Annotated in this window: 53 protein-coding genes and 1 tRNA gene (1 of these 54 cut by a window edge); 27 read left to right on the forward strand and 27 right to left on the reverse strand. The window is 56.0% G+C overall.

Annotation, left to right across the window (positions count from 1 at the left end; genetic code table 11):
* Window positions 1–155: 155 nt before the first annotated feature.
* Together ACR0B7_RS00005 and ACR0B7_RS00010 are read right to left on the reverse strand one after the other, a co-directional pair.
* Window positions 156–1055 carry a hypothetical protein gene (locus ACR0B7_RS00005; RefSeq protein ID WP_253282851.1) on the reverse strand — a complete coding sequence of 300 codons (900 nt, stop codon included), beginning with the start codon at window positions 1053–1055 and terminating at the stop codon, window positions 156–158.
* Window positions 1056–1193: 138 nt separating this feature from the next.
* The gene (locus ACR0B7_RS00010) at window positions 1194–1715 is read right to left on the reverse strand and encodes a glutathione peroxidase (protein WP_170569475.1); all 522 of its coding nucleotides are present in this window, start codon (window positions 1713–1715) and stop codon (window positions 1194–1196) included.
* Between the two features lie 576 nt (window positions 1716–2291).
* Between ACR0B7_RS00010 and ACR0B7_RS00015 the strand changes: the two genes are divergently transcribed.
* Window positions 2292–2789, forward strand: coding sequence for a lactoylglutathione lyase family protein (locus ACR0B7_RS00015; protein WP_170412909.1), 498 nt, complete (start codon window positions 2292–2294; stop codon window positions 2787–2789).
* Between the two features lie 213 nt (window positions 2790–3002).
* On the opposite strand, the gene ACR0B7_RS00020 is transcribed toward ACR0B7_RS00015, so the two are convergent.
* The 7 genes from ACR0B7_RS00020 to ACR0B7_RS00050 form a co-directional block, all read right to left on the reverse strand.
* Entirely contained in the window at window positions 3003–3845 is an 843-nt protein-coding gene (locus ACR0B7_RS00020; protein WP_170569478.1) for a cytochrome c, read from the reverse strand.
* 342 nt (window positions 3846–4187) lie between these two features.
* Window positions 4188–5495, reverse strand: a complete 1308-nt coding sequence (locus ACR0B7_RS00025; protein WP_170482024.1) for a TRAP transporter large permease subunit — start codon at window positions 5493–5495, stop codon at window positions 4188–4190.
* On the reverse strand, window positions 5495–5995 hold the full coding sequence (locus ACR0B7_RS00030) for a TRAP transporter small permease (protein ID WP_480680689.1): 501 nt from the start codon (window positions 5993–5995) through the stop codon (window positions 5495–5497). Before ACR0B7_RS00030 ends, ACR0B7_RS00025 begins: the two co-directional genes overlap by 1 nt.
* A gap of 62 nt (window positions 5996–6057) precedes the next feature.
* A complete protein-coding gene (gene dctP / locus ACR0B7_RS00035) occupies window positions 6058–7071 on the reverse strand; it encodes a TRAP transporter substrate-binding protein DctP (RefSeq protein WP_170482018.1) in 1014 nt (337 codons plus the stop codon).
* A gap of 93 nt (window positions 7072–7164) precedes the next feature.
* Window positions 7165–7776, reverse strand: a complete 612-nt coding sequence (leuD, locus tag ACR0B7_RS00040; RefSeq protein ID WP_170569481.1) for a 3-isopropylmalate dehydratase small subunit — start codon at window positions 7774–7776, stop codon at window positions 7165–7167.
* Window positions 7776–9182, reverse strand: a complete 1407-nt coding sequence (leuC, locus tag ACR0B7_RS00045) for a 3-isopropylmalate dehydratase large subunit (RefSeq protein WP_170482012.1) — start codon at window positions 9180–9182, stop codon at window positions 7776–7778. Before leuC ends, leuD begins: the two co-directional genes overlap by 1 nt.
* The gene (locus ACR0B7_RS00050; protein ID WP_170482009.1) at window positions 9179–9982 is read right to left on the reverse strand and encodes a GntR family transcriptional regulator; all 804 of its coding nucleotides are present in this window, start codon (window positions 9980–9982) and stop codon (window positions 9179–9181) included. Before ACR0B7_RS00050 ends, leuC begins: the two co-directional genes overlap by 4 nt.
* A 146-nt stretch (window positions 9983–10128) precedes the next feature.
* Between ACR0B7_RS00050 and ACR0B7_RS00055 the strand changes: the two genes are divergently transcribed.
* From ACR0B7_RS00055 to ACR0B7_RS00080, 6 genes are read left to right on the forward strand one after another with little or no spacing between them, the layout of a single operon-like run.
* Window positions 10129–10695, forward strand: a complete 567-nt coding sequence (locus tag ACR0B7_RS00055) for a tautomerase family protein (RefSeq protein ID WP_170482007.1) — start codon at window positions 10129–10131, stop codon at window positions 10693–10695.
* Window positions 10692–12386 (forward strand): hydantoinase B/oxoprolinase family protein, encoded by a 1695-nt coding sequence (locus ACR0B7_RS00060; protein WP_170576592.1) that lies wholly within the window; start codon window positions 10692–10694, stop codon window positions 12384–12386. The genes ACR0B7_RS00055 and ACR0B7_RS00060 overlap by 4 nt, the downstream gene beginning before the upstream one ends.
* Window positions 12383–14443, forward strand: a complete 2061-nt coding sequence (locus ACR0B7_RS00065) for a hydantoinase/oxoprolinase family protein (RefSeq protein ID WP_170482003.1) — start codon at window positions 12383–12385, stop codon at window positions 14441–14443. The genes ACR0B7_RS00060 and ACR0B7_RS00065 overlap by 4 nt, the downstream gene beginning before the upstream one ends.
* A complete protein-coding gene (locus ACR0B7_RS00070; RefSeq protein WP_170482000.1) occupies window positions 14444–15064 on the forward strand; it encodes a cysteine hydrolase family protein in 621 nt (206 codons plus the stop codon).
* Window positions 15061–15927: an isocitrate lyase/phosphoenolpyruvate mutase family protein gene (locus tag ACR0B7_RS00075; protein WP_170481997.1), complete on the forward strand. Its 867-nt coding sequence runs from the start codon at window positions 15061–15063 to the stop codon at window positions 15925–15927. The genes ACR0B7_RS00070 and ACR0B7_RS00075 overlap by 4 nt, the downstream gene beginning before the upstream one ends.
* Window positions 15911–17278, forward strand: coding sequence for an FAD-dependent oxidoreductase (locus ACR0B7_RS00080; RefSeq protein WP_480680979.1), 1368 nt, complete (start codon window positions 15911–15913; stop codon window positions 17276–17278). The genes ACR0B7_RS00075 and ACR0B7_RS00080 overlap by 17 nt, the downstream gene beginning before the upstream one ends.
* Window positions 17279–17976: 698 nt before the next feature.
* On the opposite strand, the gene ACR0B7_RS00085 is transcribed toward ACR0B7_RS00080, so the two are convergent.
* Window positions 17977–18426 carry a terminase small subunit gene (locus ACR0B7_RS00085; RefSeq protein WP_170569484.1) on the reverse strand — a complete coding sequence of 150 codons (450 nt, stop codon included), beginning with the start codon at window positions 18424–18426 and terminating at the stop codon, window positions 17977–17979.
* Between the two features lie 93 nt (window positions 18427–18519).
* Entirely contained in the window at window positions 18520–18831 is a 312-nt protein-coding gene (locus ACR0B7_RS00090) for a terminase small subunit (protein WP_170481988.1), read from the reverse strand.
* A 450-nt stretch (window positions 18832–19281) separates the two neighbouring features.
* Here ACR0B7_RS00090 and ACR0B7_RS00095 point away from each other — a divergent pair, with 450 nt between their 5' ends.
* The gene (locus tag ACR0B7_RS00095; RefSeq protein ID WP_170481986.1) at window positions 19282–19593 is read left to right on the forward strand and encodes a helix-turn-helix domain-containing protein; all 312 of its coding nucleotides are present in this window, start codon (window positions 19282–19284) and stop codon (window positions 19591–19593) included.
* A gap of 367 nt (window positions 19594–19960) precedes the next feature.
* Window positions 19961–20140, forward strand: coding sequence for a hypothetical protein (locus ACR0B7_RS00100; protein ID WP_170481984.1), 180 nt, complete (start codon window positions 19961–19963; stop codon window positions 20138–20140).
* 98 nt (window positions 20141–20238) lie between these two features.
* On the opposite strand, the gene ACR0B7_RS00105 is transcribed toward ACR0B7_RS00100, so the two are convergent.
* From ACR0B7_RS00105 to ACR0B7_RS00125, 5 genes are all read right to left on the reverse strand, one after another.
* Window positions 20239–20312 (reverse strand) — tRNA-Gly (locus ACR0B7_RS00105).
* A 66-nt stretch (window positions 20313–20378) separates the two neighbouring features.
* A complete protein-coding gene (locus ACR0B7_RS00110; RefSeq protein WP_170576593.1) occupies window positions 20379–21206 on the reverse strand; it encodes a polyphosphate kinase in 828 nt (275 codons plus the stop codon).
* Between the two features lie 128 nt (window positions 21207–21334).
* Window positions 21335–22396, reverse strand: coding sequence for a methyltetrahydrofolate cobalamin methyltransferase (locus tag ACR0B7_RS00115; protein ID WP_170389258.1), 1062 nt, complete (start codon window positions 22394–22396; stop codon window positions 21335–21337).
* A gap of 9 nt (window positions 22397–22405) precedes the next feature.
* On the reverse strand, window positions 22406–23332 hold the full coding sequence (locus ACR0B7_RS00120) for a methylenetetrahydrofolate reductase (RefSeq protein ID WP_170389312.1): 927 nt from the start codon (window positions 23330–23332) through the stop codon (window positions 22406–22408).
* A 26-nt stretch (window positions 23333–23358) separates the two neighbouring features.
* Window positions 23359–23655, reverse strand: coding sequence for a virulence factor (locus tag ACR0B7_RS00125; RefSeq protein WP_170413140.1), 297 nt, complete (start codon window positions 23653–23655; stop codon window positions 23359–23361).
* 239 nt (window positions 23656–23894) lie between these two features.
* Here ACR0B7_RS00125 and ACR0B7_RS00130 point away from each other — a divergent pair, with 239 nt between their 5' ends.
* Together ACR0B7_RS00130 and ACR0B7_RS00135 are read left to right on the forward strand one after the other, a co-directional pair.
* Window positions 23895–25007 carry a Ppx/GppA phosphatase family protein gene (locus ACR0B7_RS00130; RefSeq protein WP_170481979.1) on the forward strand — a complete coding sequence of 371 codons (1113 nt, stop codon included), beginning with the start codon at window positions 23895–23897 and terminating at the stop codon, window positions 25005–25007.
* On the forward strand, window positions 25007–25729 hold the full coding sequence (locus ACR0B7_RS00135; protein WP_170481968.1) for an RlmE family RNA methyltransferase: 723 nt from the start codon (window positions 25007–25009) through the stop codon (window positions 25727–25729). The genes ACR0B7_RS00130 and ACR0B7_RS00135 overlap by 1 nt, the downstream gene beginning before the upstream one ends.
* Here the strand turns inward: ACR0B7_RS00135 and ACR0B7_RS00140 are convergent.
* From ACR0B7_RS00140 to ACR0B7_RS00150, 3 genes are all read right to left on the reverse strand, one after another.
* On the reverse strand, window positions 25726–25866 hold the full coding sequence (locus ACR0B7_RS00140) for a hypothetical protein (protein WP_170481963.1): 141 nt from the start codon (window positions 25864–25866) through the stop codon (window positions 25726–25728). The two genes, ACR0B7_RS00135 and ACR0B7_RS00140, sit on opposite strands and share 4 nt — an antisense overlap.
* Window positions 25867–26012: 146 nt before the next feature.
* Window positions 26013–27911, reverse strand: a complete 1899-nt coding sequence (locus ACR0B7_RS00145) for a cytochrome c3 family protein (RefSeq protein WP_170481960.1) — start codon at window positions 27909–27911, stop codon at window positions 26013–26015.
* Window positions 27908–28774 (reverse strand): YihY/virulence factor BrkB family protein, encoded by an 867-nt coding sequence (locus ACR0B7_RS00150; RefSeq protein ID WP_170481958.1) that lies wholly within the window; start codon window positions 28772–28774, stop codon window positions 27908–27910. The genes ACR0B7_RS00145 and ACR0B7_RS00150 overlap by 4 nt, the downstream gene beginning before the upstream one ends.
* A 166-nt stretch (window positions 28775–28940) precedes the next feature.
* Between ACR0B7_RS00150 and ACR0B7_RS00155 the strand changes: the two genes are divergently transcribed.
* The 8 genes from ACR0B7_RS00155 to ACR0B7_RS00190 all read left to right on the forward strand — a co-directional run bounded on the left by ACR0B7_RS00155 (window position 28941) and on the right by ACR0B7_RS00190 (window position 37375).
* On the forward strand, window positions 28941–30026 hold the full coding sequence (locus ACR0B7_RS00155; RefSeq protein WP_170389252.1) for an AI-2E family transporter: 1086 nt from the start codon (window positions 28941–28943) through the stop codon (window positions 30024–30026).
* A gap of 3 nt (window positions 30027–30029) precedes the next feature.
* Window positions 30030–31136 carry an acetoin utilization protein AcuC gene (locus ACR0B7_RS00160; protein WP_170481954.1) on the forward strand — a complete coding sequence of 369 codons (1107 nt, stop codon included), beginning with the start codon at window positions 30030–30032 and terminating at the stop codon, window positions 31134–31136.
* A 120-nt stretch (window positions 31137–31256) separates the two neighbouring features.
* Window positions 31257–32234: an AAA family ATPase gene (locus tag ACR0B7_RS00165; protein ID WP_170481951.1), complete on the forward strand. Its 978-nt coding sequence runs from the start codon at window positions 31257–31259 to the stop codon at window positions 32232–32234.
* Between the two features lie 3 nt (window positions 32235–32237).
* Entirely contained in the window at window positions 32238–33191 is a 954-nt protein-coding gene (locus ACR0B7_RS00170) for a DUF58 domain-containing protein (protein WP_480680698.1), read from the forward strand.
* Window positions 33188–33661: a DUF4381 domain-containing protein gene (locus ACR0B7_RS00175; RefSeq protein ID WP_170576594.1), complete on the forward strand. Its 474-nt coding sequence runs from the start codon at window positions 33188–33190 to the stop codon at window positions 33659–33661. Before ACR0B7_RS00170 ends, ACR0B7_RS00175 begins: the two co-directional genes overlap by 4 nt.
* Window positions 33661–34644, forward strand: coding sequence for a VWA domain-containing protein (locus tag ACR0B7_RS00180; RefSeq protein ID WP_170481942.1), 984 nt, complete (start codon window positions 33661–33663; stop codon window positions 34642–34644). Before ACR0B7_RS00175 ends, ACR0B7_RS00180 begins: the two co-directional genes overlap by 1 nt.
* Entirely contained in the window at window positions 34641–36146 is a 1506-nt protein-coding gene (locus tag ACR0B7_RS00185) for a VWA domain-containing protein (RefSeq protein ID WP_170481939.1), read from the forward strand. Before ACR0B7_RS00180 ends, ACR0B7_RS00185 begins: the two co-directional genes overlap by 4 nt.
* An 8-nt stretch (window positions 36147–36154) precedes the next feature.
* A complete protein-coding gene (locus ACR0B7_RS00190; RefSeq protein WP_480680701.1) occupies window positions 36155–37375 on the forward strand; it encodes a hypothetical protein in 1221 nt (406 codons plus the stop codon).
* A gap of 3 nt (window positions 37376–37378) precedes the next feature.
* Here the strand turns inward: ACR0B7_RS00190 and ACR0B7_RS00195 are convergent, their stop codons facing one another.
* Window positions 37379–38059, reverse strand: a complete 681-nt coding sequence (locus ACR0B7_RS00195) for a Crp/Fnr family transcriptional regulator (protein ID WP_170481932.1) — start codon at window positions 38057–38059, stop codon at window positions 37379–37381.
* 199 nt (window positions 38060–38258) lie between these two features.
* Here ACR0B7_RS00195 and ACR0B7_RS00200 point away from each other — a divergent pair, with 199 nt between their 5' ends.
* From ACR0B7_RS00200 to cls, 3 genes are all read left to right on the forward strand, one after another.
* Window positions 38259–39869, forward strand: coding sequence for an arylsulfatase (locus ACR0B7_RS00200; RefSeq protein ID WP_480680703.1), 1611 nt, complete (start codon window positions 38259–38261; stop codon window positions 39867–39869).
* Window positions 39870–39948: 79 nt separating this feature from the next.
* Window positions 39949–40923 (forward strand): HAD family hydrolase, encoded by a 975-nt coding sequence (locus ACR0B7_RS00205; RefSeq protein WP_170481929.1) that lies wholly within the window; start codon window positions 39949–39951, stop codon window positions 40921–40923.
* A 23-nt stretch (window positions 40924–40946) separates the two neighbouring features.
* Window positions 40947–42359, forward strand: a complete 1413-nt coding sequence (cls, locus tag ACR0B7_RS00210) for a cardiolipin synthase (RefSeq protein ID WP_170569493.1) — start codon at window positions 40947–40949, stop codon at window positions 42357–42359.
* Here the strand turns inward: cls and ACR0B7_RS00215 are convergent.
* The gene (locus ACR0B7_RS00215) at window positions 42356–42790 is read right to left on the reverse strand and encodes a potassium channel family protein (protein WP_170481923.1); all 435 of its coding nucleotides are present in this window, start codon (window positions 42788–42790) and stop codon (window positions 42356–42358) included. The two genes, cls and ACR0B7_RS00215, sit on opposite strands and share 4 nt — an antisense overlap.
* A 170-nt stretch (window positions 42791–42960) precedes the next feature.
* Here ACR0B7_RS00215 and ACR0B7_RS00220 point away from each other — a divergent pair, with 170 nt between their 5' ends.
* The 3 genes from ACR0B7_RS00220 to ACR0B7_RS00230 are packed head-to-tail and all read left to right on the forward strand — an operon-like array spanning window position 42961 to window position 47049.
* On the forward strand, window positions 42961–43608 hold the full coding sequence (locus ACR0B7_RS00220; protein ID WP_170481921.1) for an ABC transporter ATP-binding protein: 648 nt from the start codon (window positions 42961–42963) through the stop codon (window positions 43606–43608).
* Complete coding sequence (locus ACR0B7_RS00225; protein WP_480680706.1) at window positions 43605–46019, forward strand: ABC transporter permease; 2415 nt, start codon at window positions 43605–43607, stop codon at window positions 46017–46019. Before ACR0B7_RS00220 ends, ACR0B7_RS00225 begins: the two co-directional genes overlap by 4 nt.
* A complete protein-coding gene (locus ACR0B7_RS00230) occupies window positions 46009–47049 on the forward strand; it encodes a lipocalin-like domain-containing protein (protein ID WP_170481917.1) in 1041 nt (346 codons plus the stop codon). The genes ACR0B7_RS00225 and ACR0B7_RS00230 overlap by 11 nt, the downstream gene beginning before the upstream one ends.
* 3 nt (window positions 47050–47052) lie before the next feature.
* Here ACR0B7_RS00230 and ACR0B7_RS00235 read toward each other — a convergent pair whose 3' ends face one another.
* The 3 genes from ACR0B7_RS00235 to ACR0B7_RS00245 form a co-directional block, all read right to left on the reverse strand.
* Window positions 47053–47484 carry a universal stress protein gene (locus ACR0B7_RS00235; RefSeq protein WP_170481915.1) on the reverse strand — a complete coding sequence of 144 codons (432 nt, stop codon included), beginning with the start codon at window positions 47482–47484 and terminating at the stop codon, window positions 47053–47055.
* Window positions 47481–50090 (reverse strand): TRAP transporter permease, encoded by a 2610-nt coding sequence (locus ACR0B7_RS00240; RefSeq protein ID WP_170481913.1) that lies wholly within the window; start codon window positions 50088–50090, stop codon window positions 47481–47483. Before ACR0B7_RS00240 ends, ACR0B7_RS00235 begins: the two co-directional genes overlap by 4 nt.
* A gap of 101 nt (window positions 50091–50191) precedes the next feature.
* Window positions 50192–51160: a TAXI family TRAP transporter solute-binding subunit gene (locus ACR0B7_RS00245; protein ID WP_170413201.1), complete on the reverse strand. Its 969-nt coding sequence runs from the start codon at window positions 51158–51160 to the stop codon at window positions 50192–50194.
* A gap of 396 nt (window positions 51161–51556) precedes the next feature.
* On the opposite strand from ACR0B7_RS00245, the gene ACR0B7_RS00250 reads away from it, so the two are divergent.
* Window positions 51557–53050: a BCCT family transporter gene (locus ACR0B7_RS00250; RefSeq protein ID WP_170481910.1), complete on the forward strand. Its 1494-nt coding sequence runs from the start codon at window positions 51557–51559 to the stop codon at window positions 53048–53050.
* Window positions 53051–53255: 205 nt separating this feature from the next.
* Window positions 53256–53609 (forward strand): SMR family transporter, encoded by a 354-nt coding sequence (locus ACR0B7_RS00255; protein WP_170481908.1) that lies wholly within the window; start codon window positions 53256–53258, stop codon window positions 53607–53609.
* Window positions 53610–53632: 23 nt separating this feature from the next.
* On the opposite strand, the gene ACR0B7_RS00260 is transcribed toward ACR0B7_RS00255, so the two are convergent.
* The 3 genes in view from ACR0B7_RS00260 to ACR0B7_RS00270 are tightly spaced (each overlapping or abutting the next) and all read right to left on the reverse strand, a layout consistent with a single transcriptional unit that may run on beyond the window.
* Window positions 53633–55222, reverse strand: a complete 1590-nt coding sequence (locus ACR0B7_RS00260; protein WP_170481906.1) for a DUF2723 domain-containing protein — start codon at window positions 55220–55222, stop codon at window positions 53633–53635.
* Entirely contained in the window at window positions 55219–56232 is a 1014-nt protein-coding gene (locus ACR0B7_RS00265) for a polysaccharide deacetylase family protein (protein WP_170576596.1), read from the reverse strand. The genes ACR0B7_RS00260 and ACR0B7_RS00265 overlap by 4 nt, the downstream gene beginning before the upstream one ends.
* Window positions 56229–56959, reverse strand: partial view of an FAD-dependent oxidoreductase gene (locus ACR0B7_RS00270; RefSeq protein ID WP_170481900.1) — the 3' portion only. It continues 616 nt past the right edge of the window; the window shows 731 of its 1347 coding nt (coding positions 617–1347); its start codon lies beyond the right edge, outside the window; its stop codon occupies window positions 56229–56231. The genes ACR0B7_RS00265 and ACR0B7_RS00270 overlap by 4 nt, the downstream gene beginning before the upstream one ends.

Raw genomic sequence — 56959 nt, forward strand, 5'->3', positions numbered from 1 at the left:
GACCCCAAAGTAAAAGAGATCTCCCGACTGCTTTGGGCTCAGAGCAGCCATTCGCTATGTTCCGTCTAACTGACCTCTTTGCGGACAAAGCAGTGGTTCAACTCAGACGCGAGAAAACCTCCCCACACATATGGCAAACTGGCTCGATGCCGTGATCAGAACCTGACCCTAAACGCCAGCCCAACCAATGGTGCAGTGTCATACCTTTGCCGACTGATTTCTACTCCGTTCGCATCATCTAAAGTCAGGCGGCCATCAAATTCTGCGCCCGCAAACACGCTCATTGAAACCCCAGGATTCGGATTGTACCCAAGAGAAAGAACTACAGGGATACTCTTATCTTCACCCACCCCATCCGGGGCGAGGCCATCCCCATCTAACCTGAAACGAATTCTCTCTGAGCGTGCGGTCAACGAAAGGTCGATAGCCTCATTTAGAGCGTAGCTCAGCGACAACCCGGGGCCTTGCGTTGCTCCGACACCAGAGCCAGTGTTCAAATTCCAGCGGTCATTTATGTCCCAGTCGATAAGCAGAGCCGGAAAAAAATCAGTACCGCTTTCGTCAAATTCAGAAAACGCGCCAAAGGCCGGACCTATCGTTAGGCGCTCGTTCAGTTGCCATGCAATACCTGCAAAAACACCGTAGGTTCTACCGTCAGATGAGGAGGCCCCGCTTTGGTAGTCCCACCTGATCTGTGGCGAAACAAAAACCGTTGTTGTATCCCCCACACGAAACCGGACAGGAACAGCTACGCGAAGGTCCCGGATGTTTTCCCAAGGCTGGTTGTTAGATTGGCTGAAATTATAATCCAGCTTGCCAAAGCTGGTGGAAAGCCCAACGCTGCTTCCGCCTTCTAAATTGTAAAGTGCGGTAGCACGTAGAAACGCTCGACTTGCAGAGAACTTCCCACCGCCACTCAAATCCGCATCCCCTTGAAACGCGGCAAGCCCATCAACCTGATACGCCCATCCTAACCGAGGCTGGGCAGCCGACGGAAACGCGGTGAACCCAAGAAAAACAAATCCAAAGCAGCACGTTAGAAGAAGATTTTTCATCTGACATTTTCCACGTGAGACTGGTTTCCTTTTGGGATGCCATTGCTGGACGAGCGGTTCAAGTCCTATACCCGCACAATCATCTGGGTGCTTGCGTTTTGTGATGAATGGGTAGAGTGATCCGGCTGGAGCGGTTTTTCATGGCAGGAGTTCCTCGATCTTGTTCGTAATGGACGCCGAAAGCGGATCAACGGTCGACCTGTAGGTTTCTACGACTGTGCCATCGGGACCGATCAAGACCTTGTTGAAATTCCACCTTGGCACGAATCCTTCCTCCTCTTTCAAGGACCGGAAGAAAGGGTGAGCGTCAGGGCCGGTCACGTGTGTTATCACGCTCATCGGCAAATCGATTCCGTATTGCAGTTCGCAGAAATCGCGCACTTCGTCGTTGGTGGCCAGTTCTTGCTTGAAGTCATCCGAAGGGACCGCCACAACAACCAATCCGCGGTTGCGATACCGATCAAAAAGGTCTTGAAGCCCCCGGTATTGACGGGTGAACGCGCATTGGGATGCCGTATTGACAACTAGAACCGGTTGACCGTTCCAATCTGACAAAGACAAGGTTCCCCCGTCAATCGAGGCAAACTTCGCGTCAAGTTCAAGGGCGCGCACTTGTTCGCCTAGCAATAGCAAGCCGCAAAGCACAATTATCCGTAACATTCCACACCTCCATTTTCATAGTTGGATACGGAAGAACAATGCGGACGGATTTCATTTTGTGGACATAGCGCGCGGGCCGCGTGCAACTGCCGGCGGTCGCAACTCAGAGATAGAAAATTGGGGAAGTTCGAAAGCTCAATTCAGGCCCATTTTCAAAAATTATCTTGTTCCTCAGTGGCAACGTCAAAATGGCTTTACCCGAATATATTTGAAATCGGTCGTCGCTGGGACGCAGAAAATCATACCAGAACTAGTAATGCACTCGGCACTTTGAGAAGCGCAATACTGTAATTTGAACCTCTGTACTTTGAACTTCCGCGCTACGACGGGCTTTAGACGCAATAAAGAAGAAGACGTTTTCTGCAGGCTAAACGACGCCTGCATTGCTGACGTGGTCGCTTTCAATACCGGGCAGATATCTACCCGTGGATCAACGCTGAAGGGTCAATCAATTTGCTGGCAGCAGCTGTGAATTCGGCAATCACAATTTGACTTTTCCTTTGTTAGGCAGACTTCTACTTGCAGATCATTTTATTGAAACTGAACTTTGGTCCAAAACAGTTGAAAGGAACTACAATGTCGCACACACCTCGATCCTTTTCTCACATAGGGCTTTCTGTGCCAGACGTTGATGAAGCCGTAAAATTTTATTCTGAGGTATTTGGCTTCTACGTCATCATGCCGCCGACAGACGTTCTCGAGGATGATAGCGATATTGGTGTAATGTGCACGGATGTCTTTGGACCAGAATGGAAAAAACTGCGCATAGCTCACATGGCGACTGCGGATCGCGTTGGGATTGAGATTTTCGAGTTCGACGGGAATTATGCGCCTGAAAACAACATGGACTACCGGCGCAATGGGACATTTCACTTTTGCATCCAAGATCCCGACGTGGAAGGTCTGGTGGAAAAAATCGTAGCGGCAGGGGGAAAGCAGCGGATGCCCATTCGTTACTATTATCCGGGCGATAAACCTTACCGGATGGTCTATGTTGAAGATCCATTCGGTATTGTGTTCGAACTATACAGCCATTCCTATGAATTGACGTATTCGTCCGGTGCTTACAATTGAGAAACAATTCAATTTGAAGGCTGCTTTGGCTCCAAATAACCGTTCTCTGCGTTGCAGCGCATCTCAAGTTTTTGAGCGACTGCTTTGAGGTCTGAGCGATCGCTAGTTTCAATTCGCTTCAACGACCGCTTTGCGGATAAAGCTGACGTTTGGACTTGCATCTATGACGTCGGTTTGCCTGAAAATTTTGACTTCGAATGGATGGCAAATGCGTTAAGTCGGATCCGACAACGAGGGAAGTTGGCGCAAGTAATAAATTATTGCATCGACGTCCTCGGGCGTCATACGGCTGTAGTACCCGTAGCCCATGGGCGGCAGCATCGGGTTTCCGTTGGGTCGGACGCCAGTTGTGATCATTTGCTTCAGCTCCGCATCCGTCCACTCGGCAATTCCATCTTCTGCATGCGTTGTCAGGTTGGATGAAACTGAAACTCCCCATGGACCATGGAACTCAAAACCACCTGCACCAAGCTGATTGACCCAATCCGGCCCCATGGGGCCCATTGGACTGTGACACTCAATGCAGTGCGCCACCGGACCGGCAAGGTACTCTCCATACTCTACGGTCACACCTTCTTCTGGGTGCACGACGCTTGTGACGGGCGGTCCATATGCGGGAGGTAACGGTATTTTGTAGACGCTCTCGCCGGGATCATTCTCGACCGCTGGCAAACTGCGCATGTACATCACAATCGACAGAACGTCGTCGTCCGACAGCCGACTGTAAAGTGCTATTGGCATTGGGGGTCCTATTACCCTCGACCCACCTGGGGTAATCCCCTCCCGAATTGCCCGAGCAAATTCCTCGTCTGTCCATTCTGCCACGCGTCCACCCGGGGTGATATTGGGCGCAATTGCCGTAAAGCCTGGATTTTTTTCCACCAGGCGACCGGCCTGGTTCAATTCGATCATTGGTCCTTCGGGTCCAAGTGGAGTATGACAGTTGCCGCAGGCGGCAGGTCCTTCAACAAGGTATTCGCCTCGCTCCAAAGATGGTTCGGCAAACGCCATTGCGCCGGAGACAATGGCAATACCTGCCAATAAATTGGTTTTCATGTTTCTCCCCTCGTTTCCCTAAGGATGGCATAGAAAGCGAAATTTCCAAAGGTTTTGGGCGGGAGCAGTACTCAGCGTTTCATCTAAAATGGCAGAATGCAGGTAGGAGAGCGACCCGCTGCATCGCGGCAAGTCCGCTCCGAGCCCATTCGCCGCAGCGCCGCGCGACGTGATCGCCTGAACGACCGCTGTGCGGACAAACCTGCCGTTTGGTTTTATTCAAAGCAAGTTTAGCGTGGATTGCTCGCAGAATGTTGGCTGTGCGTCGTCGAAAGAAACGTACGCACCGTCGCTCAGCGACCTTCGCAAGGGTATTCATCCATTTGCCATAAAAGAGCATTCTCACAGGGACGGCAGGAATAAAGCCAGGTTTGGGAAAATGATCAATAAAACGACCAGCAAAATTGAGCAGAAAATAAACGGGAATGCGGACGTATAGATTTCGCGCATCGTTGTGCCCGGTGGCGCGACACCTTTCATCACAAAAAGCAGCAACCCAAATGGTGGTGTAGTGAAGCTGATCTCGAGCGAGAGCAACATTATCAGACCGAACCAGATGGGATCAAACCCGAGCGTTTGCGCCAGTGGAAAGAAGATAGGCACGGTCAGCAACATGATCGAAATCTGTTCCATGAACATGCCAAGTAACAACAAGACAGCGAACATCACCGTCAGCATGGCCAATGGAGCAAGTTCAAACGCGATGGCCCAATTCACCAGTCCTCGCGATGCTCCGGAAAATGCCAAAAGCTGGCTGAACGTGGCCGAGCCGAAGACGATCAAATAGGCCATCAGCGTGACCTTGAGCGCGCCGATGACCGATTTTTTGATCGCCTCCCACGAAAGGCAGCGAAAAATCGCGGCCAGGATCAATACGCCCAATGCGCCAAACGCTGCTGCCTCGGATGGGGTGACAAAGCCGCGGATCATCAAGACGATAATCACGACCATGACGCCAACCATCGGCACGACCTCAGTCATGAGCAGTTTCAGGCGGTACACCAACGACATGGGTTCGACGTCGTAGGCAGGAGCCGCCTCGGGATCCAGCCGAGTCTGGAGCCAGATTGTGCCAATGTAGAACAAGGCGAGTATCAAACCGGGAATGACTCCGGCTATCAGCAATGCCGCGACGTCTATCTGTGCCAGAGTGGCCAAAAGCACGGCAAGCGCCGAGGGCGGGATGATGATCGCCAAGCCACCGGTTCCCAAAATTGGTCCAATGCTCATGTATGATTTGTATCCGCGGCGGTTCATTTCGGGGACCATGAGCGACCCCAAAAGCGCGGTTGAGCCCATCGACGACCCCGACAACGTTGAAAACGCGGTGCCTCCAAGAACCGTCACATAGCTCAGCCGTCCCGGCAGCCGGCCAAGCAGCTTATCTATCGCGCTGAACATGCGCCCACCCAACCCGGTGTGGAAGAATATCTCACCCATCAACAAGAACAGCGGGATTGGCATCAACGCGTATTTGGTCAATGCGCCCAGCCCGTTGTTGAGGAGTTGCGTGACGCCGCGCTCCCCCCCCATAAAGACCCAGGCGCCGAGAATGTTGGCTGCAAGAAAGGCCAGTGCCACGGGCATTCCGATGGCCATCAGGAACACTATCGACCCAAGCAGCAGGGCAAGCGCTTCGTACCACTCCATTATTCGTTTATCCCTGCTTCTCCGTTGTGCATCAGCTCAGGCCCGAAGACAAAGCGCGAAAATTCGATCGCCATCATTCCAAACGATAGTGGAAAGGCGATGGTCAGCATCCATCGAGGGAAATAGTAAGCGCGGGTGTCGTAGTCCCCGCGCTCGATATTCGTCAGGACCAGATCAGCCCCTTGCCAGGCGAGGATCAGGCAGATCAGCACGCAGGCGGCTGCCACCGCACGGCTGACAATCCGGCGCAAACCAACAGGCAACGCGGCCGTCACCAGTTCGATGTGGACATGGCCCTTTTCCCGTACCAGCCAAGGCGCGCCCAGCATGGTCATGTACAACAGCCCGTATTCTGCAGACGTAAACAGCCAAGCAAAGGGTTGCAGCCCGGCATTTCGCATCAGAACTGACGTGATGACGGATAGCATCAGCCAAACCAGCAACAGGCCAGCGATAATGGCCATGCCAAACAGCACTGCGTCATAGATCCTTTTCATCATCCCGCCTGCTCTGCCCCTGGTAGTGAAAGGCCCGCCCATCTGGGACGGGCCTGTCGGTGATCTTAGTTCGCAGCGTCGAGATCGTAGAAAAGCTCGATCAGGCGATCATAGTTATCGGTGCCGCCGGGCTGCTCGGCCATCAGGCCCTTCATACGCTCCCATGTCTTTTCGCGGGCCGCGGCAAGGTACTTTGCCTTCGCCTCCCCTTCCAGCGTGACAACCGTCATGCCTGCAGCGTCCAGGGCCGCAAAGTCTTCGTCGCGTTTGCTGCGCAGGGCTTCAACACTGTCCTTTTCGTGTTGAATCGCAACATCTTGCAGGATCGTGCGTGCCTCTTCAGACAGCGAGTTCCAGCGGTCGAGGTTCACGATGACGCCAAGATCAGTCGAGAAGAAGCATGGTTCAATGCGATAGTTCAGGAACTCGTTCCATTTCAGGTCGATCAGGCCGATCTGGGTCCAGCCTGTCGCATCAACGACACCACGCTGCAGGGCCGAGTAGACCTCGCCCGTGGGCAGGTCGATTACTTGCGCACCAAGGTAATTGGTGAAGAATGCGTTGTAGACGTTGTTGCCGCGCAGCTTAAGTCCCTCGACTTCCAGATTGCCGTCGGCGTCAAAACTGGGCTCGTTACGGGTCCAAAGGTTGTAGCAGACTCCGCTGTCGAACCAGCCGAGGTACTTAAGGCCCATTTTGTCCTGATGAATCTGGTCGATCAGTTCCGTGCCGCCATTTTCACGGGTTTCGATCGCGGTCAGGTTCGACGCGACCATCGCATCTTTCTCGGGCAGCGCCCCACCGTAGAACGAGCCCGGAGTGTAAACCATGTCTACGATACCGTCGCGCACTGCATCGGGCTGTTGGAACATGCCAATGGCTTCCGGCCCGCCGCGCACGTCTATCTGAATGACCCCTTTGCCCGCTTCGTTTACCTTGTCGACAAAGTCTAGAAAGCTTTGGGTATAGATCAGCGTTTCAGGAAAGGCGTGAACCGCCGAGATCGTTTCTTCGGCTTTGGCCGTTCCGGCGGCGATCACGGCTCCTGCCAAAAGGCCAGCCAATGCGTTCATCTTCATATTTATTCCTCCACTTGTTTCAGGGGCATTTTCCTGGTTTCCCCTAATTTCAGGTCTCTTGACCCGTGTTGCGTCGTCTTTGCGCGACGTGTCCTATTCCGGTTTGTTCGGCCAGACCCAAGGGGCGGCCTTGTTGCGGTTATCCCTATGAGCATTGATCGTCCGCGTATGCTGCTGGGTCAGATCGATGTCGTCCCAGCCGTTGATCAGCTTCACACGCCATCCTTCGTCCAGCTCAAAGGTCGCTGTTATGTCCCCCAGGATCAGTCGGTTCTTGGTCAAATCAATCGACGCAAGGCATGGGGTATCTTTTAGCGCCTGCTGTATTTGCGCCACCTTCTTAGCGTCGACACGAGCAGGCAGCAGGCCGTTATTGACGGCGTTGTTGGCGAAAATGTCGCCGAAACTGGGTGCGATGACCGCGCGAATGCCTGCATCGACCAGCGCATAAACCGCCGCCTCGCGCGACGAGCCGCTGCCAAAGTTATGTCCGGCGACCAGAATGCTGATCCCCTCGTGGCGGTTCAGCGGAAAATCCGCTGATAGCTGTTCCTTGTCGTCCCGCCGCATGTCGTGAAGCAAATAGCGGCCATACCCCTCACTGCGCGGAACTGACATGAAACGCGCCGGGATCAGCTGATCCGTGTCGATGTTATCGAACGCCAGTGCCAGGGCCTGCCCCTGCTGAATGCTCCACCCCGCCATCACGCCGCCCTGCCCTGCAAAAGCGGCCTAACATCCGTAATTGTACCCGTTACAGCCGCTGCAGCTACCATCGCCGGGGACATCAGATGCGTTCGCGCGCCGCGCCCCTGACGTCCGCGGAAATTGCGGTTTGTTGAGGATGCGCAGCGCTTGCCCTCGGCCACAACGTCGCCATTCATGCCGACGCACATAGAGCAACCTGACGCGGCCCACTCCAACCCGGCATCTTGGAATATCCTGTCCAACCCTTCGGCTTCGGCCTGCGCCTTTACGCGCGCCGAACCGGGCGCGACAAGCCCCGGCACACGCGCCTGGCGCCCAGACAACACCAAAGCAGCCTCGCGAAGATCTTCAATGCGCCCATTCGTGCAGGAGCCGATAAACACCTGATCCACCGGGATACCGTCCAAAGGCTGCCCCGGTCTCAATGCCATGTACTCCAAAGCTTCGTGTGCTGAATTTGACCTTGCTGAATCAATGGCGTCTGGACTGGGGATGTTGGCCGTTATGGGCAGGGCCTGTTCCGGGCTGGTGCCCCACGTCACGGTTGGTGCGATGTCTGCTGAGCTCAGCGTAACCTCGCGATCGAAAACTGCCCTCTCGTCCGTGATCAGGCCGCGCCACACCTGTTGCGCTCTTTGCAGATCTGCGCCCGAAGGCGCGTATTCGCGCCCTTCAAGATAGGCAAACGTGACCTCATCCGGCGCAACCAAGCCAAACCGCGCCCCGCCTTCGATTGAGAGGTTGCACAGCGTCATGCGCCCCTCCATCGACAGATCCCGAATTGTCTGACCTGCATACTCAATCGCGTGGCCCTGCGCACCGCCGCTGCCCAATTGCGCGATCCAGTTCAGGGCGATGTCCTTGGCAGTGACGCCGAACCCCAAACGACCTTCGACGCTTATTCGCATGGCCTTGGGTTTTCGCTGCCAGACCGTCTGCGTCGCCAAAACATGCGCAACCTCTGTCGCCCCGATCCCGAAAGCCAATGCGCCAAATGCCCCGTGAGTGGATGTGTGGCTGTCCCCGCAATTGATAAGCAGCCCGGGCAATGTCAGAGCCAACTCGGGCCCGATTACGTGAACGATGCCTTGCGACGGGTCGCTCAGATCGAAAAGTCTGATGTTGTGGTCCGACGCGTTGTTTCGCAAGGTTTCGATCATCCGGGCAATCTTTGGATCGGCAATCCGGTCTCGGTTTCTTGTAGGCGCGTAATGATCTGCCACCGCAAACGTGAGGGCAGGTTCAGCCACGGATAAGCCGCGCTCTGTCAGCTTGGCAAAGGCATGATGCGACCCTTCATGCACCAAGTGGCGGTCAACCCAAAGCAGCGACACACCATCCTCGCGCCTCAGAACCTCGTGCGAGGCCCAGAGTTTGTCGAGCATGGTGCGCGGTGCGCTCATTTCCCGGTCTCCTCGCTGCGTCCGATCGCGGGCTCCCAATGCCTGGATGAACCGGTTCCCACACGCGCCAAAGGCATCTCAAGCCGAAACATGTCGGAACGATAGAGGCCAGAAAGATACTCGACCCCATTTCCTTCGACATCCCGAACGATGCGCTTAAGCGACAGCAAAGCTGAGCCGACAGCAACGCCCAATGCCTCAGCCACTTCAGGCCCCGCCAATGTTGCGGAGACGGTCTGATGCGCCCGTTCAATCTGCACGCCGCTACGCTCCAGAAGTTTGAACAGCGGTGTCGTGGCGAGGTCACTTTCCGAGTAGTTCTGTGCAATCACAGCGGGCACATAGGTAGTCAGATGCGAAAACGGGACATCATCAGTCAGTCGCACCCGCGTTGCGATCTGCACCTGATGGTCGCTCGGAAGCCCCATGGCCTTTGCTACCACCTCTGGAGCTTTGCCGTAGGAAAAGGACAATAGCCGCGCGGTTGTGCTCTGCCCCATTTCGACCAGCTGCGGCATGAGCGTATTGAAATCCATCGCTGCGTGTGCACCGAGGGTGGACTGGCCGGAAACCCGGGTACCACTTCCAGCCTGACGCTCGATCAGGCCATTGCGTGAAAGCGCGTCCAGCGCCCGTCGTATTGTCACTCGCGATACACTGAATTTCTCGGCCAGCCGCTGCTCCCCGGGCAGGGTTTCCCCCGCCGAAAGCTGCCCTTCGGTGATTTGATCGTGCAGATGCAGGTAGACTCGTTGCGCCTTGGTCCCGTCCGGTAGATTGGCCGCGTTGATCTTGTTCACCCGTTGATTCCCCTTTTACAGCACCTTCAATCGTAAAACCGGAACTTGGAAAATCAAGCTTTAGTATTATTGCCTCTCCAAAAATAGTCTTACAATTATATAGCAACCTGTATTACAGATAATACAATAATCGGAGGAGCTTTTGCATGCCGATCGTCGAATTGCATGTGATCGAGGGCTATAGCGCGCAAGAAAAACAAAGGCTTGGCGTGGCGCTGACCAATGCTGTGCGATTCGTAGTGCCTGCTGCGCCAGAGCTTGTGACCGTCGTGATCCACGACATTTCAGACCAGAACTACTATCGCGGCGGCAAGAGCAGACAGCCTGCTCGGGCCAAAGAAGACCCCGAGCACATCGTGCGCGCCTTCCTGTCCGAAATGAGTGACCGCGCGTTTGAAAGCGCCCGCAAAAGGCTCAGCTCGGACTTCGTGATGCAGTTTCCCGGAACTGCGCCCATGCGAGATCTTGAGGACCTAAGGAGTTGGGCGGCAAACCGGTATCGCCGTGTCGCGAAAATCTACGAGGGGTTCGACGCAATGCAAAGCGATGGCGACGCTGCGATCGTTTATTGCCGGGGAACGTTGTCCGGTGAATGGACCGATGGTTCAGCATTTCAAGGCATTCGCTTCATTGACCGGTTCGAGATTCGGAACGATCTGATCACACGTCAGGATGTCTGGAATGACATTGCAGAAACAAGGGCGCAGGCATGAGCGAGATTGACCCAATTACCCTTACTGTACTTGCAGGCCGCATGGAGCAGATCGCCGACGAAATGGACGCAACCCTATTTCGGGCGGCCTTTAACCCGATCATTGCCGAGGCGCATGACGCCAGCCATGGTCTGTATTCTGCAACAACGGGCGACACTCTGGTTCAGGGTAAGTCCGGGCTTCCGATCTTCGTGGGTGTGATGTCTTTTGCCGTGAAAGCGGTGATTGAAAAGGCCGCGGCGGACGGGGATCTGGAAGACGGCGACATCTATATCTTCAACGATGCGCATATCGGGGGAACACATTTGTCTGATATGCGCCTGGTGCGTCCCTATTTCCGCGATGGCAAGTTGTTCTGCTATCTCGCGTCAGTTGGGCACTGGCACGACGTGGGCGGTGCGGTGCCGGGAAACTATAACCCGGCGGCGACCGAAGTCTTCCAGGAAGCCTTTGTTCTGCCGCCTGTAAAATTGGTGCGTAAAGGCGAGGTTAACCAGGACATTATCGACATTCTGCTGCGTAACACCCGCCTACCTCAATCAGCGATGGGGGATTTGAACGGGCAACTGGGTGCTCTGGATCTTGGGGTCCGTAGAATGGACGAGTTGCTGGACGAATATGATGCCGAAACAGTCTCAGCCGCTCTTGAAGCGCTCAGCGATCGGGCCGAGGTGCTTATGCGATCTGAGTTGCAGGACTTGCCGGATGGCCGGTGGGAGGCCGAAGATTTTCTGGACAATGACGGTATCACAGATGATCCGCTTCGCATCAAACTGGCTCTTGAGATCAAAGGCGATCTAATGATGCTTGATTTCACGGGTTCGTCTCCGCAATGCGCCGGGCCTGTGAACATCGCGCTACCCACGACCGTTGCAACCGCCTATGTGGCTGTTAAACACGTTTTTCCGGCGCTACCTGCCAACGCCGGCGTGATGCGTCCCATCGAAGTCATCGTGCCCGAAGACAGCCTGTTGGCGGCCAAGTTCCCTGCCCCGACAGGTGGATACACAGAAACCATTCTGCGAATGATCGATGTTGTATTCTCGGCCTTTGCCAACGCCGCACCGGATCGGGTTGTCGCCAATGCCTACGGGACAATCAATGCGCTTTCTATCGCCGGTAAACGCTCGAACGGCCAGCCATGGGTGATGTTCAGCTTTTATGGTGGGGGGCACGGCGGTTCGGTCGAGAGCGACGGGCTGAACCACGGTAACGCTCCGATCTCGACGGCGACGATCCCGCCGATGGAAATTCTTGAAGCCGCCTATCCGGTCATGTTTCGCCAGTGGTCTCTGCGCCCCGACAGCGCTGGTACAGGTGCGCATCGCGGGGGGCTTGGAGCTGTCTATGAAATTGAAGTTCTTGAGGAAAACGGCGCTCAAGCGTTTCTGTTCGGCGAACGCGGCAAGTTCGCGCCGAAGGGTATCGCCGACGGTGGCGACGGGGCCATGAATGTCTTCACGTATGAACAAGACGATGGGTGGAAGGCACCGCCGCTGGTTTCAAAAATGAGAGGGATCGAATTGAAACAAGGACAAGCAGTTCGCCTTGAGACACCCGGCGGTGGCGGCTATGGCTCTGCGGGCCGCCGCGCTCCTGCAGCGATCGCCAAAGATGTGGCTCGGGGTCTTGTGAGTGCCGAACTGGCGGATCAGGTCTACGGCACCACATGGCGGGAGTTTGCGCCATGACCGGACGTATGATCGGCGTGGATGTTGGGGGCACGTTCACGGATGTTTTTGTTCTGAACGAAGCAGACGGCAGCGCAACCGTAGCCAAGGTTCCAACCACACGCCCGGATCAATCAGGTGGGTTCCTAGACGGGATCGGGCGCGAGGTCGACGATCCGTCCGAGATCTCAGTAGTGGTGCACGGCACCACGGCAGGCACAAATGCTCTGCTGGAACGCAAAGGGGCCAAGACAGGTGTGATCTGTACTGCAGGTCTGCGGGACGTCTTGGAGATGCGTCGAAGGGACCGGCCGCGCACCTGGGGATTGCGCGGGGATTTCGAACCCGTTGTGGATCGCCGCGACCGTCTGGAGGTGCCGGAACGTACTCTGGCGGATGGCACCATTCGCACACCTGTCGATCTGGTTGCCGTGCGCAAAGCAGCAGAGCAATTGCGAGAGCAAGGATGCGAAGCCATCGCAATCTTGTTCGCCAATGCCTATGCCAACCCTGAAAACGAAGCCGCCGCTGTCGCCGCCGTACGCGAGATTTGGCCAAACCCACATGTATCCGCGTCGTCAGAAATCCTACCGGAAATCCGTGAATTCGAACGGTTCTCGACCACGGCGCTGAATGCCTATCTGCAACCCGAAGTTTCAGGCTATCTGACCCGCCTGGAAAACGCCCTGCAATCCGGCGGGTTCGATGGCGAGTTCATGATCGTGCAGTCCAATGGTGGGGTCATGGGGGTCAACACAGCGTCCCGCCTTCCGGTGCGTACAGCATTGTCTGGTCCGGCGGCGGGTGTGATTGCAGCAGGTTACATTGCGCAGTCTGCTGGCTTCGACAAAGTGATCACGGGGGATATGGGCGGCACCAGTTTTGATGTTTCGCTGATATCACAGGGGCAGACGATGTTGTCGGCCCAGACCTCCATCGATTTTGGGATGGTTGTGCGCAGCCCAATGATCGAAATAACAACCATCGGAGCAGGCGGAGGGTCAATCGCCTGGGTCGATAAGGGTGGATTGTTAAATATCGGCCCTGAAAGCGCTGGATCAAATCCCGGTCCTGTTGCCTACGGTCTGGGAAATGATCGTCCAACGGTGACAGATGCCAATGTCGTGTTGGGTCGTATCGATCCGGACAACCCAATCGGTGGCAAACTGGAAAGGCTGGACGTGGAGGCCGCTGGCAAAGCGATCGATATCCACGTCGGCGAACCGCTCGGTTTATCCAGGCTTGAGGCCGCCGAGGCTATCCTGCGCGTCGCCAATTCCCGTATGGCCGGAGCGATCCGTCTTGTAAGCATCGAGCGCGGCTTTGACCCCAAACGATTTGCCTTTATGCCGTTCGGTGGTGGCGGAGCTTTGCATGCGGGGGCAATGCTGGCCGAAGTGGAGATCGCCCGCGCGATCATTCCACGTTATCCTGGTGTCACCTCGGCACTAGGTTGTGTGATCGCCGACATGCGGCAAGATTTCGTACAGACGATCAACACACTGGTCACGCAGTTGGACAAAGCTGCTTTGGGCGCATTCATGCAAGAGCACGTGGACCAGGGTATGGCGCTGCTTGACGCATCGCGGACCACCTTCGACAGGCGTGAGATCTCATTCGAGCTGGATATGGCTTATTTGGGTCAAACGCATACCGTGCCGGTGCCACTGACCGTTACGATGACAAACGGCAAGGTTGCACCTCCAAGCAAAGCCGACATCGAAGAGGCATTCGATACGGCTTATAACGCCACCTATGGAAGACTGCTGAAAAACGGCGTGCGGCGCATATTGAATCTGCGTAGCGCTGTAACGGGCAAGCGGCCGAAATTCGATCTTTCTTCCCTTGCTCCCACAACAGAAGGCAGTGTCACGCCCTCGTCGACGCGAAAAGTTCACTTCGGAGATGCCTGGCATGACACAGCCATCTATGATCGCTTGTCGCTTCCGGTTGGCACGCTGGTCAAAGGTCCCGCCATTCTGACCCAACCAGACACGACCGTCCTGATCGAACCGGATTTTCAAGGGCGCGTGGACTCCTTTGGCAACACGATTATCGAACCACGGGAGGAGGACTGAATGAGCGAACCAGAAACCTGGGACCCGCGCCAAACGGCGTTGCTGACTATCGATCTTCAGAACGACTTTATTCATCCTGAGGGAGCCTATGGCCGCGCTGGCCAGTCGGCGCAAGAAATCGCGGCTCTTCCCGAACGCATCGCGCCCTTGGCGCGAAAGTTGCAAGCCGCGGGCGGACGCTATTTTTCGGCGCAGTTCACACTTGTACCCGACCGCAACGGCGAGCCATTGATTGCGCCACACCTGCAGAAATTGCGTCCGTTCCTGACCAAGGGCGACTTCGCACCGGGCGGGTTTGGTCACAGTTTGGTCGATACGATGCAACCCTGCGATTTCGTTATCGAAAAAGTTGCCTACTCGGCCTTCTACCAGACTCGGCTGGAATATCTGATGCGCGTTTTGGGTATCGAGAACCTGATCGTCGGGGGCATCGTGACCAATGGCGGTGTTGCCTCAACTCTGCGCGATGCGCATTTGCGGGATTTCGACACCGTTATGCTGACAGACGGATGTGCCGCCTTTCGGCAAGAGGTTCATGACGCAACACTCCTGTCACTGGGCACCGTCACGCATCAGCGAAATTGCGATCAAATGTTGAACTGGTTGGAGGGAGCCAAATGAGTCTTAAATCCCGACTGGCAAAGAAAGAAATTCTGGTTGCACCAGGCGTGTATGACGGTCTGACGGCTTCGCTGGCAGAAAAAGCAGGCTTCGAGGCGCTGTATCTGAGCGGCGCGGCTGTAGCGTACACGCGACTTGGCCGTCCCGATATCGGGCTATCTACGGCGTCCGAGATGGCGGACACGATGTCGCTGATTGCCGATCGGGTCTCGTTACCCGTCATCATCGACGCCGATACCGGCTTTGGAAACGCATTGAACGCTCAGCGTACCATGCGACTATATGAGCGTGCCGGTGCATCCGCACTGCAAGTCGAAGATCAGACCTTTCCGAAGCGCTGCGGTCATCTGACGGACAAATCCCTTATCCCGAAGCAGGAAATGGCTGGAAAGATAGCAGCGATGGCCGACGCGCGCGCCAGAAGTGAAACGCTAATCATTGCCCGCACGGACGCCATCGCCGTTGAGGGGTTCAGCGCAGCTATCGAGCGCGCGGAAACTTATCTTGAGGCTGGTGCGGATGTACTTTTCCTCGAAGCGCCCCAAAGCCTCGAACAGCTGACGTCCATCGCTGACCGGTTTGCCCCGCGCGTTCCCCTGTTGGCGAACATGGTCGAAGGCGGCGCGACCCCGATCCTTGGTGCCGACGATCTAGAGGCTCAGGGTTATTCCATCGTCATTTTCCCCGGCGGGATCGTCCGGGCTTTGGCCAAAACCGCTCAGGCCTACTATCAGAGCCTGGCAGAGAATGGCTCCAACAAGCCCTTCGCACAGAACATGTTCGACTTCGGCGGTCTGAACGAAGTCATCGGAACCGCCGAGATGCTCGATGCCGGGGCCCGCTATGATGACGCCCACGGTTGAGAGTTTAGCACCCGATCAGTTTGATCTGAAGACCGGTACCCTGATCATCGGCGCAGGGGCTTGCGGTCTGGTCGCGGCCCTGTCGGCTTCGGAGGCGGGACAGGACGTGCTGGTGATCGAAGCCGATCCGGTTCCAAGCGGTTCAACCGCGTTGTCCGCCGGGTTGATCCCTGCTTCTGGCACAAAAGTTCAACAGGCCGCGGGGATCATGGACGACGCGGTTCTCTTTGCCGGCGACATTCAGTCGAAGGCCCACAGCGAGAACGATCAAGCTCTGGTCGATTTGTTGACCAGCAATGCCGCGGAAGTCATCGACTGGCTGTATGAACGCCACGCCCTGCCCTTCTCGGTTGTCACGGATTTCGACTACCCCGGTCACTCGCGCCGTCGGATGCACGGGCTGCCGACGCGCTCGGGACAAGAGTTGATCGACGCGCTTCGCAGCGCCTGCGAGCGTGAAGGTTTGGACATCATCTGCAATCGCCGCGCCACAACGCTGTTTCGGAATCAGGACCAGATTTCAGGTGTTGCCGTAGTAGGCCCGAACGCAACAGTCGAAACCATTGCCTGCGACCGGCTTATCCTTGCCTGCAACGGTTTTGGTGGCAACCCCGCCCTCGTTTCAGAGCATATGCCGCAAATCGAAAATGCACTGTGGTTCGGGCATTGCGGTAACCGAGGTGAGGCTGTTATGTGGGCAGAGGGGCTGGGTGCAGGGCTGCAAAACCTGGGGGCTTATCAAGGCCATGGCAATGTCGCGCACCCACATGGAATCCTGATAACCTGGGCGGTGATTACCGAAGGCGGCATACAGGTGAACCGCGACGGTCATCGTTTCTGGGACGAGTCTCAAGGCTATTCTGAGGCCGCCCGCGCGGTACTGGCGCAGCCCGACGGAGAAGCCTTCGCGATCTTTGACGGCCGCATCGCCGCCATTGCGCGCCAGTTCGAGGATTTCAAGCGCGCGGAAGAAACAGGCGCGATCCGGTCCGCTGATACAATCAAAGACCTATCGAAGGCACTAGGGCTACCATCATTGGCTTTGGAACAAGCAATTCGAGAAATCCCCATTGGCGGCAAGGATCAATTCGGCCGATCTTTCAACCCGCCACCTTTGGCGCCACCTTACATGGGCGTCCGCGTCTCAGGGGCCCTATTCCATACCCAAGGCGGTTTGCGCGTCGACTCCTCTGCGCGCGTCCTCAAAGAGGACGGCTCCGCATTCACCAACCTTTATGCAGGCGGCGGCGCGGCTGTTGGTGTGTCGGGCAAAGGGGACAGCGGGTATCTTTCCGGAAATGGCTTGCTGAGTGCCGTTGTGTTGGGTCGCATAGCTGGGTTGAGTGCGTGATGCCAAATTTGTGCATTCTAACTATCGGAACCGGTGGTGTCGTTCTGTCTGGGAGCTAAACGTTCGAAGGCGGTTTGATGGTGTTCGGAAGAATAGGTTGGCCTGAAGGCAATGACATGGTTGCAGAACGCGAAGCAAATGCCAGCCTTGTTCGGCGGTCGAGGTTTCACGATGACTTGCACTTAGTGGCCGCGAATTGTGCGGAACCCGCCGCCGATGGATCAGAAGGCCGGACGACATACGAGGCGTTCTACCCACTGTGTGTATCCGATTACCCAGTTCTGCCCGCTGACGTTTAGCGTCTTTGGAACACCAGCTCCAAAGCAGACAATGCGCTCGTGTTTGGGGTCAGATTGCAGTTCCTTTTGTATCAACCGAAAAGCCAGAAAGAAACCCAACCGAATGACCCATCAAGGCTGCTTCCCGCTAATCCAAAGATAATGTGGGAAGGTCACCTCTGAGCTCTTTGCCATCATAAGACGGTTTCTATCGGATGACGGGTTCTCATGCTGAGCGGTCAGTACTCGGTAGATTCCGTCAACTGCGCTATCGTGTTTCAAGGGCGACAGGAGGATTTCCCATATCGCATCAATTCTGGCTCGACCACGAGCGTCTCAACCGCATCGAGAATATTTTCCCGAAAACACGTGGCGTTGCTGGGCTATATGACCGAAGGGCTCTCAGCGGTACCATCCATTTCACCAGCGACGGCCTGCGATAGAGGGCGCACCAACCAAGTAGTCACTTTCGTTGCCGGGTTTGACGGGTACTGCGTTCCCTGTGCCCATCATGCGCTGAACAAGGCGGTCGAGCGGGCTTGTCTCTTCCGGCGCGACCTTGCCTGCGAACATGCCGAAGTGCTTGGCGATATTCTCCAGCGCCTTGGCGCGGTCCTGCATCTTGATTTCAATACCCTGCTTGGTTTCCTTCACGCCATCGAACAGGAGGCGCGCAGCGGGGCTGAGATTGCGGGTGTCGGCCATGCGGGTGACTTCGATCCCCATGCCGGAACACTCAGGACAGGCGGCATTTGGTGGATCTGTGAGGCGATAGCCGTAGCCGCCCGCGTCGTCAGGGATGCGCGGATCTTCGATTGCGCCCGACATCGCAACGTCACGCGCTTTCTCGTAGTGGAACATCGAGAACACGACCTCTGCCTTGCGCTCGGTGACCTCCCGTTCTGATTTCCACTGGAACTGATGGTTGATGCCGTAGCAGTAACGGCAGGGCGCGATGATGTGCTATGTCAGTCCGTTGGGGTCTGCCAGTGCGATCTGTGTCCAGAGGCCAACAATCCCCTCTGCGTCGAGCATAGCCTTGCTCTCGACCTGTTTCCGGGTCTCTGCGATGGCTGAGGCGACCTTAACATTGCTTAACAATCGCGACCCTTGGGCCTCTGCTGATCCTTCCGCATATCCGGCGCTGATTGCAGCCTGTTTCGCGTTCGGTTCGGCAAGGTAGGCAAGCACAAAATCCCGCTGGCGCAGGTTCAGTCCGTATGGGCCGAGCCATGCGGTATCTGCCAGTGCTGGGTTGTTGGTTGCGTTGCTCATTCCGGGGCCGGGCCTCTTGCGCCTCAAAATCCCACTCAGGTTAGGCGACAACGACGCTACTAGCAACACATGCAAGCAACCTCACGCCCCTCCACCACCAATGTATTTGTTTAATTGTTTCTTTAGTGACCTCTGGCTGACCTCTGACTGACCTCAAAAATACAATTTATTTTTTTAATTCAATAACCTTCATGACCTCAATCCAGACCCCTATGCCGACCCCGGCAGACGCATAGACTATTTAGTGACACATTCACTTTAGCCTCCCATTGAAGCAACATGTCGCATAGAAATAAAACTGAAAAGGCAATGAGCTAACGCCCTAGCCTGAGCAATTGTCTTTCATGCACGTTGAGCGGCAAGAACTCAGTTCGCCAAACACAAAATGATACTCTACAGAGCAAGATTTAAACTCTTGATAACATTGTAAGCTTCCGGTTGTTTAGAGACATGAAACTTAGAATCAAAGAGATCCGTGTAGCACGGGGCCTTACGCAAGAAGAGCTTGCAAATAAGATACAATTTTCACGATCTTATTTGGCGCAGCTAGAAAGCGGTGCGAGAGAATTGACAACTAAGAAGCTGGCCGCAATCGCTGCAGCACTGGAAGTAGATCCTAAAGAGATCGTAGACTTCAATGCACCTGATCAAAGACAAGAGGCTCTCATAATAGAAGCATTTCGCTCGCTATCTCCGGACCAACGAAAGTCTTGGCTGGATTTGGCAAAGGTCACATTGGGGTCGAAGAGTGAAGACCGCTAGCTCGTTCTCAGCTTTTCGTAAACTTACCCGACCGACACCCGCTCTAGATTGATCAACATAAACTCGCGCGTCAGAACGCGGCGCATACTGCACCTGAAAGGCTGTCTTGGCCTCTGTGTTCTCGCGTTTAGGCTTCTTGCGGTTCTCTACTGGTAGAGATCGCTCAGGAACTCGCTGAATGTCTCCGTTTGCAAGATGGCCCTCGCCATCGGGTCGTCCTGCATCTGGCTCGGCTGGATCGGAAAAGAGATCCCGCCCGCTGTCTTGTTGTGCAGCGTTTCGCTTTCCAATGCGAGACAGCACCATCTACAAAGACGCCAAAGCGTTGGGGCTGAAACTGGCAACCGCAAAATTGAAAAGGTGACGCATGAACAACCCTAAACCAATTTACGTGAAGCTGTCACAGATCCCGGAACTCTACGATCTGTCGCAGTATTCGATCTATCGGGCCGAGAAAGACGCGAAACTGACCATTCACCGTGGCACAGGCGTCAATCTGGTGAAGGTCGCGGATCTGGAAAACCTGATCGAAAGAAAGGCCGCCTAATCGACGGGTATAAAAACTCAGATGTGGGGCAGAATGTGGGGCAACTACGGCAGACCAATTTTTATATTGTTTAATTTCAAATAATTAATGGAATTTTATGGAGCGGGTAGCGGGAATCGAACCCGCGCGTTCAGCTTGGGAAGCTGACAGGCTACCATTACATCATACCCGCCGCGTGGGATTAAATAGCATTGGCTCGGGACCAGCTTCAAGCGCGTTTCAACACGGAACCGCATGATTACTCTGTCCGGGCACGCAAGCTGTCGATCAGCGATTGTTCAACGTCCAAGGCTGCGCGCGCGGCATCAAGGGTTCGCTGATCCAGATGTTGCGGGCTCAGGTCGATGTCCTTGTAGAACGTTTCGACAATGGCACGCATCGCCTTGATCCGAGAGTATTTTTTGTTGTTCGCTGGGATAACGTGCCACGGTGCAATCTCGGTCGATGTCCGAGCCAACATTTCATCTACGGCTACTTGAGCTTCGGCCCAGCGTTCACGATTGCGGAAATCCTCATAAGTCAACTTCCAGCGTTTCATCGGGTTGCGCAGACGTTCGGTGAACCGCGCCATCTGCTCCTCGGGCGAGATATGGAAGAACAACTTTACAATCCGAGTGCCATCGTCGACCAACATCCGCTCAAAGTCGTTGATTTCGCGATAGGCCGCACGCCAGCGGTGTTCGGGAGTGAATTTTTCCAGCCGCTCAACCAACACGCGCCCGTACCAACTGCGGTCAAATGCCGAAATCGCCCCTTCTGGCGGCAGTCGTTCCCAAAACCGCAGAAGATAATGGCGGTTCAGATAATAGTTTCGCGGTGCACCGATTGGCCATACCTTGAAACTACGCGGGTCAAGCGCCTGACTGATCCGCCGGATCGTACCGCCCTTGCCCGCTGCGTCCCATCCCTCAAACACCAGTACGCCTTTGGCGCCGTGGAACAAAAACGCCTGCTGTATCAACGCCAGTTGCGATTGGAGGTCTACAAGTTGTTCAAAATACTCTTTTTTGCCCAGCCGCTTGCCCAGATCGGCATCGGCCAGCTTGGGAGGAAGATGTTTACTCATGAAAGTGCGCGGCCTCTCTAGACGGATCGCGATCAGTGTCGCAGTTTCGCACGAGCCCGGCATTGATCGGTGTCAAAACGAAAAAGGCCGGGCTTTTGCCCGGCCTCTGTATCAAAACGTATTGCGGATCAGGCGCGGCGGCGGCGACCACCACCACGACGACCACCTGCAGCACCTGCTGCACCGGCTTCCTCGGGCGATTTGTTGAACCGAATCCACTCGCCACCATGAGCATCGTTGTTGGTCAGCAAGTTGGCGGCGCGTATGGCCTCCATCTCTTTGCCGGCGCGCGGTTTGGTTGAACCGAGACCGAACATCTGAACAAACGCCTCATCGTCCATACCGTCTGGAAGAATGATGCCAGCCGCGGCGACCGCCTCTTTCTTTTCTGCAATCTTCTTCTGCGTCACCGGCAGAGCCACCGGGTTCATGATCGCCGAAGTCATACCAGCACCCATTGCCATCGGCAGGAAGGCGTTGTTGATACCGTGGCGGTTCGGCAGACCGAACGAGATGTTGGACGCACCGCAGGTGGTGTTCACGCCCAGTTCCTCGCGCAGGCGACGGACAAGGGCAAATACCTGCTGACCGGCGGTTGCCATTGCGCCGATCGGCATCACCAGCGGGTCAACCACAATGTCATGGGCCGGGATGCCGAAATCGGCGGCGCGTTCCACGATCTTTTTGGCCACGTCAAACCGCACGTCGGGGTCTTCGGAAATCCCGGTGTCGTCGTTCGAGATCGCCACAACCGGCACGTTGTATTTCTTGACCAGCGGCAGAACCAGTTCCAGACGCTCCTCCTCGCCCGTAACCGAGTTCAGCAGCGGACGGCCCTCTGCCGCCTCAAGACCGGCTTCCAACGCACCAGGAACCGAGCTGTCAATGCACAGCGGCACTTCGACCAAACCCTGCACGAGTTCGACGATCTTCCGCATCAGCGGTGGCTCGGTCTCGTTGGGGTTGGGGTTCGAGTTGTAGACAACGCCCGCGTTGATATCCAGGACGGTCGCGCCCGCTGCAACCTGTGCCAGCGCGTCCTTTTCAACGGTCGAGAAGTCGCCCGCTTCCAGTTCCGCGGCCAGTTTCTTACGGCCTGTGGGGTTGATCCGCTCACCGATCACACAGAACGGTTCGTCAAAGCCCAGAACGGCAGTTTTTGTTTTTGATTCTACGACTGTACGGGTCATATCCGTTCCTTAGGAGTTTACAGGCTTTGCCGAAGCGCCGCCGTTGTTGATGGCCCAGTTGGCATTGGTCTTAATGCCGCCAAGAGGGAAGAAGTGCACGTTGGTGATGTTGAAATCTGGGTTAGCCGCCTTGTGGTTGGCCAGTTCGGTGATCACATCAGTCGGCTCATAGGGCAGCAGCAGCTTGGACACGTCCATCGCGCGTTTCTGCAGAACCTTCAGCGAGGGGCCAACGCCGCAGGCGATCGCGAATTTGATCAGGGTCTGCAGCTTGGCCGGGCCTGCAATACCGATATGGATCGGCAGGTCGATGCCCGCAGCCTTCAGACCATCCGCCCATTCGATGATCGGCTTGGCGTCGAACGCGAACTGCGTCGCCAGCGCCATTTCAGCATCGGTGGTTTCGTTGAACTTCTGTTTCCAGCGCAGCGCGTCATCGACGTTTTTGGTCGAGCCGTCCGGGTCGATGTCCTTGTTGCCCTCGGGGTGACCTGCAACGTGCAGACGCTTGAAGCCTGCCTTGTCGAAAAGGCCGGTCTCTAACAGCTGCATCGAGCTGTCGAACGCGCCATGCGGATTGGCGACTCCACCAGCCAGCAAAAGCGCCTGTTCAACGCCCGCTTCGCCCTGATACATCGAAATCCAGTTTTCCAGCGTGGCGGCATCCTTGATGATCCGTGCCGGAAAGTGCGGCATGACCGGATAGCCTTCGGCAGCGATGCGTTTGGCGGTCTGGACCATATCTTCGATCGGGGTGCCCTCGATATGGGCGATGTAGACGCGAGTGCCTTCGGGCAACAGCGCCCGGAAATCCTCGACCTTTTCAGCGGTGCGGGGCATCACCTCGATCGAATAGCCCTGCAAAAAGGCTTCGACGGTCGGATTCACTGGGCCGTTTTCGACCGCATCACGTTTTTTGAAGTTCAGCAAAGCCATCACGGCCTCCCATATAGATTTGGGGCTCATGCCCAACCGTCATTGGCGATCAGAGCCTTGATACGCTCTTGATCGTATTCCGTTTCCAAACGCGCCGCTTCTGCCTCGGCGATCTCGGACGGATCGCCCTCGATTGCAAAGGGTTCAGCCTTGCGCCATTCGGCAAGGTAGGCATCGCTGTCCTTGGCGTTCACCTTCATGGCCGCCCGGTCGATGGCTTGCTCGAACCGTTCTTCCAACTGTCGCTTGGCACCCCGTCGGCCTTTGCCGACGATGACTTGAGCTGGGATATCGCGCCAGTAAACGATGGTGACGTCAGGCATCGCGTGTGATTCCTCCTAACCAGATGGACCGGTTCTAAACTTCTATATGGGCTCAGGTCGGTCGATTTTCGACACAAGGCGCATTTCAAACGACCTTTTTGCCCCGATGGGATAGCCGCCTTGTAGCGAACCTTTGGGCAAACGCTCACATCAAAATTCTCATCACTTTAATGAGCGTCTTGCACGACGCGAATGCGCGACCTATGGTCGAGGTAACTCGAAAATTGGAGGGCGTTACGATGGCGCCCAAGCGTCCCAAAGGTGCGGGCGCGTTCCCGAAGGCGGTCGAAAGCCCCGCGCCGGCAAGACCCGATCCAGATGCGTTGTATGCAGCGCTGGATCTGGGGACAAATAGCTGCCGCATGTTGATAGCCCAGCCCAAGGGCAGCGGGTTCCATGTGGTCGACAGCTTCTCGAAATCCGTGCAGTTGGGCGCGGGTCTTGAGAGAACCGGGCGTTTGTCCCGGTCATCAATGGCGCGCACCATTCAGGCGCTGCGCATCTGCCAGCAAAAGCTGAAGCGCAATAAAGTCAAACGGATGCGGCTGGTCGCAACCGAAGCCTGTCGCCGCGCCAAGAACTCACGCGATTTCATCCGCCAGGTGAAACGCGAAACCGGACTGACGCTTGAGATCATCCAGCCCGAGGAGGAGGCACGCCTTGCCGTGATCTCGTGCGCACCGCTGGTTTCAACCAAGACCGAGCAACTGCTGGTCGTGGATATCGGCGGCGGGTCGACCGAATTGGTGTGGATCGACGTTTCCTCTGTTCCGCGCCGGGATCGGCCTGCGGCGATCATGCGCCTGCACAACGGCTTTCACACGGCCGACAGCCCCTTTCCTGCGGCCAAGGTCGTGGACTGGATCAGTGTTCCGCTGGGCGTCGCGACCCTGCGGGACCAGTTCAACGATGTCGAAGACGATTCGGCCCGGTTTGCCCTGATGAGCTGGTTCTTTGAAGAAAACCTGGCCGATTTTGCCCCCTACAAGGATGAACAGGCGCGTGAAGGGTTTCAGATCGTCGGAACCAGCGGCACAGTGACAACCGTGGCTGCCTCCCACCTTGGTCTCAAGCGATATGACCGGACAAAAGTGGATGGCCTGCGCATGACCAGCGATCAGATTGACAAAGTGATACGCGGTTATCTAGAACTCGGCCCTCAGGGTCGACGCCGGGACCCGCGCATTGGCGATGACCGGCAGGCTCTGATAATGTCCGGCTCGGCCATCTTGCAGGCACTGTTGCGCTGCTGGCCCACCGACCGCCTTTCAGTGGCGGATCGTGGGCTGCGCGAAGGTCTGCTATATGCACAAATGAGCGCGGACGGCGTATTGGAAGACGGACCGTTCTGATGGCGAAGACACCAAGTGGCAAAAACACCTCAGGTCGCGGACAACGCGACCTGAAGGTTAAGGTTAAGACTGCACGCGGGCGCAAGCTCAGCTCGACCCGCTGGCTCGAGCGGCAGTTGAATGACCCATACGTAAAGCGCGCAACTGCCGAAGGGTATCGCGGGCGCGCGGCCTATAAGATATTGGAGCTGGACGACAAGTTTCGCTTTCTGGTCCCCGGCGCGCGGGTTGTTGATCTGGGCTGCGCCCCCGGCGGCTGGTTGCAGGTCGCCGTCAAACGGGTGAACGCGCTGGGCGAAAAAAGCGGCAAGCGGATCGGCACGGTTCTGGGCGTAGACCTGCAAGAGGTCGAGCCCGTCGCGGGTGCCACGGCCCATGTGCTGGACTTCATGGAGGACGACGCCGACCAGAAGGTCAAGGATTGGCTGGGCGGCAAGGCGGATGTGGTGATGTCGGACATGGCCGCCGCCTCATCGGGGCACAAGCAGACTGACCATTTGCGGATCATGGCACTGTGCGAGACAGCCGCCTATTTCGCGTTTGACGTGCTGGAAGAAGGTGGCACCTTCGTGGCCAAGGTCTTGGCAGGTGGCGCCGAGGGCGATCTGCAAAAGCTGCTAAAACAGAAATTCACCAAGGTGGCCAACGTAAAGCCACCTGCATCCCGGTCAGACAGTTCTGAGAAATTTGTTGTGGCTACTGGATTTAGGGGCAACTCTTAATCTTCAAGCGAAACTCGCTCTTCGGTCAGAACCTGCTCGCGCAGAGACGCCGCCGCGATACCCTGCAGCAGCAGAGCCTCTCCGTGATTCAGGTATTGCGGCTTGCGTGTGCGCAGGTCTTCAATGCGCTGAGACATTGATAGCGGCCGTTGCAGCTGCGATATGCGAACCGGTTTTCCAAACATTTCAAACCCCTTACCGGAGAAAGTTTCCACTCTTTCCGGTTTGGATACCCCGAGAATTTGCCGTGAACATGGCCGAAAGCGGGTTTTACAATGCCAATTCAGCGCCCGATCTGAGCCTGTAATTGCAGCAGCTCAGGATGGTTCGGAACCCGCAACAACCCTTGGGCAAGAACGTCTCGTGAGGCCTCGACCCCTCGGTTCAGTTGAACGAGTTGAACCAATATCGGCCATGCTTCCGCACGCTGAGGGTCAAGGGTTATCACTTCGGTAAAGGCACGCTCGGCTGCTTTTGGATTGCGAAGCGTCAAAGCCATGCCGCCCAGCACCATATGCGTTTCAGGAAAATCCAGACGGTTGGCAATCGCGCCCTGCCACTCTGACATGCCCTGCCCGGCCCGCTCACCTTGTTCACGAGTCAATGCCTGCGGCGGTATGGTCAGGAACTCTTTTGCTGCAGCGATCCGCACATTTCTGCGCGGGTCCGACAGTAAGGGTTCCAATCGCAGTACCCGATCCGACATGCCTGCATGTCGTTGTAGCGGCGCTGCGTTGGCACGGACAATCGGATCGTCATCCCTAAGCAGAGAAGCCGTCTGTGCCGCAATTTCGTCCGAGCCAAAATCCTGCAGAAAATAAGCCGCCGTTGCGCGAACGATACCGGCCTGGCCGCGGTCGGTGGCGATTTCCAGCAATCCCGCAGGTCCGTCTGCGCGGCCCGTCATCGCTTGTTGGAACGCTGAGCCATAATGTGCGCCACGGTGTTCCGACTGCGGAAACCATACCTCAATCTGTGTCGCTGCCCATTCCTGATCCTTATCCCTATGGCAATCGGTGCAGGCATCTTCGCCAAGCCCCAAGTCTGGACGCGGAACGCGGAAACTATGATCGCGCCGACCGTCAACACCCATATAGACACGCTCGATCATGTGGCACGACTTACACTGCGCGCCGTCACTGCCGTCTGGATGGTGATGATGATCCGGCGAGTCGTACTCCTTTGGCTTCAAAGTCGGAAAGCGACTGTTCCCTGCGAGAGAATGGCACTGCGTGCAGAGCCCATTCCCTTCGGCCCGCAGAGTTGCGCTGTGGGGTTCGTGGCAATCCATGCACCCTACGCCTTGCGCGTACATCTTGGACTGCAGGAACGATCCATAGACATAAACTTCGTCCTGTATCTGCCCGTCGGGATGGTACAATCCCGGCCTCAGCACCGCGAGGTTATAGGCATCGTGGTAGGGTGTTCCCGGCAAGGGATTGCCGTCACCATGCGCTTCGCGGCGCGAATGGCATCCGGCACATTGCTGGATTTCAGCCTCGGTCTGGCCGCTGCCCCAATCCATGTTGAACCCGTATTCTGTCAGGTCGCCGCCAACGCTCTGACCTTTTGTCCAGTCGATATGGGCAGAGCCCGGACCATGACACGCCTCACACCCGACGCCGATTTCCGATTGCGTTGACGTATAACTGCGGGTCTGAGCGTCATAGTTCTTTTCAAAACCAGTCGCATGACACTCTGCGCAGCGGGCATTCCAGTTTTTGTAGGGTCCGGTCCAATGCAACCCGTCATCCGGGGGCAGGTCCTGATCAGGATAAAGGTGAAACCAACGCTTCTTCTCGGTATCCCAAACCACGTCAAAGCTCTGCAAACGGCCCGGCTCGGTTTCAAACAGGTATTGCTGCAATGGCGCGATACCGACCACCGAATGCACATCATACTCGGTCGATACACCGTCTTTTTCGGTGACCCGAGCACGCAGGGCATCGTCATTGGAAAACTCGACGGACATGCCGTCATGCTCAAACCTGGTGCCGTCAAAATCAGCGGCAACGTGACCGGCATCTGCCTCGGTCCACGCCAATGCGTGATGAGAACTGGCCCATGCGTCGGCTTCGGCCTGATGACACTCAGTACATTGATCCGAGCCGACATAAGTCGGAACCTGTCCCCAAGCGAACGACGGATAAAGCACGAACAAACCGAAAAGAAAGTGTCTCAATCCGCGGTCCCTTCGCCCGAATTTTGAAGGTCCATCAAAGCACCGTTATATTCAGCACCCAGTATCAGGATCGCCGCGCATAGATACAGGAAGATCAAGGCCGCCATTGCCCCGGCCAATCCTGCATAGGTCGTGCTGTAAGTTGCAAACTGACCGATATAGATCGAGAACCCCCATCCCCCGGCAGCCCAGAGCGCCAGCGTAAGAACCACACCGGGCAAAATCTGCATCACAGAATGGCGACGCGTCGGCAAAAGAAGATGCGCCAGGATCACGGTTCCGGCTGGCACCGCGACCGTGAACGTCCATCGCAGCCGATCCACCGACAACCACTCTGACACATTTACATCGGTTCTTTCGGACACGAGTTTTGTGTAAACCGGCAAGACCACTTCGACCGCAGCAATTGCCAAAATCGTGGCGCCACCGATTACCACCAACGCCAGACAGAACAGCCGGGTTTTCCAGAACGGCCAGCTATCGTGATCATGATACGCCTGATTCATCGCAGCACGAACAGCCACAACTCCGTTGGATGCGAAGAACACGGCCAGCAAGCCCCCAATGGTTATGACGCCTGAACCGGACTGTTCCAGCACGGCTCGCAACTCGGCCACAATGGGATCGGCCACGTCCTGTGGCCAAGCCCCAAAGATCAGCTCAATCAGTTCGTTGGTGACATAATCCTGCGACAAAGATCCGGCCAAAGCCACGGTAAACAAAACGAACGGAAACAGAGCCAGCATAAGGGACATGGCGACATGACTGCTCATCACTAGCCCGTTTTTGGCACCAAAGCGACCAAGGGCCAGCCACAGCGCCTGTAGAGGTCGGCCAAATAGGGGAATCACGTTCGCGTTCATGCCCAAACCCTACCCCGGCTCATGGGATGACAGAACCATCAAAACCAACATGAAGACAAATTAACCCGCACAAACACTTGCATGCATTGCATAATCCGGCGCGGCTGTGCAGGATCGGTATAGAAAATCCAAATCGGGGTGATTTCAGCGCAGCGGCGGAAAAAAGATGCCTTTGGACCAAAACGATACGTACACGACGCCCCGGCTGAAACTGGCCGTCGTCCGCGATACGGCCATTGTTGCCACGCTGACCGTGCTGGGCCTGTATGCCGGGTCTGCATTTCTAATCCCGTTGACGATGGCCTTGCTGATCAACGTGCTGATCATCGCACTCAGCGACCGCGTTATCTCGGTGACCCGCGCCCCTGTCTGGATCGCAAACGTAGCGGGCGTCACCGTCGTTTTGGCCGGGTTGTTCATGATCATGTACATTCTAGGCAGTCAGGCGACCCAGTTTGCACGATCCATCAGCGCCTATGAAAACCAGTTTGACGGAGCCGTGAGCCGGATCACGGGGCTGGTCGGCAATGACATTACCAAGTTCATCAGGGACAATCTGATCAGCATCGACATGTCCTACGTCGCGCGCGTTCTATTGGGCAGCGCCACCTCACTGCTGAACCACTTTTTTCTGATCAGCCTTTATGTCGCTTTCCTCATGGCGGAACGTCTGGCCTTTCGCAAAAAGATACAGTTGGCGGCGGGAAACCCTCAGACCGGGGCCGAGTTCGCATCGGTGCTGGACGCGATTTCCTATAGCCTGCAGCGGTACGTCGGCGTCAAAACATTCATTAGCATTATTACGGCCGGTATCAGCTATTCGGTCTTCAAGATGCTGGGCCTTGAATACGCCGAGACATGGGCCGTACTTACCTTTGCACTGAACTTCATCCCCTCGATTGGATCAATCATTGCCGTGATCTTTCCGGCGATGATCGCGCTTGTTCAGTTCGATAGCATCGGGCCTTTCCTGATCATCGTGTTTGGCTGCGGAACAATCCAGTTCCTGATCGGCAACTTTCTGGACCCGGCCATGCTGGGACGCTCGCTGAACATGTCCACGTTCCTCGTTATTCTGGCCCTGACCTTCTGGACGACAGTCTGGGGCATGATCGGAGCCTTTTTGAGCGTTCCCTTGACGGTCTGCATTCTTATCGTGTTCAGCCACATTCCTGCGTTGCGCCCGATTGCAATTCTTATGTCACTGGACGGGCGATTGGGCGAAGACCAACGGCCAGGGCAAGACACGTAAGCAATGGGCCCCCTATTTCTCGGATCGGAAATCTATCGCCACTCGACATATGGGTCGAAACACCCGCTATCGATACCGCGTGTCTCTACGGTTATGGACCTTTGCGAGGCGCTGAGATGGCTGCCCCCCGAAGCGTACCGGACCAGTCCGCGCGCAACGCCAAGCGCCCTTCAGATATTTCATACTCCTGATTATATCGCCGCGCTTCAGACCGCGGAAAAGACGCTTTCCGTGTCGGAAGAAACGCGCGAGAAATATGGCCTCGGGACAATTTCAAATCCAGTTTTCGCCGAGATGTACCGTCGGCCCGCAACAGCGGCGGGTGGTTCGATACTGGCGGCAGACCTGCTGCAAAACGGGGGGATCATCTACAACCCAGCCGGGGGCACCCATCACGGGCTTCGTAACCGAGCAAGCGGATTCTGCTATCTGAACGATCCCGTGTTGGCGATCCTGACGTTCTTAAACGCGGGTTTGGAGCGTATCGTGTACGTGGATATCGACGCCCACCATTGCGACGGAGTCGAGGCCGCCTTTCACGGCTCTGACAAAGTCCGGATGATCTCGGTCCATGAGGCACGTCGCTGGCCCTTCACCGGCGCGCTTGAGGACACCGCAGGGGGTGCTGCGTTCAATCTTCCGGTCGCGCGAGGTCTAAATGATGATGAGTTCTATGCAATTCTGGATCAGGTGATCCTGCCCGCTGCGGCTGCATTTCGCCCACAGGCGATTGTCCTTCAATGCGGCGCGGACGCGGTCGCCGAGGACCCTCTGTCCCGTCTAACCCTCTCAAACAACGCCCATTGGCGCGCTGTAGCAAGCCTTCGGGATATGGCGCCCCGGCTTCTTGTTCTAGGCGGCGGTGGCTATAACCCGTGGTCAGTCGCCCGGCTGTGGAGCGGCGTCTGGGCGACGCTCAACAACATTGAAATTCCAGACAAATTGAACGCGCGAGCTCAGTCGGTGCTGCGCGACCTGACATGGAATAGGACTGCTGGGAAAAACCCACCCCAGCATTGGTTTGATACACTTCGCGATCCACCCAACAACGGCGAAATCCGGCCCGAACTGCTGGTTGACATTCAACGTCTTTCAAACCGGATTTCATAGTGGATCGGCAACTGAAGGGCTGATAACGTCCGATAATTACTGCATATTCCAGACCACTCGAATTCACCAAGGTCAAACCTGCCTTTTCACGGCATCCAGCTTGCATTTGGACCCAAGAAAATGACTGCACTTGAACAAATAAACGACCTCAAGGCCCGAATGGGACAAGCCATCATCGGCCAGACCGAGGTCATTGACCGACTGATTATCGGCTTGCTGGCAAACGGCAACCTGTTGATCGAAGGCTTGCCGGGGCTTGCCAAGACGCGGGCCGTCAAAGCGATGGCGCGCAACATGGATGCCAGTTTCAGCCGGATTCAGTTTACACCCGACCTTCTTCCATCAGACGTGACCGGAACCGAAGTGTTTCTTCAAACCGAAACTGGCAGCACCTTTCGCTTCGACCCCGGCCCGATCTTCGCCAACATCGTTTTGGCGGACGAGATAAACCGAGCCCCCGCCAAGGTTCAGGCCGCTCTGCTAGAGGCGATGGAGGAACGACAGGTCACCGTCTCGGGCACCACGCATAAAATGGACCCGCTGTTCATTGTAATGGCGACGCAAAACCCTATTGAGCAAGAGGGCACCTACCCCCTGCCCGAAGCGCAAATGGACCGGTTCCTGATGCACGTCCAGATCACCTACCCTCCGGTCGAGGACGAGGTCGAAGTCATACGTCTGGTCCGAAACGAAGAAATCGCAACCGGCGGCGGGTCGGCAGGCGAACACCCTGCCCCAATACCACAAGACGCCGTCTTCGCTGCGCGGTCCGAAATTGGCCAAGTCCATGTCTCGGACGCGATGGATAGATATATGGCCGATCTTGTGCAGGCGACCCGCACACCGGAAAACCTCAGCGATGAGCTTGCGGAATGGATTGAGATCGGAGCCAGCCCCCGTGCGTCATTGGCGTTGGACAAATGCGGGCGCGCTCATGCCTGGATGAACGGGCGCGACTATGTCGACCCCGCCGACATTCGCGCCATTGCCCATGACGTCTTTCGCCATCGCATCTCCCTGAGTTTTGAAGCGCAGGGAAGTGCCAAGACAGCCGATGATGTCATTGCCGAAATCCTGCGTCTTGTGGCCTTGCCGTAAGAGGTGACATTGGCGCAGACAGCCACATATCCCCTAGACCCACGCATCCATGTGGATGCTGAGCACCTATTGCGACTGGGTCCAAAATCGCGAGCGCTAAGCCTTTTGCCCCGGCAACCTGCGCGATCAATCCTGAACGGGCGTCACGCGTCTCGCTTGCGCGGACGCGGGCTGAACTTTGAAGAATTGCGCACATATTTGCCGGGTGACGACATTCGTACAATCGACTGGAAGGTCACCGCACGCACCGGCGAGCCGCATGTCAGGGTTTACACAGAAGAACGGGATCGGCCCGCCCTTTTGCTGGTCGACCAGCGCGTGTCGATGTTCTTTGGAACCGTGGAATATACAAAGTCGGTTGTCGCGGCCGAAGCAGCCGCCATTGCCGCGCACCGCGTTCTGCGACAGGGGGACCGCGTCGGGGGGATCGTCTTCGGCGACACGGATCTGGCCGAGCATCGACCACAAAGACGCGCAGTCGCTTTGTCTCGGTTCCTGTCCTCAATCGGGGCGTTGAATTGTGGACTGAGCGCATCTTCGCGCCCGAACCCGACGGTGGCGCTTAACGATGTACTCAAGCAAGCGGTCGCGCTTGCCCACACCAATGCTCTGATTTGCGTTTTTTCAGATTTTGACGGCCTGAACGAAGATTCCGAGCGCCTTTTCAGCAAGTTGTCGCGCTCAAACGATCTAATTCTGTTCAACGTCTTCGACCCGAGTTCACAAGTATTGCCCAGGGATGTGAAGCTCACAGTTTCGGACGGTATTAGCCAGATCGAAATAGACAGCTCAGCCCCTGACATGTCCGACCGGATCAAATCCGCGCTGGAAAACAGGCTGTCTCGGTTGAACTTGTGGTCGCGCCGATATGGGTTCCCGATTGTCCCCCTGACCACGTCCGAAGCTGCGCTGGATCAGTTGCATAGGCTTTTTGGCCATCCAAGGGGGGCGCGATGAACCCTGATGTCGAAGGCAAATCGCTGGTTGAACTGCTGGACATGCTCGCGCCCGCACCCTCGCCCGACCCTGTTTCCATGCTTCCGCAGACGTGGGGTTGGGTGGTTCTGTGTTTTCTAATGGCGGCTGGTATCGTTTTTGTCATCTACAGATACCGTCGACTTCGTCTGGCTAACGCATATCGGCGCGCTGCTCTTGTCGAACTTGAAGATATTGGCGACGATACTGCAAAGATTGCGGAACTGCTCCGGCGCACAGCGCTGGCGGCGTACCCGCGCGAAACCGTCGCCAGCCTCTATGGGCAAGATTGGCTGAACTTCATCAACCAAGCCTTTGATAAAAAACTGTTTACTAGCCCAAACAGCCATGAATTGCTAACGGCCCCCTACGCCGGAGGTACGTCAAACGCCGAAGTCGCAAAACTTGCTCGGGACTGGATTAAGTTCCACAAGGTGGAAAGGAGAGGCTGATGTTCTCATTCGCCGCGCCTTGGGTCTTTCTACTGTTGCCTCTGCCCGTGCTGGTATATTGGCTTGTTCCTCCACGAGAAGAAAAGGTTAGCGCAACGCGCATACCCTTTTTCCGCCATGTTGCAGAGGCGGCGGGAATTGAACCCAAGACCGGCTCGGTTGTTTTGAATCGCACGTGGGCTCAGTCATCGGTGGCTATCTTGGTTTGGGTTCTTCTAGTCACAGCCCTGTCCCGCCCGGAAAAGCTGGCCGAGCCGGTGGTGATTGAAAAATCAGCCCGAGATGTAGTGCTGGCGCTCGACATTTCAGGATCTATGGATCAACGCGATTTCACGTCAACCGAAGGATCCCCAAAGCAACGATTGGCTGCCGTAAAGGATGTTCTGCGTGAGTTCATCGAGGACCGTCAGGGGGACCGGATGGCGCTGATCATCTTTGGAACCCGCGCCTTTGTGCAGGCTCCTTTTACCGAAGACCTACAAAGTTTGAATGGGTTCCTGGACCAAACTCAAGTTGGTATGGCAGGCCCGAATACGGCCCTCGGCGACGCCATTGGGCTTGGCATCCGCCTTTTTGACTCCAGCGAAGTCGATCAGCGCCTGATGATCGTTCTGAGTGACGGAGCCGATACATCGAGCCGCATGACACCAGTCAACGCTTCTTCAATCGCTGCGGAAAAAGGCGTCGTCATCTACACGGTCGGGGTTGGTGACCCCAATGCAACCGGTGAAGATCGCGTAGACCTGCAAGCCTTACAGGACATCGCGCGCGCGACGGACGGACAGTATTTCTTTGCCGATGACGAAACCGCGCTGGCGCAGGTCTATCAACAGATAGATGAGCAAAACCCGCGCGTCGTAGAAACTCAAAGCTACCGACCGCGCGATGACCTGGCGCATATTCCCCTCATTTTTGCCCTTGCTTTGATTTTGCTCAGCTCTGCGGGCTTTCACTTTTCCCGTCGTTATCGGAGCACCCAATGATTGATGCTCTGACAGAATTTCATTTTTTCCGAACAGCTTGGCTTCTGTTGTTGATACCGATTGCGGTTCTTTGGTGGGCTATACGCCCAAAAACCAAGGGGCCGCGTGACCTTCCTTCTGGCATAGCGCCTCATCTTGCCAAAGCCTTGCAACTGGGCGCAGAGGATCAAAGGCGCGTCTATCCAGCGGACATCGTGATGTTCATCGCGGTACTGCTCACTTTGGCGGCCGCTGGGCCAACGTGGTCGCGCGCGCCGAACCCCCTGGTCGCGGACACAGCACCATTGGTTATCGCGCTAAAAGTGACGGACAGCATGGACAGCACCGATCTGTCCCCCTCGCGCCTGGAGCGCGCAAAGTACAAGATATCGGATATGATCAACTTGCGATCTGGCGCAAGAACAGCCCTGATTGCCTATGCAGGAACATCGCACCGCGTTGCGCCACTGACTGAGGATGCCAATATCCTTCGACCGCTGCTGGAAGGGCTAACTCCTGCCGTGATGCCCAAACAGGGGGATGCTGCCGCTGACGCATTGGCAATGGCTCAAGACATACTTGCAGCCTCTGACACGCCCGGCGCTGTCTTGTTTGTGCTGGATGACATCGAGCCGTCTCAGATACCCGAAATGCAAGACGCAACGTCGGACCTGTTGTTCCTGACAATGCTGCCAGACGGGGACCGGATCGTTCAGTTGGACACTCTGAATAACGCTACAGTGGTCCCGTTTTCAGGGGGTGATCAGGACATAACCCGGCTGCATCGGAAGATTCAGACGTCTTACGTCAACGCGCTGGATGAGGAAGACCAGCTCGACTGGCAAGACAAGGGATGGATACTGGTCTGGCCGGCCGCGCTGTTGTCACTTCTGTGGTTCAGGCAAGGATGGGTCATCCGATGGGCGCTTTTGCTTCTGTTCGTCGTGCAACCCTCTGGGCCAGCTTTTGCGCAAGGATGGCGGGACTGGTTTCTCACACCAGACCAGCAAGGCCAGATCGCAATGGACAGAAAAAATTACTCTCAAGCCGCAGAGCTTTTCCAAGACCCCTACCATAAGGGGTATGCGATGCTAAAAGCAGGTCAGTACCCAGAGGCGGCCGAGGTGTTTTCGGCATTGAACACACCAGAGGCCGCTTTTGCCGAGGGCATGGCCCGAATACGAAACCGCGAGTACCGCCCGGCAATTTCTGCCTTTGAAACCGCACTGGAACGACGCCCGGGCTGGCCCGAAGCTCAACACAACCTGGTCGTTGCCAACGCTATTCTGGAGTTCGTAGAAACCACACGTGAGCAATCAGATACGGGCGAAGAAGCCGGCATCGGGGCTGACGACACCGTTTTCGACAATGAAGATGCACGTGGTCAGGACACAACTGTGCAGGCGCAAAGCGAAGGTGCTCAACCCATGTCTGCCGACCAATGGATCAGCGCAATCGACACCGATATGCAGGACTTTCTCAAAAATCGGTTCCTGTTGGAAAATCAGGTTCAGTCACAATGAGATACGTCTTGATACTCATCTTGGTTTTGGTCCCATCCGTCGCCTTTTCGCAAGCGTCACCGACGATACAGCCTTTGGTTTCCATCGACACCCCGGAAGGTGAGGTTATCGTCGGACAACCCACTATTGTTCGCATGAAGGTCTTGGTGCCGACATACATGCCGTCACCGCCAATATTTCCCTCTCTGGAGCAGGAAAATCTTCTGGTTCGCCTGCCCGAACGCGCGTCCGGCCCTGTCAGTGAGACAATCGACGGGGAAACGTGGTCAGGTGTCCAGCGCAGCTATCGACTCTATCCTTTGCGGTCCGGCACGATTGATCTGGGACAGTTGGATATTGCGGTCACATTTGCTGATCCCGACAGCAATGAACCGGTTGAGGTTACCGTCTCACTTCCCCAAACGACTATCAATGCTGTGGTTCCGAAAGAAGCCTCAACACTGAACCCGTTGATAATTGCGACAGGCTTCACCGTCGAACAAGAGCTTGAAGGCGCGCCAGAATTACAGGCCGGAGGATCAATCACGCGCCGGCTCACCGCTCGGATTTCCGGGACAACACCCATCTTAATACCCGCTTTGATCCCGGAAAATCAGGATGAACTGCTGCGGGCCTATCCAAAAGAACCGCGCTTTACGGAAACCGAAGATCGCGGGGTTCTTTCAGGCCAGCGGATAGATGAAGTGGTATATTTGGCCCAGTCCGGCGGAACCACGCAGCTTCCAGCGGTTGTTTTTGAATGGTTCAATCTGGGGACCAATCAGGTTGAAACGATCCAAATACCGTCTGTGGACCTGAAATTACAGGCGCCCGAACCCGCACCAAGGGATCCTCAGGACGTTCTAAGGGCATTGGCATGGTTAGCACTCATTGGGGTGTTGCCTTGGGCAGGACTGCGATGGGCCGTGCCACGTTTTCGCGATGTTCGCAAAGCGCGCAGGCGCGCGTATCAGGCATCATCTCAGTTTGCCCTTGCCCAGTTGAGGCACGCGCTGAAATCACAGGACTTATCCGCCGCATACTCTGCGTTAGAACTTTGGAAGAAACGCAGCGAAAACAAAACGAACATGAGCGATATTGAAGCAGCATTGACCCAAATCGGGGCTACGCTATACGCGCCAAATTCTACAGAACAAAAAGCTAATTGGTCTGCAGCAATCGCCGCGCTGGATCACCTTAAGAACACACCACGGAACGACACCTCACCGCTGCCGCCCCTCAACCCTTAGCGATCAATTTTGACAGTTCGCGATCAATGCCCTTCTGTCCTTCAACAATACGCGGCCATAACCGACCTCGACCAAACCCAGATCAGCCAGCCGGTGCAGGCTTCGATGCAGCGTCGGCTGGGAAACGGCGATCATCTCGGCCAACTCCTCCTGCGACACATCAATCCAGCCGTCTGACTTGGAAGTGCCCTCATCCAGATGAAGCAAGCGCAGAGCTAGTCGTTTTTCTGTTCCGGTGACGACCAGATTGGCCATGATGCGCAGCGCCGTCTGCATATTTTCCTGGGTCAGCGCATAGAAGTCCCGGATGTAGTGAGGGCTTTCTTGCACCAGCTTGGCGATACGAGTGTTCGGGAAAAATAGAGAACGGGTTTTCTGCGTGGTTAAAACGCTGACCAATCTGGGCGTGTCCGCGAACAATGCGAGATCGCCAACCCAGAAACCCGCGCCTTCGCGATGAATGACGAACTCCTGCCCGTCATCGGCTGGAACGGTGATTTGAACCCCGCCGCTTAGAACGGCAAAAATTCCGTTGACCGCGTCACCGTGGTGATACAGCGCCTCACACGCATCAAAGCACTTTGCGATCCCGCACTCCAACAAGTCACGCTGAAACGCGGCCGAGCGATTGCTGAACCACCCACCATTTCGCAAGGCTTTAAGATTATTGGCTTTGTCAAACATTAGAAATTTCCAAACTTATCAATTGATAAGTTTTTAGCACAAATCATGGCCTATGCTAAACCCGTTCGATTCCCGCTGCTACGCATTTTCACAGCTCATAGTCGAACCACCTTTCAGGTAGCGTTTTAAGCAACTTAGCGCACCAAATTTAAGTATGTATCAAGGGGCCATGCTGGTCCCCTCAAATCGGGAGAAAACCATGTCACCACCACGTTCAACGGCGGACAATTGGCGCAGAAGATTGCGTCGAGTTGCTGCGGCTACCGTCGCAGTTGCGCTGGCGATTCCCGCGTGGGCGCAGGACCAAAAGCCCAACATCCTGGTGATCTGGGGCGACGATATCGGTCAATCCAATATCTCGGCCTACACAATGGGTTTGATGGGCTACCAGACACCCAATATCGACCGCGTCGCGAAAGAAGGAATGATCTTTACCGATTACTACGGGGAACAATCCTGTACGGCTGGTCGATCCTCGTACATCATGGGGCAATCGGTTTTCCGGACCGGACTGTCCAAGGTGGGTTTGCCGGGCGCTGATCTTGGCATGCAGGTCGAAGATCCGACCATCCCTGGGCTGCTGAAAGATCACGGCTATGTCACCGGTCAATTCGGCAAAAACCACTTGGGCGACAAAGATGAACACCTTCCGACAAACCACGGTTTTGATGAATTTTTCGGGAACCTGTACCATCTGAACGCCGAGGAAGAGCCTGAAAACGAAGACTATCCGGGCGACACGGTGCTTGCCGATGGTCGCACCTTCCGCGAGGCCTATGGCCCGCGCGGGGTGATCAAGTCAAAGGCCGACGGCACCATCGAGGACACCGGCCCGCTGACCAAAAAGCGTATGGAAACGGTGGATGACGAAACCGTTGCCGCAGCGATCGACTTCATCAAGCGCGCGCATGAGCAGGGTCAGCCCTTCTATGTCTGGTGGAACGGAACGCGCATGCACTTCCGGACCCACGTCAAGGATGAGATGCGCACGCAAGCCAACGAAATCATTGGCGGAGTGGCTGACGAATACACCGCAGGCATGATCGAACATGACATGCATGTGGGTCAGTTGCTTGATCTGCTGGATGAGCTTGGCATCGCCGACAACACCATTGTGCACTATTCAACCGACAACGGCCCCCATATGAACACGTGGCCTGATGCGGCGGCGACGCCCTTCTGGGGTGAAAAGAACACCAACTGGGAAGGTGGATGGCGTGTGCCGTCGATGGTGCGTTGGCCTGGCAAGATCGAAGCCGGATCGGTGACCAATGAAATCGTTCACCACATGGACTGGCTGCCGACCTATCTGGCCGTTGCCGGTGATCCTGAAATCAAGGACAAGCTGAAGGCAGGATACAGTTCCTCTGGCATGGGCCGCGACTACAAGGTGCATCTGGATGGCTACAACATCCTGCCCCTGCTGACCGGAGAGGCCACAGAAAGCCCGCGCAAGGAAATCTTCTATTTCTCAGACGATGGTGACCTGACAGCGTTGCGCTTTGAGGACTGGAAACTGATCTTCCTTGAGCAGAAAGCCTGGGCAACGCTGCGTGCGTGGATGGAGCCTTGGACCGAGCTGCGCATTCCTTTGATCATCAACCTGCGCCGCGACCCATATGAACGCGCGTATCGGACGTCCAACACCTACTATGATTGGTTGCTGGACCGTGCGTACTTCTTGGTGCCTGCGCAGCAGTATGTCGGAAACTTCCTTGCAACGTTCCAGGAATTCCCGCCTCGTCAGAAGGCGGCCAGCTTCAACCTGGATCAGGTGATGGAGAAACTGGCCACGCCGACAAGCAACTAAGGCCAGATCAAAACAAGCAAGGGGCCGCCATGCACTTGGCGGCCCTTCTCAGATGTTATTTGAGGTTAGGGAAATTCTTATGAAGGCCGCTCTTTTTACCACGTTCCTTTCAGTAACGGCGACGGCGCTGGTCGCGGACCCGTTACCCAGTTGGGATGATGGAGCCTCCAAGTCCGGGATCGTCAATTTCGTCAGTGCGGTGACGGATCCGAACCACGCGGACTACGTAACACCAGCCGAGCGGATTGCGGTGTTCGACAATGACGGCACTCTCTGGGCCGAGCAGCCGGTCTATTTTCAGTTGATCTTTGCCATGGATCGGCTTGAAGAACTTGCAAAAACGGACCCATCTATCCTGAGCACCCCAATACTGGAAGCTGCGGCCAAAGGTAATGTCCAGGCCATCGCCGAAGGGGGCCACGAGGCTTTGATCGAGGTTATTAATGCCTCACACGCTGGTAGCAGCGTAGATGATTTTCAAGATGCGGTGGCTGACTGGCTACAAACAGCTCGCCACCCTGACACGGGCCTGCCTTACGACCAAATGACCTATCAGCCAATGGCTGAGCTGCTGCGATACCTCCGCGACGAAGGCTTTAGCACCTATATCGTGTCCGGCGGCGGCCTGCACTTCATGCGCGTTTTCGCCGAAGACGCATACGGAATTCCGCCCGAGCAAGTGCTAGGCACATATGCTGACGCCACCTATGAATCCATCGACGGCACGCCCACCATTGTGAAGTCACCCGGAATTGCGTTCATCGACGATAAAGAGGGAAAACCGATCAATATCGAACGCACAATAGGCCGACGTCCCATTTTGGCGGCTGGCAACTCGGATGGTGATTTCGCGATGTTGGAGTGGACGACCGCTGGGGACGGCCCTCGACTTGGGGTGCTGATCCATCACACCGATGCTGAGCGTGAATGGGCCTATGATCGCGAAAGCCCGATTGGAAAACTTGTGGACGGGCTGGACAAAGGTCCCGACATGGGATGGATCATCGTCGATATGGCGAAGGATTGGAAACGCGTCTACACTGGGGCGAACTAGGTAGAACAGAGACTGATAACCCCATGTGGACACTGCTTGTTTCCGCGTTCATCTTTTTCCTCTACGTGACCGCCATTGTCTTTGCGATCCGGGCGGCTCAGACGGCGCGTACACCGCAGGGCGCGGTTGGCTGGGTGGTCTTGTTGATCTCTGCTCCGGTGTTCGGCGTGCCGCTCTATCTGTTCCTTGGCCACCATCGGTTTCGCGGCTACCGCATCGCGCGCAAGCAAAGCGAAACCGTGGTCGAAGGCATCAAGACATTCGCTGACTTCTCAAAACCCGATCCTGAAACCATGAAAGTGAATCCAAAGCCGTTTGAGGCGCTGGCGCATTTGCCCGTGTCTCGCGGAAACGGGGCCGAGTTGCTGATCGACGGTCAGGCCACGTTCGACTCAATCTTTGAGGCGATCGACGCCGCGCAGACCTATATCCTGATCCAGTTCTACATCGTGCGCGATGATGCGTTGGGCCAGCAACTTCAAGCAAAGCTGATCGCGGCGGCCGAACGTGGTGTCAGTGTGCGCTTCATGACGGACGCGGTCGGCAGCTATGGCCTGCCAACAGCCTATCTGGACAGCCTGCGCGCTGCGGGGGTTGAGATCGCCAATCCACGCGACCGGCGCGGTCCGCAATACAGGTTTCAGCTCAACTACCGAAATCACCGTAAAACGGTGATTATTGATGGGGAAACCGGCTTTATCGGTGGTCATAACGTGGGTGTCGAGTATCTGGGACAGGATCCGCATTTCGGCCATTGGCGGGACACTCACATCAAGATGTCCGGCCATATCGTCCGTCAGTTGCAGCTTATCTTCTGTGAAGACTGGCACTGGGCGCACGAGGAGGATCTGATCGACCGGTTAGATTGGGCCGGAACAGAATCCGAGCAGAACATGAACGCCTTGCTGGTTGCCACCGGCCCCGGCGACGAGACCGAGACTGGCGCGATGATGTTTTTTGCAGCGATCGCAGCGGCGAAGGACAGAATCTGGATTGCATCGCCGTATTTTGTGCCCGACATCGACATCATGACGGCATTGCAACATGCCGCATTGCGCGGTGTAGATGTGCGGATACTGGTGCCAGACGTGATAGACCACCGCCTACCCTGGCTGGCGGCTTTTGCCTATTTTGACGAGATCCGTGAATGTGGTGCACGCGTCTTTCGCTATACCAACGGGTTCATGCACCAAAAGGCGTTTGTCGTGGACGACACCATTGCCGCTGTGGGTACAACAAACTTGGATAACCGCTCTTTCCGGTTGAACTTTGAGGCAATGGCCCTGTTCTTCGACGAACGTGCAGCACAGGCTGTGGACAATATGTTAAAGGCAGACTTCAAAGACTGTTACGAGCTAGAGCTCAATTTGCCCGAGCAACCCGCCTTTATCCGCTTTGGCTCACCGCTGGCACGGCTGTTTGCCCCTATCCTCTAGGACATCAATTCCTCTTTGAAGACTTGGGTCATTAGGGCAACCATAAAGGCCGTCGATAACCCAAAGGCCAGCAAACCCGTGACAGATGCAAACGCACCGAAAATGCGCAGGTCTTCACCCAATACAATGTCGCCATATCCAAGCGTCGTGAAGGTCACCAATGAAAAGTACAGGGCCGAGTTCCAGTCCGGCAGGGTTTCCCCTAGCACCCACACAATAGCCCAAATCCAAACCTGGAACGTGTGAATCGCAATGATGAACACAAGAGCCACACAAATTGGAGCCGCGATCGTGAAGTACCGTTTACTGTTTTCCAACTTCAGGGACATCACCCGGATCGTCTGAGTACACCACGTCAGCAGAGCAAGCTCGATCAGAAAGCAGATACCAAGATAAACACTGCCCCAAAGTATCTGCTGCGCTAAGGTCATCAATTCGTTTCTCTCGTCATAGTCAGGGAAAGTCGCGCCAGAATGACGGTTTAGGCCTAAGGTCACAACCCCGCGTCGACTGCTGCGACGAATGGAAACGAATTCGCGTCCACACTGGACAGCAGCCCGCCAGGGCTCACATTGTTGCAAGTACGACCCGAGGCGTTCTCATGCTGTTGAAAATAGAAAATGTTCAGAAATCCTACCCCGGAGGACGCCCTGTTCTGCGCGGCGTCTCACTTGAGCTGGACAAGGGGCAAACGCTTGCACTCACCGGTGAAAGCGGCAGCGGGAAAAGCACGCTACTGAACCTTGCCGCAGCACTGGACAGCTTCGATGGCGGAGAGATCACACTGGACGGTACTGATCTGTCCGGGCTGGATGATCCCGGTCGCGCCACGCTACGCCGGCAGAGCGTTTCTTTGGTGTTCCAGCAATTCAACCTGATACCGTCTTTAACCGTCGCGCAGAACTTGTCCTTTCACGCGCGTCTGGCTGGAAGGCTGGACCAGGCATGGTCAACACATCTTGCGGACAGGTTGGGCTTGTCGGACTTGTTGGATCGCTACCCAGAGAACCTGTCAGGCGGCCAACAGCAGCGGGTTGCGATCGGGCGCGCCATGGCTGCGCAGCCTCAACTGTTGCTTGCGGATGAACCGACCGGAAATCTGGATGAAACCGCCAGCGCGACCGTTCTGGACCTGATGCTGTCCCTCGTTGCCGAAACCGGGGCCGCGCTGCTGCTGGTCACTCATTCACTAGACATTGCCGCACGGCTGGATCGTCAGGCGCATCTGTCCGGCGGGTATATCGCATGACTGCGGTGATCATTCAGGCGCTGCTGTCTCATTGGCGACGGCACCGCCTGCAACTTGCGACCCTGCTGATCGGGATTGCTCTGGCAACCGGCCTCTGGTCAGCGGTGCAGGCCATCAACGCCGAAGCCCGGGCAAGCTATCAGCGCGCCAGCGATCAACTTGCGCTGGGGCAGCACGATGAACTGAGGAATCCAACTGGCCCCATCACGATCGACCGGTATGTGTCATTGAGGCGCGCCGGATGGCAGGTCGCGGCCGTGTTGGAGGACACCACACGCATCGCAGGCCGCAGCATCCGCGTCATGGGCGTTGACATGGTCGCCTACCCAGCGCTGCCTGCTGTCACGCGCATTGAGCAAAGCGCCACCCCACCGGACCCTGCTGACATACTGACAGCCCCCGGGCGGTTGCTGGCCTCACCCGAATTGGCGCGGTTTTTGAACAGCCAAACCGGACTGCCGCCGGTGCTGACAAGCCCTGACCTTCCCCCTGATCTGATCCTGACAGATATTGGCGTGGCCGAAGTATTACTGGACAGGAAAGGTCAAATCTCAAGGCTGATCATTTTGCCCGATCAACCACGGGCGCTTCCTGCAATCGCCTCGATTGCGCCAGAGCTGGAGCGGGTCGAAGCGGCATCGCAGCTGGACACGGCGCAACTGACCGACAGTTTCCACCTGAGCCTGTCGGCCTTTGGGCTGCTGTCCTTCGCGGTTGGCCTGTTCATCGTGCATGGAACGGTCGGGCTGGCCTTTGCACAGCGTCGCGGGATGATCCGAACGCTGCGGGCGCTGGGCGTTTCCATGCGGCGGCTGGTCTGTGTGATCCTTCTGGAGCTATCTTTGCTGGCGCTGATCGGCGGGTTGGCAGGGTTGGTGCTTGGGTATTTTCTGGCAGGTGCCCTTTTGCCCGATGTCGCCGCGACGCTGCGCGGGTTGTATGGCGCCCCGGTGAGCGGTGAAATCGCGCTACAGCCGAAATGGGCATTGGCAGGATTGGCGATGGCTCTGGGTGGAACGCTGCTAGCCAGTGGCCATGGTTTGATCCGTCTGTCCCATATGCCCCTGCTGTCCGGTGCCGGAGTGCAAGCGTGGCGGGCAGCCGCCTTCAACGGGTTTGCCACGCCGCTTTTGGGTTTGTCGGCAATTCTCGCTGGCATCATTGTACAACTCATCATCGGTGGATTGGTCGCTGGGTTTGCACTGGTTGCTGGCTTGCTGCTGGGTGCGGCGCTGCTTTTGCCGTCTTTGCTCTCGTTAGTGATCTCGGTTCTTCAACGCTTTGCCAAAGACCCCATAGCCCAGTGGATCTGGTCGGATATGCGCGCGCAGTTGCCGGGCCTATCCCTAGCGTTAATGGCGCTATTGCTGGCGCTCGCAGCCAATATCGGGGTTGGAACGATGGTTTCCAGCTTTCGCCTGACCTTCACCGGCTGGCTGGATCAACGCCTGACGTCCGAGCTGTACCTGACGGCAAAAGACGATCAACAGGCGCGCGAAATATCGGAATGGCTGACACCGCAAGTGGACGCCATTCTGCCAATTCGCAGCGTGGAACTGGCGCATCCCAGCGGGCCACTTTTCCTGTACGGAGTCGTCGACGATCAGACGTACCGCCAACATTGGCCTCTGATCGCTTCGGGCGCGGATGTCTGGGATCGCGTGAATGCGGGCAAAGCGGTGCTGATCAATGAACAACTCGCCCGCAGACAAGACCTGTGGCCAGGAGACGATCTTACCTTCAACCGCGAATACACATTGCCGGTTGCTGGCGTGTACTCTGATTACGGCAATCCTACGGGGCAAGCCATTGTCTCGATGACGCGGTTGGATCAAATCGCACCGGGGGCTGAGACGCGGCGTTTCGGAATACGCGTGCCCCCCGACAGGGCAACGAAACTTGCACAGGAATTGCGGGACAGATTTGAGCTGCCAAGGCAGGCCGTGGTCCAGCAGGCCGCGATGAAAGCACAGTCCATGGCCGTCTTTGAGAAAACCTTTGTGGTCACTTCTGCGCTCAACGTACTGACGCTAGGTGTTGCAGGGTTCGCCATTCTGACCAGCTTGCTGACCCTGTGGACCCAACGCTTGCCTCAGATTGCGCCCGTCTGGGCATTGGGTCTGACCCGCGCCAGACTCGCGCAGCTTGAACTGCTGCGCAGTGTGTTGCTGGCGGCGATGACTGCGATCATTGCGCTGCCCCTTGGATTGGTTCTGGCCTGGACCCTTTTGGCCATCATTAATGTCGAGGCATTTGGCTGGCGTCTGCCGATGTACCTGTTTCCCGCAGATTGGGTTCGATTGTTTCTTGTGACCTTGTTGGCGGCTTTGGTTGCAGCGGCTTTGCCCGCTTTGCGCCTATTGCGCCTGCCTCCGGCTGATTTGCTAAGGGTGTTTGCCAATGAGCGTTAAATCGTGGCTATTGATCCTTGTTCTGCTGCTTCCGTCGTTCGCGCGGGCCCAAGGATATGCAGGGCTGGGAGGATCGGCTGAAGGGTTCGACATTCCGCAGCCGGGATACCAATTCCAGTTTCCGCAGGATCACGGCCCACACCCGTCCTTTCGCATAGAATGGTGGTACCTGACGGCAAATCTGACCGGAGAAGACGGGCAACCCTACGGCATTCAATGGACGCTGTTTCGTTCTGCCCTCAAACCCCAAGAAACCGAGGGTTGGCAAAGCCCCCAGCTATGGATGGGGCACGCGGCCATTACGACCCCGGATCATCATTACTTTGCCGAAAGACTGTCGCGCGGCGGCATCGGGCAGGCTGGTGTCACGGCGCAACCGTTCGAGGCTTGGATCGACGAATGGCACATGCGCGGGCCAGATATGGGCAACCTGTCCCTTTCCGCCAATGGAGGCAATTTCGGATATGACCTGAGCCTCAACGCTCGGGGCCCGTTGGTGTTTCACGGTGACCAAGGCTATTCGGTCAAATCGGCGGATGGACAGGCCAGCTACTATTACTCACAGCCATTCTTCACGGTCGAGGGCACGTTGCACCTGCCGGATCAAGAAATTGCGGTCACCGGTCAGGGCTGGCTGGATCGCGAATGGTCATCGCAACCGCTGGCAGCAGATCAAAGTGGTTGGGACTGGTTTTCGCTGAGCTTCAATGATGGGAACAAACTGATGGCGTTTCGTCTGCGAGGGGATCGTGGGGACTTTACCGCCGCGACCCTGATCTCGGCGGACGGAGAGACAACCGCCCTGCCCGACGGTTCTGTCACATTCAGCCCGCTTGAGACGTCCTCGGTCGCTGGCCGCACGATCCCGACCCGCTGGCGTGTGATGCTGCCAGACCGAAACCTCGATGTCGAAGTGTCCGCACCGACGCCCGAGTCTTGGATGGCGACAAGATTTGAGTATTGGGAAGGCCCGGTCACGATCTCGGGCAGCCACTCGGGGCGTGGATACCTTGAGATGACGGGGTACTGACCCCTAGCGCACGACGTAGACCGAGACAGTCGAATGCCGCACGACCCGCGCGGCGTTCGGCCCCAGCAAATAATCCTTCAGGTCCGGTTTATGCGCGCCGATCACGATCAGATCGCTGCCCGCACTCTCAGCCGTTTTCAGGATTTCCTGATAAGCCGTTCCCGTCGCGACAACATGGCGGATTTTCTCGTTCCGTTCTTTGCCAACTGCTGCGACGCACATCTCGACCAGTTTAGAATGCGCTTCTTCCATCGCCTTGTCGTGAAAATCCGGTTGGAAAAATCCTGAAACCCAGCTTTCTCCGAAATCCGGAAGCACCGTTACCACATCCAGTTGCGCATTCTCCTGATCCGCCAGAACAGCGGCTGTGTTCAAGACATTGGTATCCAATTCGCCGTTACTGATGTCGACGGCACAAAGCACCGAGTTCGTCATGCGGGCACCTCTTGTCTGGCGGCTCGGCCGCGTTGCAGGAATGCGATCAGACCCAGAAGGATCAAAGCAGGAATGTAGATCAGTTGCTTGGGCGGCTGGCTGGACGGCAGATTGACCGAGGTCAGGCGCACTGCCTCGTCCCCGTAATAGTCGAACATATCCAGCTCATCCGCCACGGGCGTGCCAAACAGCGGCTCCTCTAACTTGATCAAGCCGTCCTCCTCGAACAGAAGCAAGCCCATGGCATCGACCCGTGCCTCGCCGCCCTCTTCACTGCCGACCGAGACGACAACGGTTGTGTCGGTCATCTCAAGCGTGTCGAAATCCGGGCCGCTGACGACCATGCGCACTTCGGTTCCGGGCGGTGTCTGCCCGATGGTTTCCACAAATGCCGCAGGCTCGACCGAAGTGTAAGGCGGTGCGATGCGGTCCATGAAATAATCCGGCCTGAACAACGCAAAGGCCACAGCAATCAGGGCGATGCTTTCATAGATACGGCTGTGGGTCAGGAAATACCCCATTGTTCCTGCAGTGAACACAAGGATCGCTATGGTCGCGAATATGGCGACGATTATCCCTTCAACCCAGGTCACGTCGATCAACAGCAAGTCGGTGTTGAAGATAAACACAAACGGCAGCGCAACGGTGCGCAGGCTGTAGAAGAACGCGGTGAAACCAGTCTTGATCGCATCGCCGCCAGATACGGCGGCGGCGGCGAAACTGGCCAGACCCACGGGCGGGGTCACGTCAGCCATGATGCCAAAGTAGAACACAAACAGATGCACGGCGATCAGCGGCACGATCAGCCCGCTCTGCGCGCCCAACTCAACGACAACCCCCGCCATCAGCGAGCTGACCACAATATAGTTCGCCGTGGTCGGCAAGCCCATGCCAAGGATCAAGCTCAGCAGACCGACCATCACCAGCATCAGGATCAGGTTACCGCCCGACAGGAACTCGACCAGATCGGCCATGACCTGCCCTACGCCGGTCAGCGTCACGGTACCCACGATCACACCCGCCGTAGCCGTAGCCAGAGCGATCCCGATCATGTTGCGCGCGCCGTCAATCAGCCCCTGCCAAAAGTCGGCGACACCATCAACGAATGAGTAGGAAAGATCGCTCTGCCCCCTGAAAATCGCCTTGAGCGGCTTTTGCGTCAGCAGAATGACAAACAGCAACGCGGTTGCCCAGAACGCTGACAGGCCAGGTGATTTCTGTTCGATCATCAAGAAGTAGACCAGCACAATGATCGGAAGAAGATAGTGCAGACCCGCCTTGTAGATATCCGCGATCACCGGCAACGTCACCTCTTTGGCGTTCGGATCGTCCGGCTCAAGGTCCGGCACTTGCGCAGCCAGGTACAGCAAACCAACATAGATCAAGCAGACAACGATGCTGAGGATAAGACCCGCCGCTGACGGTGACCAGCTTGTCACGGCCTCGACCGGGAATTGCGAGCCATAGCAGAGCCCGGCAAATATCAGGAAGAAAGACAGCATTCCGACGACGGTTCGGGCAAGATGCACGTCACGGTCGCCCAGCGTGGGCATGTTCCGCTTCACGGCCTCAAGGTGGACGATATAGACCAAGGCGATGTAGGAAATCGCCGCAGGCAGGAAGGCGTGGGTGATCACCTCGACATAGGAAATTCCCACATATTCCACCATCAGGAAGGCGGCAGCTCCCATAACGGGCGGCATGATCTGACCATTCACGGATGAGGCAACCTCAACCGAGCCCGCCTGTTCGCTGCTAAAACCCACACGCTTCATCAGCGGAATGGTGAATGTGCCCGTGGTCACCACATTCGCAATCGACGACCCCGAGATCAGACCAGTGGCCGCCGAACCCACAACGGCTGCTTTGGCCGGTCCGCCGCGCAGGTGGCCCAATGCACCAAAGGCCATCTTGATAAAGTAATTCCCTGCCCCGGCCTTATCCAGCAACGCTCCGAAAAGTACGAACAGGAACACGAATTTGGTGGAAACCCCTAGCGCAATGCCGAACACGCCCTCGGACGTGATCCACATATGGCTCATCGCTTTTTTCAGGCTTGCACCCTTCCAGCGAATAACTTCGGGCACCCAATCGGATGAGCCGAAAAACACGTAGGCCAAGAAAATCGTCGCGATGATCGCCATCGCCGGACCAAGCGCACGTCGAGCGGCCTCGAACAGAAGCAATAGCCCGACCAGAGCGACCCACTTGTCCGTGTCATCAGCAAGACCACCGGCATCGACGATCTTGTTATAAAAGAAATACCCATAAAGGGCGACGAATGCCCCCAGAACGCCCATAATCCAATCTTGAACCGGGATGTAGTCGCGCGGGCTGGACCTTAGGGCTGGATAGGCTGCGAATGCGAGGAACATCGCAAATGCCAGATGAAACTGGCGCGCATTGTTCACGACACTGCCCGGCAGGACATAGTTGGCCAGGGGCGAGGCCAGAACGACCTGAAAAATCGACCAGATCGCAGCGACAATAGCCAGAAATATCCCGACTTTACCGACCGGGTTTCGTCCACCTGCATCGGAAGATGCAACGAGGTCCTGCAGCTCTTCTTCTGACAATGGGCGATTGGATTGTGTGTCGGAACTCATGAAAATTCTCCCCGTCGCGGCCTTTTCCGGCCTTTTGTCGCGCCCGTTTAATACGGGTTTAGGTGGCAGGGCGCCCGAAGGCACCCCGCATCAGGTCTGGCTTACTGAATCCAGCCTTTTTCTTTGTAGTACTTCTCGGCACCCGGATGCAGAGGGGCCGACAGGCCGTCTGCAATCATTTCTTCGGGCTTCAGGTTCGCAAATGCAGGGTGCAGCTTCTTGAAATCGTCAAAGTTTTCAAAGACCGAGCTGACAACCGCATAGACCGCGTCTTCCGACACGTCCGCCGCAGTCACGAAGGTTGCGCCGACGCCAAAGGTTGCCGTGTCACCGTCAGAACCGCGATACATGCCGCCGGGGATGGTTGCAGTACGATAGAACGAATTGTCGTTCACCAGCTTGTCAACGGCCTCACCGCTTACATTCACCAGAACCGAGTCGCAGGCCGTGGTTGCTTCTTGGATCGAACCAGAGGGGTGCCCGACGGTGTAAACCATCGCGTCGATCTGATTGTCGCACAGCGCAGCGGACTGTTCGGCCGCCTTCAACTCGGTCGCCAGCTCAAAATCATCGGTGCTCCAACCCATTTCTTCCAGAAGAACTTCCATAGTGCCGCGCTGACCGGACCCGGGGTTGCCGATATTGACGCGCTTGCCTTTCAGATCTTCAAAATTGGCGATGCCGGAATCAGCACGGGCCACAACCGTGAACGGCTCAGGGTGAACCGAGAAAACGGCGCGCAGATTTTCAAACGGCCCGGCTTCCTCGAATTTCGAGCTGCCATTGTAAGCGTGGTACTGCCAATCGGACTGCGCGACACCGAACTCCAGCTCGCCTTCGCGAATGGTGTTGATGTTGTAAACCGAACCGCCAGTCGACTCGACCGAGCAGCGCACACCGTGCTCTTTACGGCCCTTGTTGACCAAACGGCAGATCGCACCGCCCGTCGGGTAGTAAACGCCGGTTACGCCACCGGTACCAATGGTGATGAATTCCTCTGCATAAGCGGCCGGAGCCATAAGTGCTGCGGTCACGACCGCGCCAAGGCTTAGCTTGCTGCTGTTTTTCATTTTTGAAAACTCCCAACTCTTATTGTGGATGAGAGATTGTTCAGCGGCCCCTTTTTCAAGAACCATACCGTCACGGCAAGCCGCCCTGTCTTGCAACAGGGTCAAGCATCTGAATTTTCTTAATCTCCCAACTTATTCGACGTTTCATTTAGACACTGTGCTTGTCAACCCCCGCGGACGAACTGGCACCCCGGATCAGCAAATGTGAGAGAATTTCCTGAAGTTTCCCCCTGCAACCGGGAAAATATCCCAACGCATTGGGGTTGAAGCCTCGGCAGAGCATCAAAACCGACTTGGCGCCTAGCGATAGAAAAACCGACGGTCGCACACCAATCCTTTATGTAGCGCCCGATATTGGCATAAGCTCTGGGAAACGGTGTGGAAAGGTATTGATCCGTGGACAGGAAATCCCCTAGCCCGCTTCTTGTGATCGCACTGGCCCTCAGCGCAGGCATCGCTGCGTGGGGTATTGCCGACCCTCAGGGGCTGGGCCGCCTTGCGTCCACGGCTGTCGCAACCCAGTTCAATAGCCGCGGCTGGTTCATCATGCTTGAGGTCAGCGGCCTACTGTTCGTATCGATCTACCTGGCGTTTTCGCGTTTCGGGGAAATTCGCCTGGGCCAAGGCGCAACCGAGCCCGAGTTTTCAACACCCGTTTGGATCGCAATGCTGTTCGCAGCCGGAATGGGCGTTGGACTTCTGTTTTACGGAACAGCCGAACCTTTGACCCATTTCGAGGTGCTGCGCCAATATAACAACGACCCCGAGGCCGCCAGCTATGCCATGTTCGTGACCTACCTGAACTGGGGCTTTCATGCGTGGGCAATTTACGGGATCGTCGCGCTGGTTATTGCTTATTTTGCATATCGCAAAGGCCAAGCCCTGCTGCTAAGCGCGCCCTTGCGCGCAGCATTGGGAGAAGCCCGTTGGATCAAGGCGCTTGGTTGGCTTTTCGATCTGTTGTCAATCGTCGCGATTGCCGTCGGGTTGGCGGGTTCAATGGCGATGGGCGTTTTCCAGATACAAACGGGGCTGGCCGGGTTGATTGGCGTTGAAGAACCCGGCCAACTGACCATTCCGGTCTTCATCGCCTTGTGCATTGCATTCATCGTACCGCTTAGAAAAGACCTTGGTGACGGCATGGCGCTGTTGTCGAATTCAGCGATGCTTATTGCGGTTGGCATGATGATCTATTTGTTGGTCATGGGTCCAACCTCATTCATTATGGACGACATTGTATCGGGCTTTGGGCGTTACCTTTTCGGCGTGTTGCCAGCGGGGTTTTCCACGGCCGCGTTTTTTGATGAAACCATCGTTGACTGGTTTCATGGCTGGACTCTGAACTACATGATCTGGTGGCTGGCATGGTCACCCTTTGTGGGCATTTTCATTGCTCGAATCTCACGCGGCAGAACCATCCGAGAGTTCCTGATCGGCGTCATCGTTGCCCCGACGCTGTTTTCGATCCTGTGGTTCGGCATCTTTGGCGGCTTGGGGTTTTTTGACACGTTGCGGCAAGACGGGGCGCTGTCATCCATAAACGCCGAAAACCTCGACGCGACGACCTTCGCGTTGCTCGAACGGTTTCCACTGGACGGAATCACTCGAACTGCGACGGTTCTGGCGGCATTTCTTTTCGTGGTAACAAGTGTGGTCAGCGCAGGATTTACGCTTGCGATGATCGGAACCGGAGGAGACGAAAACCCCTCGCCCCGCATACGAACAGTTTGGGGGGCCATTCTTGGCGCGCTTGGGCTGGCGATGATTCTGGTTGGTGATATCTCTCTTGTGCGCTCAATCATCGCGCTGTCGGCCATCGCCTTCGTGTTCATCGTTCCAGTGCTGGTTGTTTGCCTGTTCAAATCTCTTGCACGCGAGGAGCAATCATGAGCGGCACCTTGATGGATACTGTACTGAATCTCAGCGTGTTCGCCTATGTAGGCTTTCTGGTCTGGCTGTGTTTGCGCCCAGACCCTTAGATAACTCGATGACCTACGACTTTCGCTTCAAATCACGAGCGCCTGACTTTTCAATAGACCTGAGGTCGCTTCCGGACTAGCACTTGAAGATTAAGTATATTTTGGAGCCTTTTCAGATGAGCTACTGGTTGGCCTTGGTGCTTGCAATCTTCGGAAATATTGGCGCAAATTTCGCTTTCAAGAAATTTACGGTCGAGACAGACATTTCCCGCTCGTGGTCGTCCATTTTATCTGCGGTTCTGCACCCGATGCTATGGATCGGTCTGACCTTGGGAGTCATGCTGTTGATTAGCTATCTGTATGCTTTGCGTGGCATTCCACTGCGAACCGCATACACACTTGCGACAAGCCTCTCAATCGTGGGAATTTCAAGCGTCGGAATGATCTTTTTCGGGGAAGCCATAAGTGTGAAGGCGGGTGTTGGTATTGCGTTTGTCATTCTTGGCGTCGGACTTTTGACAACTGGGTGACGTACCGGACGGCTTCAATTGGTTCACTTTCGCAAAAGTAATCCGTAACCAAGTTCACCGAACTCGACTTTTTCGCCTCTTTCCATCGCTTGATAAGGCAGTTTCGCGTAGACACTCGGAATATTTCCAGCTTGCTCAAGGGCCAAATCAGAGGGCGCAATAACGTCTGGGTAGATCATGACCTGATGACTACGCTCCATGGTTTCTGCCACGCGGCTCAGAATAACCTCGGTCTGAGTGTCTTTTACAAATATCGTATCAGCCGCACCAAAAAGACTTAGATATTTGAACAAGGGCCAATCCGCCCCAATGACGACCAAGTCCTTCTCACCAAGGCGGGTGATGGCGGGCTCGGCCAGGATGCGGTTATAGTCACGCTGAGCATTGGCAAACACACCGACGCCTGCAAACCAATTGTGAACGGCAAAAACAGCAACAATCATAACAAGCAACGACGTTCGCCCAGCCCTTTCCAAAGGGCCGGAAATACGGCTTCCCAACAACAAAAACACAGGGACGAGCGTGGGCAGCCACGCCTCGAAACCTTCCGGGTGCAATGCCAACGCCATCAGAGCCTGCACCGCCAAAAGAGAAATCGCACTCAACTCAGCGCTGGTCAGAGAACGCCTTTCCCCAGACTTTTGAATACAGATGACGGATGTCACCAACAAAGCTATCGCTGCTGGGATCGTAAAGTAGAATAGGTGAACCCCCCAATATGGCGGATCAGTGGCAACCAGTTCATGCACGAAATAATCTGCAAAATTGCTTTCGATGACGTGCCGCGTGGGTGGGAACGCAAATATCCAGTTCGCAGACAAAAGATTTTGAAGGAACGCCACCACCGATGCGGAAAGACTTACCATGTCGGGCAGTACGACAACTTTGCCGTCCGTATCCAAAACGGTGTGCAACGGATCTCTGAATTCCGAGGTTCTTGCCAGGCTAAGAAACCCCGCCGCAAGAAAAACCCCATAAATTATGCAGTACTTAAAGAAGTCTCTCAAAACCCGCCGGGACAGGAAAAATACGGGGATTGCCACCCCCGCCACAATACCCAATGGCTGATAAAAGAAAGACGCGACCGCGCCTGCAATCGCAGTGACCCATACCCGTCTTGACCGCGCCAGAGGATTCAACGCTTCCGTTGAAAACGCCAATGAAAGCAAAACAATGGCGAACAACATCGCGGAAGAATAAACCTCCAGCTCGGTTGCATATCGCCATGCGCCATAGCTGACCCCAAAAGTAGCAGCAGTAAGCCATGACGCCGGTGGTGGAACGTCGAAATGCCGCGACAACAACCGTTCAAGCAAGATCACGGATGCAGATGCACAAATCGCGTTCGCAATGCCAACAATTACAAACGGATCGGGATCGACTTGGAAAAGCGAAACTATCCGATAGAGCACCTGCATCGAGGACAACCACAGCAAGAGACGAACTGGAGCCTCAAACAGATCATGCTCGGAAACAACCTCAGCAAAGTAAAACGAGTCGATTGCTGTCGTATGATATTCTGGTGCCGTTACCAGGTACGCCGCCGTGAGAAAGCAAAAGACGCCAGTTCTCAGCAACCCCTGATATGACTGGATATTCCGAGCTTCAATCATCGGGTGGCGCTAGTTTCTTGGGCGAAATCGACGGCATCAGCGTCCTCGACTGCAAAGTCCGGCTTTCGCAGAGGCAGCTCTGGCAAGTTCAGCGTATTAGCGTGCCCAGCCATTGTCGTGACATCATACTCGTCGCTCAGCTTGCACAAGAAGCGCTTCATGCGGGCAAGCTTTTCGGCAGATGATTGGTTCATTCCGGGGAAAAACGCCAACTGCTGCACGTCGTCGCCTCCCATGAAGTCCAGCGGATGCAGTAACAGCGAAGGGGTTACGCCAGCTACATCGCAAACTCGCAAAGCAGATGTGTAGTATGCCGAGGCCAGCCCGTCCGACGCACCTGCGATCCAGTGCAGATAGCTGTAATGGATCGGTATGCGAGAGAACGGCATTGTCGAAACCGGGATTTCGACCATTCGCTCTCCGTTCAGATCCCACGCATAGGGGTTTAAGGGTCGAAAACCATCCTTCACCCCGCCAAAAAGTACTTTCCGCCTTTCCTTTTGATCTGATGACAAACGCGACTTTGCAAAATAATACGCCCGCGCCAAAGGTCCGACGATCGTGGGAAAGGTCGAGCAGTCATAGTCATATCCACGCTGCCTCAGCACGTCCAAAACGGTTTCCGACAAACTGTAGCCCGGACCCCGGAAACCCTTGGGTGCAACGCCCGTCGCAGAGTGAATGGCCTCTTCCGCGCGTTCAATTTCCTTGCTGATCTCCTCTGGGGAATAAAGGTGCAACCAAGGCTCATGGTTGAACGAGTGATTGGCGATCTCGTGACCTGCATCTGCGATGGATTTCAGGATCGGCTTGTTTTCCTTGATCACGGCATCCTGCCCGACAACGAAAACCGTCATGCTTATGGAAAGCTCGTCGAGCATGTCCAGAAACCGTGGCACGACGACGTCTAAATAGCCGAGAAAATCCTGCCACCCCGGATCACCATGGGTCTTCATGTAGGACCACAGGTTATCGAGGTCGAGAGACAGGCTTGCAAGTTTCTTTGTCATGCGGCTGGCCTCGCCTCAGTGGTCGTACGATCCAGATCAAGTTTCGGCATAGCCTCGTCCAAGACGCCCAGAGTCGCATCGACGTTCAATGTTCCGTCAATGATCTGCGCAGAGTTCACAAAGTAAAGCCCGGGCACCGAAGTCACCGTTTGCGGAGTGTTGTCACGATACCCAATGGTCGGCACGGCCATCACTTCGCGTACTCTGGATATTTTTATGTCCAGGATATCGGTGCTTGTAACGTCCGGGTGCACCTTCCTCAGAGCATCCATAAACTGCAGGGCGATCTTTTCATCGCTTTGGGTCCAATACGGATCATCTTGCGTTACGTAGCGTGGTAAATAGACCAAGGTTTTGCCGTCAAACGCGCCGGTTCCGGTCAAAGCAGACATTTCAACGATGCCTGTGAACGGCAACGCTTCGTCTGTCAGGTAGGTCAGGTAATATCCGGCCAGCGGTCGATCAAGCACAACGGACGCGCAGATTATGCCTTGATACACAACCCCATCCAGACGGGCCTTTTCCTTGGCATCTAACCCCTCACACACTGCCAGATTTGCTTTTGTCGGAAGTGTCGAGACAACATTTTGATACACCTGCCTGCCGGACGGGGTTTCGATGCAAACCCCTGCGGCCGTTGAGTAAACCCGGCTTACAGGGGTGTTCGTTTGTATCTCAATTCCTCTTGCGACCAACTCATCTCGCAATGCGTTCAGGATACGGGCAT

This window comes from Ruegeria sp. BB6, from assembly GCF_056539385.1.

What these genes read in the sequence shown, in the direction of transcription:
- ACR0B7_RS00005 (WP_253282851.1), bottom strand. Translation starts at nt 1,055, where the DNA reads ATGAAAAATCTTCTTCTAACGTGCTGCTTTGGATTTGTTTTTCTTGGG.
- ACR0B7_RS00010 (WP_170569475.1), bottom strand. Translation starts at nt 1,715, where the DNA reads ATGTTACGGATAATTGTGCTTTGCGGCTTGCTATTGCTAGGCGAACAA.
- ACR0B7_RS00015 (WP_170412909.1), top strand. Translation starts at nt 2,292, where the DNA reads ATGTCGCACACACCTCGATCCTTTTCTCACATAGGGCTTTCTGTGCCA.
- ACR0B7_RS00020 (WP_170569478.1), bottom strand. Translation starts at nt 3,845, where the DNA reads ATGAAAACCAATTTATTGGCAGGTATTGCCATTGTCTCCGGCGCAATG.
- ACR0B7_RS00025 (WP_170482024.1), bottom strand. Translation starts at nt 5,495, where the DNA reads ATGGAGTGGTACGAAGCGCTTGCCCTGCTGCTTGGGTCGATAGTGTTC.
- ACR0B7_RS00030 (WP_480680689.1), bottom strand. Translation starts at nt 5,995, where the DNA reads ATGATGAAAAGGATCTATGACGCAGTGCTGTTTGGCATGGCCATTATC.
- dctP (WP_170482018.1), bottom strand. Translation starts at nt 7,071, where the DNA reads ATGAAGATGAACGCATTGGCTGGCCTTTTGGCAGGAGCCGTGATCGCC.
- leuD (WP_170569481.1), bottom strand. Translation starts at nt 7,776, where the DNA reads ATGGCGGGGTGGAGCATTCAGCAGGGGCAGGCCCTGGCACTGGCGTTC.
- leuC (WP_170482012.1), bottom strand. Translation starts at nt 9,182, where the DNA reads ATGAGCGCACCGCGCACCATGCTCGACAAACTCTGGGCCTCGCACGAG.
- ACR0B7_RS00055 (WP_170482007.1), top strand. Translation starts at nt 10,129, where the DNA reads ATGCCGATCGTCGAATTGCATGTGATCGAGGGCTATAGCGCGCAAGAA.
- ACR0B7_RS00060 (WP_170576592.1), top strand. Translation starts at nt 10,692, where the DNA reads ATGAGCGAGATTGACCCAATTACCCTTACTGTACTTGCAGGCCGCATG.
- ACR0B7_RS00065 (WP_170482003.1), top strand. Translation starts at nt 12,383, where the DNA reads ATGACCGGACGTATGATCGGCGTGGATGTTGGGGGCACGTTCACGGAT.
- ACR0B7_RS00070 (WP_170482000.1), top strand. Translation starts at nt 14,444, where the DNA reads ATGAGCGAACCAGAAACCTGGGACCCGCGCCAAACGGCGTTGCTGACT.
- ACR0B7_RS00075 (WP_170481997.1), top strand. Translation starts at nt 15,061, where the DNA reads ATGAGTCTTAAATCCCGACTGGCAAAGAAAGAAATTCTGGTTGCACCA.
- ACR0B7_RS00080 (WP_480680979.1), top strand. Translation starts at nt 15,911, where the DNA reads ATGACGCCCACGGTTGAGAGTTTAGCACCCGATCAGTTTGATCTGAAG.
- ACR0B7_RS00090 (WP_170481988.1), bottom strand. Translation starts at nt 18,831, where the DNA reads ATGAGCAACGCAACCAACAACCCAGCACTGGCAGATACCGCATGGCTC.
- ACR0B7_RS00095 (WP_170481986.1), top strand. Translation starts at nt 19,282, where the DNA reads ATGAAACTTAGAATCAAAGAGATCCGTGTAGCACGGGGCCTTACGCAA.
- ACR0B7_RS00100 (WP_170481984.1), top strand. Translation starts at nt 19,961, where the DNA reads ATGAACAACCCTAAACCAATTTACGTGAAGCTGTCACAGATCCCGGAA.
- ACR0B7_RS00110 (WP_170576593.1), bottom strand. Translation starts at nt 21,206, where the DNA reads ATGAGTAAACATCTTCCTCCCAAGCTGGCCGATGCCGATCTGGGCAAG.
- ACR0B7_RS00115 (WP_170389258.1), bottom strand. Translation starts at nt 22,396, where the DNA reads ATGACCCGTACAGTCGTAGAATCAAAAACAAAAACTGCCGTTCTGGGC.
- ACR0B7_RS00120 (WP_170389312.1), bottom strand. Translation starts at nt 23,332, where the DNA reads ATGGCTTTGCTGAACTTCAAAAAACGTGATGCGGTCGAAAACGGCCCA.
- ACR0B7_RS00125 (WP_170413140.1), bottom strand. Translation starts at nt 23,655, where the DNA reads ATGCCTGACGTCACCATCGTTTACTGGCGCGATATCCCAGCTCAAGTC.
- ACR0B7_RS00130 (WP_170481979.1), top strand. Translation starts at nt 23,895, where the DNA reads ATGGCGCCCAAGCGTCCCAAAGGTGCGGGCGCGTTCCCGAAGGCGGTC.
- ACR0B7_RS00135 (WP_170481968.1), top strand. Translation starts at nt 25,007, where the DNA reads ATGGCGAAGACACCAAGTGGCAAAAACACCTCAGGTCGCGGACAACGC.
- ACR0B7_RS00140 (WP_170481963.1), bottom strand. Translation starts at nt 25,866, where the DNA reads ATGTCTCAGCGCATTGAAGACCTGCGCACACGCAAGCCGCAATACCTG.
- ACR0B7_RS00150 (WP_170481958.1), bottom strand. Translation starts at nt 28,774, where the DNA reads ATGAACGCGAACGTGATTCCCCTATTTGGCCGACCTCTACAGGCGCTG.
- ACR0B7_RS00155 (WP_170389252.1), top strand. Translation starts at nt 28,941, where the DNA reads ATGCCTTTGGACCAAAACGATACGTACACGACGCCCCGGCTGAAACTG.
- ACR0B7_RS00160 (WP_170481954.1), top strand. Translation starts at nt 30,030, where the DNA reads ATGGGCCCCCTATTTCTCGGATCGGAAATCTATCGCCACTCGACATAT.
- ACR0B7_RS00165 (WP_170481951.1), top strand. Translation starts at nt 31,257, where the DNA reads ATGACTGCACTTGAACAAATAAACGACCTCAAGGCCCGAATGGGACAA.
- ACR0B7_RS00175 (WP_170576594.1), top strand. Translation starts at nt 33,188, where the DNA reads ATGAACCCTGATGTCGAAGGCAAATCGCTGGTTGAACTGCTGGACATG.
- ACR0B7_RS00180 (WP_170481942.1), top strand. Translation starts at nt 33,661, where the DNA reads ATGTTCTCATTCGCCGCGCCTTGGGTCTTTCTACTGTTGCCTCTGCCC.
- ACR0B7_RS00185 (WP_170481939.1), top strand. Translation starts at nt 34,641, where the DNA reads ATGATTGATGCTCTGACAGAATTTCATTTTTTCCGAACAGCTTGGCTT.
- ACR0B7_RS00195 (WP_170481932.1), bottom strand. Translation starts at nt 38,059, where the DNA reads ATGTTTGACAAAGCCAATAATCTTAAAGCCTTGCGAAATGGTGGGTGG.
- ACR0B7_RS00200 (WP_480680703.1), top strand. Translation starts at nt 38,259, where the DNA reads ATGTCACCACCACGTTCAACGGCGGACAATTGGCGCAGAAGATTGCGT.
- ACR0B7_RS00205 (WP_170481929.1), top strand. Translation starts at nt 39,949, where the DNA reads ATGAAGGCCGCTCTTTTTACCACGTTCCTTTCAGTAACGGCGACGGCG.
- cls (WP_170569493.1), top strand. Translation starts at nt 40,947, where the DNA reads ATGTGGACACTGCTTGTTTCCGCGTTCATCTTTTTCCTCTACGTGACC.
- ACR0B7_RS00215 (WP_170481923.1), bottom strand. Translation starts at nt 42,790, where the DNA reads ATGACCTTAGCGCAGCAGATACTTTGGGGCAGTGTTTATCTTGGTATC.
- ACR0B7_RS00220 (WP_170481921.1), top strand. Translation starts at nt 42,961, where the DNA reads ATGCTGTTGAAAATAGAAAATGTTCAGAAATCCTACCCCGGAGGACGC.
- ACR0B7_RS00225 (WP_480680706.1), top strand. Translation starts at nt 43,605, where the DNA reads ATGACTGCGGTGATCATTCAGGCGCTGCTGTCTCATTGGCGACGGCAC.
- ACR0B7_RS00230 (WP_170481917.1), top strand. Translation starts at nt 46,009, where the DNA reads ATGAGCGTTAAATCGTGGCTATTGATCCTTGTTCTGCTGCTTCCGTCG.
- ACR0B7_RS00235 (WP_170481915.1), bottom strand. Translation starts at nt 47,484, where the DNA reads ATGACGAACTCGGTGCTTTGTGCCGTCGACATCAGTAACGGCGAATTG.
- ACR0B7_RS00240 (WP_170481913.1), bottom strand. Translation starts at nt 50,090, where the DNA reads ATGAGTTCCGACACACAATCCAATCGCCCATTGTCAGAAGAAGAGCTG.
- ACR0B7_RS00245 (WP_170413201.1), bottom strand. Translation starts at nt 51,160, where the DNA reads ATGAAAAACAGCAGCAAGCTAAGCCTTGGCGCGGTCGTGACCGCAGCA.
- ACR0B7_RS00255 (WP_170481908.1), top strand. Translation starts at nt 53,256, where the DNA reads ATGAGCTACTGGTTGGCCTTGGTGCTTGCAATCTTCGGAAATATTGGC.
- ACR0B7_RS00260 (WP_170481906.1), bottom strand. Translation starts at nt 55,222, where the DNA reads ATGATTGAAGCTCGGAATATCCAGTCATATCAGGGGTTGCTGAGAACT.
- ACR0B7_RS00265 (WP_170576596.1), bottom strand. Translation starts at nt 56,232, where the DNA reads ATGACAAAGAAACTTGCAAGCCTGTCTCTCGACCTCGATAACCTGTGG.